Origin of the sequence: Fictibacillus phosphorivorans (genome assembly GCF_001619875.1) — a bacterium.
In the GTDB taxonomy this organism is placed as follows: Bacteria; Bacillota; Bacilli; order Bacillales; family Fictibacillaceae; genus Fictibacillus; species Fictibacillus phosphorivorans_B.
The window spans coordinates 230,687-288,357 of record NZ_LRFC01000001.1 but is presented as its reverse complement, the minus strand read 5'-3'; the positions used below and the strand labels follow the sequence as shown (position 1 = coordinate 288,357).

Below are 57,671 nucleotides of genomic sequence, written 5' to 3'. Positions count from 1 at the left end.
AACTTTATACGTGTACAGTTTAAAACGGATGAAAGAAACATTCGTTCACAAAAAGCGATTGAGCGCTTAGGTGCTACAAAAGAAGGCGTGATGAGGAACGAACGCATTCTATCAGATGGATATATACGAAATGCCGTTCTCTATTCAATCACGAAAGAAGATTGGAAGAGTGTCAAACAAGGGTTTGTTGATAGAGAAAAGTATTATCTATCAACTAAACATGTGTAACGCGAGCTGTTCATATAAAAAAGCCTGCAGGACTTCTTCTGCAGGCCTTTACTATTAATCGGTCGTATGGCTTGGTTCTTCTGGTATTAAGATATGCCCGTTCTTCTCTTTGTTCAACATCACTTGCAGTATGGATGCTGTCAACTGACTCGGCTGATACGGTTTAACTAAATACCCTGCTGCACCTAAATTAAGACCTCTCTGCTTTTCATCAAGTGCTGACGAAATAAAGATTGGAATGTCCTTCATGCCAGGCATGCTTTTCAGTGTTTCAATCACTTGCCAGCCATTCATTTTGCCTTGGAGTAAAATATCAAGAACGATTGCTTCTGGCTTTGTTTCTTCAACCACCTTCAAAGCCTCTTCACCCGTGTTAAACTGAGCGATATGAAAACCGTGCTCCATTAATTCTTCTGTTATCAGTCCTGCAAGGTGTCTGTCATCCTCAATGATAATGATATCCACTTTCTGACCCTTTGTGTGAGTAAGAGAGGCATTTACATACACATCTTCAATTAATGGGAACTTTACAGTAAAAGTACTTCCTTCTCCTATGTTAGATTCTACAGAAATGTGACCTTGGTGTACTTTAACAATCTCTTTAACGATGGCAAGACCAAGTCCTGTGCCCCCGATCTTCCTGCGGTCAGAGTTATCCACTCTGTAGAACTTCGTAAACAGATTCCCAATCGCAGACTTAGGGATTCCGAGGCCTTCGTCTTTAATATCAATGATTAGGTGATTTTCGTTATTGCGTAAAGTAATCTGAACGTTACCGCCATCAGGAGAATATTTAACAGCGTTCGAGATCAGGTTCATGAACACTTGAGAAAGCTTGTCTCGGTCACCGAACACCGATAGCTTTTCCGTTTGGATATCTACGTCAAACACGTGTTTTTCACTATTCACTCGCTGTATGTCGATGACGTCTTGGATAATGGGCAGAATTGAGTGATACTTTTTATCAAATTCCTGGTTTCCGCTCTCCATCTTCTGAACGTCAAGGAAATCGTTAATGAGTGACGTTAGCCTGAATGCCTCTTGGTGAATCGTTGTTAAGTATTTCTTCTGCCGCTCTGGTTTCAACTCTCGTGTCAGCATCAGTTCTGTAAATCCTAAAACGCTTGACAGCGGTGTACGAAGTTCATGACTGACGGTTGTTACGAATTCTGACTTCATCTGATCGACTTCATATTCTTTTGTGATATCACGGTACACAATGACCGTACCGAGCTTTGTATCGTTTTGAATCAGGCTCTCTGAATAGATTTGAATAACTCTCTTTTCATCACCTTCTAGTTCAAACACGTACGAAATGCCGACGTCGTTCTTTTCATGAACCGCGTTCTCGATAAAAGAGAGAAGTTCATGTGCGCTATGAACCCTTCCTTTCAAGCGACTGGTCCACTCCTCAAAGCCCATGCTCGTTAACTGTTCTGGGTTATCGCAATTCATGATCTCACAAAATTTTTGATTAGAAGAGATGATCTTGCCGTCGTTGTCAATGAGTTGGATTCCCTCATGAATGCTGTTCATTACATTCTTCATGGTAACACGCTGTTTCTCACTATCTTCATACAGCTTCAGCTTCTCTAAAGAAAGAGCAACTTGACGGGCTAGACCTTGGTATTCTGTTACCTCATCACATGAATAGGATGAACCAATACGAGAAAGAACCATAACCGCCAGGATTTCACGTTTTCCTGAAAAAATAGGAATATACAGATCACCTGACTTAAACGGTTTATCAATATATCCTTTTTCAGATTCAGATGTTTCTCTCATCACTTGGTACGACAAGGTGCTTTCCTTTAGCCGGACTAGCATTCCTGAGTCTGGAAAATGCTCTAAGAATTGAATCCGCTCCCGATCTGACAGCCCAACAGTAGCCGTTTCGCTGCCTTCAATCAACCAGATCAATCCTTTACTAGAATACGTAATCTCCATCATGTTATTGACGATACTCTTTAAGAGCTGGTGCTTATCAAGCGTATTGGAGATAGAGTGGATAAAAGAGTTCATTCGGAGCAGCATCTTTTCGTTCTGTTCTGCTATTGTTAGTGCTTCACGAAGCTTTTCTTGCTGTTCGTTTAGTTCGTCTTGCTGAGCCGCGAGTTCTTCGTTCTGAGCGATCAACTCTTGTTCATTGTTCTGAATTCCTCTGATCATTTTTTCAAATGCTTGAGACAGCACACCGATTTCATCAAGTCTGTTGGTGTACGGAACATTTGTAACAAACTCTCCGTTTGTAATCTGGGTGGAAATGTCGGCAATTTTCCGAAGAGGGTTTCCGAACTGCTTCATCATCATACGAATTAATCCAAAGAACGACAGTACCATAAAGATGAGAAAGGAAAAATAGATCAATTGACTCGTACTTGTTTTTTCATCTTTTTTCGTATAGACCTCATCGATCTCTTTTTGAACCTCTGTCTCAAATGAATCAAGGGTATTTAACACATCGTATACGCGCTTTGTACCACCCTCTTCTTGCGACATATTTATAATTGCATCAATTTCCCCTTCACGCTTATGTTGAATAGCACGCGGAAGTAAGTCATAAAAGTACGTATCGGTAAACGCGTTTACCTCTGCTAACACTTCTTGGTCCCGACTTGACGTATACGTTTTTTTAAATGTTGCGAGGTCCGTCTCAATCTGTTTTTCTTTCTGTCCGATTCTATCCAAGAAAGACTCTGAACCAAAAGCAAAGTAACCTCTAGAATCAAACATAACCGAATTCAAATCCTCTTTCATACCTTCTACAAAGTTCAGTTTCTTCTGCTTGGCTGAAATCTCTGTATCAAGCGATTCTGTTAAGTTGATATGGTAGAGCCTCAGGGAGACCATACCGGATAATAGCAGGATTACAAAAGTGATATTAATGACGATTACTTTCCTGCCTAGACTTCGTTTAAAGTAGTTACGCACCTAGTATCTCCCCTATCGTTTCAAGGAGCTGCTGAGGACTGAACGGTTTTGACATGAAATAATCAGCTCCTGCTTCCTTCATCCGTTCTCGGTCTGATTGCTGATTTTTGGCTGAAAGAATCATCATTTTCATTTCTTTCTTATTTAAGACGGCCCTCGTTTTCTCAACAACCTCCAGTCCCGTCATCCGCGGCATCATATAATCCAATATGACAAGATCGTAGTCGTTCTCTGACAGTTTTTCATAGGCTTCCTGTCCGTCTACTGCCTCATCGATCTCATATCCTTCGTCTTCTAGCGTATCAAGAACAAGCATACGTAAAATTTCTTCATCCTCTGCTAAAAGAATTCTTGCCATGGATTATTCCTCCGATCTCTTCACTTTTTCATACGTTTTTTGCATTTCATAATAAGACTGTTTCAGCCTTTCCTGATAGAGTGGTTCGTTCCATTCATCCCACCGATATTTCTTTGTATCTGAAAGCGGAATGACACCCTCTTTTGCGATTGGCAGAGAGTCAACAACCTTCTTTCCATCCTCGTTGTACGTGAATGTTGCAATCGCAAAACCATCCGTTTTTTTGCTGCCCTTTAACTTTCCACTCCACATGTCTCCCATCACTTCATGAAGACTAGGATCTTTTACGTTGAGAAGAAGCCATGGTATCCGAAGCTCTACGATCCCTTCTTTTTCATTCACAGATACGTCTGTAAGAGAATCATAGTTTTCAGAAGCTGGGTTTCCGTTTCCGAAATGCAGTTTTCCTGTTTCAAACGACTGAAACGGTATCACTTGCTTCGTACTTGGAATCGTAAGCTCTTTGTTTAAAACCATTGTGATCGGGTGATAGATTCCGTTGTTTTTCTTGCTCGCATAATCTTTCTGTTCGATCATTTGAAGCTCATGCCCGTATAAGTAATAGTTCGCATCGTAATAACTATCAACGAGTATCCTAGATTTCTTCGTATTTACAAGATTAATCGCAAATTCAGCGCCAGCATCCATTTTGACTAACCGATCTGGTGATGACAGCTGTCCTTGCTCAGAAATTGTATCTACTAAAATGGTCGTATTTAAATTCTCTAAATCTATCTTTTTGTTATAATCAATCCGCATATATACATATCGGTTGTCACTCGTTACATATAAAGACTTTAAATCTTTATTCTTAGAAGAGCTTTGGTATGGCGCTATACTTACCCAGTCCCCAACCTCTCCGTCTGCCTTAATGGGAGACTCCGGGTCAAAGGATAGCAGTCCAAATTGTTGTTCGTTCGTTTGAGCGTTTGACCAAAACGGACGTCTGTCTGGATTATCAAAGTCCATCGTGTTCCATGTACGCTTAAACCACTCGTCCTGCCATGTAAATACCATACCTCCTGCCATCTTCTCCTCCACGATGTCTTCAAACAACATTGCATCCATCGTACCCTGCTCTTTTTCTGAATGGTGGCCTTGATCCCATCCGAATGCGTTCTCATGTGTGATCCCTCTCGAACTTGGTACACCAAATTCTGCAACAACGACTGGCATCTCATGTACGTTTCTTAAATCGTTCAGATAACCCGCATAGTTGTTTTTCTTTCCACGCTGATCCACATAGTCCAGATACTTTTTCTCATAGTTTAAAAAGTCAGGATAATACGGATAAACGTGATAAGACGCAAAATAACCCGATTTAAACGATCCTTGAGGCTTGATGGCGTTTGGATCGACTGATACCCTATCTTCCTTTCCAAAAGGTTCGGCAGGATGCTTTAGTGTATCTGTCGTTACCCAGTTCACATGACTCACCGCGTGCTGCCAGTTATACGTATCCGTCTCATACTTCGTCGTATAATCCAGCATAGAGGCGAGCCAGCTCTCAAATGGAGAAGCGTCAACACTTGAAAAATAGTCTCCTGAATAATTGTTTTTTCCTTGATGTTTCTTATTGGTGGAAACGACGACTTCCGGGTCCCACTCCACTCCAAGAATATATCCTAGTACATATTGTGAGATGTTGTTTCGATATTCACCGCCAGCATGTCCTGGTACTTTTGGAATCGTGGCGTTGCCGTTCACAATATCCACCACATTCTTGATTTCATTCTGAAACGCTTCGGAAACTTCAGGTGCATAAACGTCTTGTTTAGCTATTAACTGATCTTCGTTTACCCACACCCCATGAAAAAGGAACAATGGTTTTTTGGCGATCTTGTTGTATTCATAAAACGCCTCGTAAAAGCCTGGGGGGTGGATCGTATAAACTCGGATAGCATTCGCGTTCATCTCACCAATCCGTTTGAACCACCGGAAGTATTCACTCTTAGAGATTGCTGTCTCTCCTGGGAAACTGCCAGGTTTGGCAATTCCCATGTTCACCCCTTTGATCAGCATGTCTTCCCATTTTCCATTTTGAAGAACTTGAAGATAATTCCCTTCTGCTCTTGCGTTGATCTTAATGTCATTCTTTTCTTCAACCTCAACACCGCTTTGCTTTGGTCCACTTGCAGGTCGGTCATTCTGTAAGATCGACTTCATTAAAGGCAAATACACTTTCCAATAGAACGTACTTCCCTGGCCGTCATCGAGCGCAAACTTTTGTTTGATCCAGCTGATTCCCCACGATTGATACAGTTCTGGAAGTTCAGCTTGGTCCGCATAATCTCCAGCAAAGTAAGTCGCTTGATAAGCAGCATTCTGATGATGAATGATTGCTGGGAACACGGTAGGAATCTGATGTTTTTGAACCTTTTGTTTGCCAGAGTCGGTTAATTTCAGTTCGTACTGTGCCATGACTTCTTTTTCAGAAAATGGTTTAACGATATCGAACCAATAATGATAAGGAACAGAAGCCTCTAATCCGTACGTTTTTTCCCCTTCATCTGTAAAAGAGAACGTTGCCCCTTTTTTCTTCATATCACGATCTTCTAAAACAACCATCTTCCCTTTTTCATGAACGAACAGCATGCCGCCATCTTTAAACGTCCACTCACCATACCGTTCTACATAGTTCTTTTTCACCCAAGGAGGAACTTCTTTGCCGTTTAGATCTGAGAAATATCTGCCGATCCAGCCGGACCATTCTACGTTTAACAGCTCAGATATGCCTTCACGAGCTTCTTTTCCTGTCGGACTCGCGAATGTGTTAAATTCGGCGATGAGGTTTGTTTTCCCTGACATAACAGCATGTCTGATGTTCTCGACTTCCTCATTTGTCAAACCGCCTTCTACACTTGGTTTATTCTCATGATTGATTCGTTCCACGCCATAGCTATCTGCTAGATAAAGGACCTTAGGCATCTTATCCTTATGAAACTGTGGTACAGAGCGGCTAAAATGTTTTCTCTCTTCGTACGCTTCACCGTTTTTATTCTGAATCTTCATATGGTTTAGCGCCCAAACTAATCCGCTATGCTCACGGTACGTCTCTTCTTTTACGGTTTTATCCACGATGGCAACGTTCAGTTCCTTTTCTTGTTTCAGCCACCACACCCAAAACGGCGAAGTAAGGAGTGCGATAACGAGAAAAATAAAAAGCAAAAAGAAACGTTTCCTTGATTTCTGCAGTGTATTCATTGTGAAATTCCCCCGGATATCCCTTTTCGCTTCATTTCTCCCCAAGACTTCTTACCTCTGATTGCCTGAACCAATCCCTGGCAGCGCCAAACGACAGTTAATGGACGATACCAAAGTGTTTCCGTCAAAGAGTAGCCGAACAATTTTACAATGTCTGAAATCTTCGGATATTTTCTTAGACTCCACTCTTCTAAAATGACTGCTCCCATCGATGAAAGTGACCCGATCATTACGGATAACAGGAAAAATAGCAAAGCCATTTCAATGTAGATTCCTCCTAGGAAAAAGGAGAGAATGACAAACAGGTAGCCGCATAGTTCTACAACAGGGCCAGCAAGTTCAATCAGCCAAAAATAAGGAAGAGATACCATTCCGATCGAACCGTATTTAGGGTTAAAAAGCATTTTCTTATGAATCCAAAGACTATCGAACAACCCTCTATGCCAGCGGTTTCTCTGTCTGTGCAAATACTTCAGTTCTTCTGGAGCCTCTGTCCAGCAGACTGGATCTGGCACATAAACGATTTTTTTATTTTCTTTTTTATCTTTGATCAGTTTCTGCAGACGAACGACTAGCTCCATGTCTTCTCCGACCGTATCCCGTTTATAACCGCCTGCTTCAATTACCCATCTTTTTGAAAACACACCAAACGCACCAGAGATAATTAAAAGCCAGTTATACCGGCTGAGTCCGATTCGTCCCATCAAGAAAGCTCTCAAATATTCAATAACTTGCATGATCACAATTGGATTTTTGGACAAACCGATGCTCTCCACTTGTCCTTCATGAATATCACATCCGTTTGCGATTCGAATGCTTCCGCCAGACGCTATCACTGTTTCATCTGAATCAATTATCGGTTTCATCACTTTTAGAAAAGCATCACGTTCAAGTACAGAATCTCCATCCAGGGAACAAAAATAAGGGTAGTTCGAGACATTAAGACCCGCGTTCAGTGCATCCGCTTTTCCGCCATTCATTTTATCTACCAGCCAGAGATTCGGATAGATGACGGATTGATAGACTCCTTTTATCGTATTCGTTTCCAGCCTTGTCTGAATGGCTTTCTTAACTCTTTTCATCTGAAAGTGTTCAATAACCGTTGCAACGGTTTGGTCTTTGGAACCATCATTTACAATGATCACTTCAAACTCTGGGTAGTTAATGCTCAACAGCGAACGGACACTTCCTTTGATCCCAAGTTCCTCGTTATAAGCAGGTACAATAATAGATACGGGCTTCGTATAGCTCGCATCCATGTAATCTTCATATCTCTCGAATGAGTCGATCTTCTCCTCGCGTTTCAGCTGAAAAGCCGCGAGAACAAAAAGTAAACCATAAAAGAGAACGACACCTGACATATAAAACAAAATAAACCAGCCAAAAACCCAAAGAAGTTCGAGCCATAACTGACTAATAACTGTAACCATCTTCAATTCCTCTCTCAATCCATTCAGATGCCATATCACGGGCAAACGGATCATCACTCGTAAAGCGAATATCATATAGTCGTTCAAGTCCATCGGAATAACTTAAAAATGCTCTTGCCGCTTGAGCACGTACCATCCAAGATGAATCTTTTATAAGCGTATCCAGTACATCAAGACCGTTTACAACTCGCGTCTTGCCGATCACTTTCGCTGCCATCAATCGCTCTTCCCATTGATCAGACCGGGCGAACCGTTTCACCACTTCTGAATCTGACAAGTACCCGACTTCACCAATCGCCTTCATGGAGCGGATTCGGATCTCAAAATTTTCATCACTCAACTGATCCTCTAAGAACTGAACATAGTCTAGTTTCTTCTGAATGCCGATCATATCTATGATGGCAAGCTTCAATGGATAAGGATACAACGAATAATCATCGGTGATCTTGATAAACGTCTTTTCATCCATACGATTCAAAATACTTCTGTATTCGAGTACTGATAATGGGACAGGTTCAGATTGGAACAGCTCAGATAACGCCTCATCTTGATTGGTAGACAAACACCGAAAGATGATCAGCTTTTCTTCTTTTGATGTTTTTTCATCCATCAACATTTCCCTAAGCACTTCAGATAACGATTTCATTCTGAAGCCATCAATTTTATATAACACGTTCATTCTGCTGCTCCATTTTTTTTGTTGCAGAAACGTTTTGTATCGGTCGTGAAAAAGTTCATCTGCCAGTTGTGAGATACGCGCTTTGCCTTCACCTTCAATCACTGATGAGTATTCTGTTAAAAGACGCTCAATCGCGAAATATTTAATACTCGAATCTGGCAAAAGGTGACGAGAATTCTGTTCTTGATATAAATAGGCATAAACAGCTTGATGAATTTGCTCCATGTAATGTTTGATCTTTTTTTCCTGAGACATCTCGAGTGCCTTTTTAATCACTAAATATAAAAACATACCGGTTAGAGCACTTAATAGAACGAGCGCAATCCAGACTAAGAGCACAATTTCCTGTGAAAGCATTATTTTACCCTCTGCACTAAGACTTTAACGCGCGCTTCAAGTTCACGAATACTGAAAGGTTTTGTTAAATAATCGTCTGCCCCTAGGTTCAGTGCACGTACGATATCTCCTTCTGCCTTTCGTGCAGTAAGCATGAGAATCGTGTATCGGCTGCTGTCGGGATATTGACGGAGCTTGGTTAGAATCTCAATACCATCCATCTTCGGAAGAACACCATCGAGTATGATCAAGTATTCATCGTTCGTATGATGCCAGTCATCTTCAAAGAATGACACGCCATCTTGATACGCATGGATCTCAAGTTCATACTTCTCTACTTCTAGCTCTTTGAAGAAACTTTCCAGCATTTTACGAATGACTTCCGAATCATCAATGACTGCAACTTTAAGCCGGCGTTTTTTCTCAGTTTGTACAATCGCGGATTCTACCCTGCCTCTGCCGCTTTCTTTTGCTATATACAAAGCGCTGTCAGCTGTTCTTACCGCTTCCGCTAAAGGAATGGGGCTCTTCACTTCATAGACACCTGCAGAAAACGATACGAAGAATGAATGCTCATTATAGGCAAAGACGTTCTGACTTAACTTTTCTAACAAACGGCTGGCTGTTTCTTTTGCTTCATTACGTTTCGTATAAGGCATGAGGACAAGAAATTCTTCACCACCGTACCGAATAACCACATCTTGACCCCGTAGATTTGAACGCATAAAATCCGCAAATTTTACCAACACGTGATCACCCGCAGTATGACCATATGTATCATTGATTTTCTTGAAAAAATCAATATCAATCATGATGAGCGAAAAACTTTTTTTATGCCTCGTATGTTCCGAAGAGAGCCTCTGGTACACATCGTTAAGAAATTTCCGATTATAAACTTTTGTCAGCTCATCTTTCAAAAGAGAATCTTTTACGCTCTTACTTCTTTTTAACTGCCGCTCAATTCTTGCAATGAACTCATCCCATTCCAATGTTTTTTCCATAAAATCATCCGCACCACGTGTAAATGCTTCGATACGCTGATCCTTATCCGTTGACGAGCTGGTGACGACCACTGGTATTAACTCATGTGCAAGTGTTTCTCTCACTTGTCTGATCAGTTCATATCCACCAAGCTCAGCGGAATTACTCACAATCATACAATCTGGATGTAAGTCATAAAACATGGTTAAGGCTTTTTCAATGGTCGGTGAAACCACAACTGCCCAGCCATTTTTCTCTAACTTTTCTTTGCTATAAATCAGATAAGGAATATCTTGATCAACAAATAAAAGAAGAGGCTTATTTTGTTCTGCAAGCTGAATATATTCATTGGGAACATGTGAAACCTGACTCGAAGCAAACAATTTTGTAACAGGATGTAAAAAGTTAATAGCATCTTCAGAGCTCCAACTTTTTTGATCTGCTTCATTCAGCGTCTTCATCAATTTTGCTGCTTCGTTCGAAATCTCGTGAAGAGAAATTGTACCAGCTGTTCCTGTAATCGTATGCAAAAATTGATAAAGTTCCTTGTTTGTCACAATGCTTTCCGACTGTTTCCATTCGTTTATCTGTTGGTTAATTTTTTTTTCAAGCATTAACTGATATTTTGTTAATTTAGAATCCATATTAAAACTCCTTGCAAAGGTGTTAGATGGTACTTATTTATAATAATTATAATTTATGTTGGTGACTAGTGATTTCGTACAGATTTTCTAAAAAGTTCCTTTTCTCCCACTATACCTTTATATCAAAAGGATTTTAAAAGCAATCCTTGTCAGATTAATGAATTGTCTTTGTTCTTTTGTCTGATATCTAAAGCTTGTTTTCATTGGACTAGGAAAAAAGATTTGTTTCTCTTTTATATTTTTCATTAAATTAGCGCCTAATTACCTGTATCCCTGTCCTGATTTCTCAGTTAGAGAAAATAAAATTGATAAGACTTTCCTCTTCTTTTCAGGTGAACAAACCGTTATTCTTAAGAAAGAGATGAATGGGGATGGAGATGAAATCATGACAACGGAAATGATATATGACCTTTTAGAAAAAGAACTCGTTGTGGCGCTAGGCTGTACAGAACCTGTTGCGATTGCCCTTGCTTCTGCAACAGCTAAAAAATACGTTGAGGGCCAAGTAACAGCCATCTCTGTTAAAGCGAGTGGAAATGTCATCAAAAATGCTTTATCTGTAGGAATTCCCGGTATGAATCATACAGGTATTGATTTTACAGCCGCTCTTGGCACGATTGCTGGTGACCCGGCAAAAAAGTTACGCGTACTAGAAGGCGTGACGAACAGCGACGAAGATGAAGCAATAGCCCTTGTCACTAAGGGTATGGTGTCGGTTAAAACGACGGATGGCCCTGAAAAATTATATATAGAAGTTGAAGTGAAGTCTGAATCAGAGGAAGCGATTGTTGTCATCTCTGGTGATCATACGAATGTAAGCTACATTTCTCATAATGGTCAGGTATTAGTAGATGAATTAAAACAAAGCCCATCTTCATCAGCAGGAAAAGACCCGTTCCCTAAGCTAACTATTGACGACCTTTATTCCTTTATTACAGACGTCCCGATCCAACGATTGGATCTTGTTAAAAAAAGTGTTGAGTTAAACACTGCAATCTGTAAAGAAGGACTTTCCAATGACTACGGTTTACAAGTTGGAAAGACGCTGTACGATCAAACAAAAAAAGGCCTTCTCTCCGATGACCTTGCCACTTATAGCATGGCACTGTCCGCTGCAGGTTCTGACGCGAGAATGGCTGGCTCAACGATGCCCGTAATGGCCAACTCCGGCAGTGGAAATCAAGGGATCGCTGTTACGATGCCAGTTGTCGCAGCAGCTGAAAAGTTAGGTGCAACAGAAGAAAAAATGCTGCGCGCTGTGACGTTAAGTCATCTTCTCTCGATCTATATGAAGTCAAAATTCGGACGATTGTCCGCCTTATGCGGTGTGACCGTTGCGGGTGCGAGTGCATCTGCTGCCATTACCTATTTACTGAGTGATAACCTGGATAAAATGAAAGCCGCAATCCAAAACACGCTAGGCAATGTGAGCGGAATGGTTTGTGACGGAGCGAAGGCAGGATGTGCCATGAAGGTGGCGACGTGTTCGAGTGCTGCTGTTCAATCTGCAATCCTAGCGTCAAACGGATTATGTATCCCCTCAACAAACGGTTTTATTGAAGAAGATGTAGAGCAGACGATTGAAAATTTCTGCCGACTTGGGAATGAAACGTCTACGACAACTGACTCTGTGTTGTTGGATATGATGGTGAATAAGAAGCGCACCGTCTAAATCGTTGGAAAATGCTCGTCGATTGAGCTGATCACGTGCAATTCGAAGTGAATCACGGAAAAAGTGGCTTCGATCACGGAAAAAATGATCCTAATCACGGAAAAAGCAACCACAATCACGGAAAATTACGATTCATAATAAAAGAGCTGATCAACGCAGATCAGCTCTTTTTCCTATTATTCAGTTGCTAACTTATTAGAGGATGATTGCCCTTCCTCAGTGCCTTGCTCTATAGAATCTGCAGGCTTATCTTTTACAATACGACTTTTTCCAACCGATAACGCTACAACGATCCCAATTGCGATAAAGATCAACCCGGTTAAGAACACACTTGAGAAAGATGTTGACCAGACGTCTTTAATCGCTGCAATAACAGGTGTTTTTAGCTCTGTTGGTAATGGCAAAAGTTCTGGATTGATTAAGATCCCAAACATCGCGTCTGTCTTTTTCCCGATTTCTTCAAGTGCTTTTCCGAGAATCGGATTAGATGCGCTGCTTGCTGCATCACTCATTTTATCTGTAAGTGAGTGGTTCATCACTGCGTTTAAAATGGTAATCCCTATCGTACCCCCGATTGAACGGAAGAACGTTGATGCTGATGTCACCTCACCAAGCTGAGATTTTGGAAACTCATTTTGCACTGCGATCATCAATGTTGGCATGACAAGACCCATACCGAAGCCAAGAATGACCATGTAAGCATATGCTGTAAATTCATTTGAGTCCACATTCATCGTACTCATAAGGAAGAATCCAACAGCTGTAATCATCATACCTGCAGTGAGCACTGTTCTAAACTTGAGTTTTAACAAAAGTCTGCCACCGATAATACTTGCTATAATAAGCGCAATCATCATCGGCGTCATTGTTGATCCTGCTTTTGTCGGACTAACGCCTAAGATTCCTTGCATATACATCGGTACAAACATGATGGCACCAAACATACCTAGACCGAGTAAAAACCCTAAAATGTTCGTTGTTGCAAAGACCCGATTTTTAAAGAGTGAAAGATTTAAGATGGGTTCAACTGCTCGTTTTTCAATAAAGATAAACAATGCGAGAAGGACAATAAATCCTCCGAATAATAGGTAGCTCGTTGTTGACTGCCATTCAAATTTATCTCCGCCGAATGTGAGGCCTAAAAGCAGCAAGACAACCGCTGGAATCAGCGTAAAAATACCAAAGTAATCAATGTGTACTTTGCCTTTTGCAGCCCTGATTGTCTCATTTTTCATACCAATCACGATCATAGCTGTAGAAATAATTCCAAATGGTACGTTGATCAAGAAGATCCAGTGCCAGCTGATGTGATCAACCATAAGTCCTCCGATAAAAGGACCAATAACAGAACTTAATCCATAAATCGCACCGAACACCCCTTGCCACTTCGCACGCTGTTCAGCAGTAAAGATATCCCCTATAATCGTTTGTGATAGAGGCATGATCATTCCTCCACCAATTCCTTGAAGGCCGCGATAAATAATCAATTCTTCCATCGTATTGGCTGTTCCACAAAGTGCAGAACCTAAAATAAAAATGAAGTTCCCAAGTAAGTATAATTTTCTGCGTCCGTAAAGGTCAGAAAGCTTTCCTACGATCGGAACGACGGTTGTTGATGTAATCAAGTATGCGGTCGTCACCCAAGCAAAGATTGAAAATCCGTTCAGATCAGCAATTATCGTTGGCATTGCGGTACCAACAATGGTTTGTTCCAATGCACTAAAGAACATTCCGATGATCAAACCAGCTATGATAAGCTTCGTGTTTAACGTTTTTTGTACTGTTTCCATATCTATTCTCCTTATAAAAGCTGAACGTTTAAAACTGTTGCGATTCATTCGTTCATGCTCTTTTTTAATTCGTTTAATCCCTAGTAAATTAGCAAGCATGCCTTGAATGTGCATCTTTTGCGGCTGCTCTTTCTTAATTTAAAGCGAGATGAAATCAATAACTTGATGATAATCCTCTTTACTTTCTTCGGGTATTGATTCTTGATGAAGTAAATCTTTCATTTTATTAAGTAATTATTTCATTTTACCTTCAATGACTTCTTTTTCTGTCCATGGCAGTGACTTGCGATCAATCTCTACTTGCTTTTTCTTTTTTATTTTTCACCCATTTGACCGACTAGTCATTAACAACAAAAGTTAGTATATACCGTTTATGACCACTCAGTCAAACAAAATATTTATACGTTCTTCACTTGGAATATATGCTAAAATTATCCATGTATAGAAACTGTACTGAAGGAGTTCACATGACGTGGAACATATAAATGTAATTGGTGAAGGAAGTACAGCACAAGTGGTAGCCCTCTCTTCTAAGAAAGTGGCGAAACTCTTTTATGAGGACGTATCAGATGCTTCTATTGAACAAGAATTTGTAGTTGGTAAAATGATCAGTAACTCAGGACTTCCGGCACCTTCTGTCTGTAAAAGTGGTACGATTGCAGACAGAAGAGCGCTTATTTATGAAAGAATTGAAGGCACTACAGTAACTAGCTTATTAGAAAGTAAACCCTGGCTTATTTTACGCCTACTCAAACAAATGGCACATCTCCAAGTAAACATACATGAAAAGACGTTTTCTCGCCTTCCTTCTCAACGAGATGTTTTATTGAGAAAGATTGATTCTGCAGATGCGCTAAATAATGAAGTGAAAATAAAAATATATGACTTCCTCAGAACACTGCCAGATGGGGAATCTTTATGTCATGGTGATTTTCATCCCGATAATATCCTGCTTTCTGGAAACGATCCAACCATAATCGACTGGGCTGACGCTACAAAAGGAAACAGAGAAGCTGACTTAGCACGAACTCTGCTTATTTTATGCTTCGGCGGTTTATCCAAGTATACAAGTTCACTGAAATATAGAACGATGTTGTATGTCCGCAAACTTTTAGCAAAGTATTATAAACATCGTTATAATAGGCAATATTCTTTTTCAAAAAGTTCCCTGCGAAAATGGATGGTTATCAATGCAGCAGCTAGGTTGAGTGAGAAACTTCCACATCACGAAATAAAGCAGCTGGTATCTCTTATAGAAACTTACGTAAAGGATAAACGCTTTTGAAAAATAAGAATCTGCCTCTGCGCCTTGTGTTACTAATAACCGGCTGCAGCGATCCATCCCCATTACGATCAAATATAGAGGTACAAGTTAACGAACGCTTCGGAACAAAATTTGGATTGATAGACCAAATTATTGTAAATGACCTTAGGAAAAATGAAAGAAATCGATACACCCTCTCTAAAACCTGATTATTCGTTTATTCTTAAGACTTCAAAGGAATCTGAAGAATTCAGCAGAGAACAAACAGAGGCAAAACTTCTTTATTCTGCAGAAAGAGAAGTAATCTGTACTGAAAATAAAAACGTCTGTTATGAAACTTCTGAGTCACTAAGAACGTTTTTAGAAGACAATACGATTAAGTAAAGGAGAATAACACATGATATATGAAATGACTGTTCAAGTTCGTGTTCCTCATATGAGTGAAGGACAGCAATTTTATGAAACGCTGTTGAACCGTGCACCTGACTTCAATCCCCATGATGGTTTCGCAGAGTGGGAGCTGCTTCCTAACTGCTGGCTGCAGGTAGCAGAGGGAACTCCAACAGAAGGAAACGGTCCGATCCGCTTAGGTGTTATGGACCTTGAAGGTGAACGGACACGATTGATTAAGAAATTAAACATTGAACAATTTGAGATTTGTGAACGTGATGAAGTGTCTGTAAGATGGGCTACTTTTTCAGACCCTTGGGGAAATTGCTTAGGATTGTTTGAATACAAAGATGAAGAAGCTACATATGAGAAGCTTCAACAAGCAGTAAGGAGATAGATTCATGAGAGTTATTATTTCATCTGTAATATCAGTACTTTGTGGCGCATTATTCTTTTTTGCCATTCCTGGCGGAAACCCTTTAGAACTTCGCACACAAAGTGTGTTATTCGGTCTATTTTTCGGAATTATTACAGCACTTCCTTTTTTTCTTTTTTGCACACTTCCTGTAGCCTTTATTATTGAATCTTTTAAAGATAAGATGAGATTGAAATTCCGATTTCACCTGCTTTTATATATTGCACTTAGTGTCGTTTTTCTTCTGATCTATCGTTTTACCATTTTCTATTGGGCAAAGTTTGAAGGACTCAATACGTTTGCCGTATTTGGATATGGAATCACTTGCTCAATCGGTTTTTGTTTGAGTTACGCCTTGTTTAAACCTAGAAGAAGAAGAGAATCAAAGGAACCTGAAGAACCAACGGAGCCAGCAGGTCCGAGGAGATATAGGAGTAAAAGTACGGTTTAACAATTTTTCACGAAGAATATATGAGTCAAAGAAAGAAGCTTGAGCCACTTGCTCAAGCTTTTTACCATTCGGCGATTTTCACTTTGTGCCAGGTCGCTTGCCAGTTTTTGTTTTTAACACGCTCTCTATATTTGCTTCTTCTCTCCTCTGTCTTGGTAAAAATGCTAGTGGGTCTCACTTCCATATGTAAAACATCGTGAAGTCCACACGGTGCAGCTAAAATTACTTTATCCCTGTCATTGAGTGTGACTCCAAGGGCCGTCACGGTTTCAGGAAACTTAGAAATAGCATCAACGGTTGATGTATAAGGCTCGAAATCATGATTTACGAGATGCATTCTTGCTTCGTTTTTAACCGACCATGGCAGGTCAGGCATCCGATTATGAAGCATCTCTTCATACTTCTTTTCTACTTCTTTGCTTAAATGATGTGGGTCATAATAAACGACATCGATATCTGAGAGCTTTGTTCGTTCTTCAAAACCATGAAGAGTGTCCCAAATTTTTGTTCGAACAAACCCTGCGCAGATCCACCAGTCTGGTAGTTCTAACGTTTTGGCAGCACGTAAAACACTCATCATCCAGTCATCTTTTTCGATCATATCAATTATGTATTGTTGTTGATCCAACGGTTTACCCCCACTTTCCTCTTGATTTCTATAAGAATACTACAACAACCCGTTCAAGTTAATTCCACACACTTCATTGAGAATATAATTGACAATATCAAGTACAACATAATATGATAATAGTAACTTCATAGCTCCTAAAGGGGAGTAGCTTTTACAATATGGTCGTCATTTCGGAGCTTCGTGCTCTCGGCTATATTGGCAACGTTATTGTTGTTAGCAAGACCTTTACCGTTCGGCTGGTAAAGGTCTCTTTTTATGTAAGACCTTTGCCTTCACTAGGTAAAGGTCTTTTTTATTTTTTATAAACAAAGGAGGAAATAACATGGATTTATCGATCCTGTTAGAGTATGGTTGGATTTTATTAGTGTTGATCGCGTTGGAAGGTTTATTAGCTGCAGACAATGCACTCGTGTTAGCGATCATGGTGAAGCACTTACCTGAAGAACAACGGAAGAAAGCCTTATTTTATGGTTTAGTTGGTGCTTTCTTTTTCCGCTTCGCATCGCTCTTTGCCATTTCATTCTTAGTCAATGTGTGGCAGGTTCAAGCGATCGGTGCTGTGTACCTTCTATTCATCGCATTAAATCATATTTTTAGAAAAGTGCTTGTGAAAAAGACAGATGACTCAAATGGAAGCTTAAAACCTGATAAGAAAAAATCCGGGTTCTGGACCACAGTATTTAAAGTCGAGCTGGCTGATATCGCGTTTGCGGTCGATTCTATATTAGCTGCTGTAGCATTGGCAGTTGCGCTTCCTGATACTGGACTTCCTAAGATCGGCGGACTTGACGGAGGAAAGTTTGCCGTGATCTTCGCTGGGGGGTTAATTGGACTCATCATCATGCGATTTGCCGCTAACTTTTTTGTTAAACTCCTGCACTCTAAGCCTGGCCTTGAAATTGCGGCCTTTTTAATCGTGGGCTGGGTAGGTGTGAAATTAGCAGTTTATACACTTGCACACCCTGACTTAGCCATTCTTTCGGAAGGTTTTGCAAAATCACCTGAGTGGAAAATGACCTTCTATATTGTACTGATCCTGATTGCTGCAGGAGGCTGGTTCTTATCAAAAGAAAAGTCACCACAATCTCAAGCAGAATAGTTGGAAGTAAGTAGAGGCGTAACGGGTTCTCTTTTTAGGGAGAAAACGAGAAAATACAAGCCAAAACTCATAGCATTAGTACTATAAAACGCAACGAAAATTCGCTGCGTTTTTTCTTATTTTGTAAGGGATTTAATAAAAAAACACCAGTTTTACACCTTAATTTTCAGCACAAGTACCATACTTTTTAGTAAGATACACTAATTATTGTCACGGAGGGAATTGGAATGCACATTCACTTGTCAATTGAGCTGTCATCCTTAGTTAAAAAGAACAATTCTACGCTATTGAGCGAAAACAGGTGTGTTGTGAGCGAAACGAACCTCCGACTGAGCGAAACGGACCCCTGACTGAGCGAAAACCCCATTCGATTGAGCGAAAGTGTAATAAATAAAATAACAAGTACCGTAAAACAGGATGCTGCAATAATTTCTGTAAGCTGGGTGCAAAATTGAATAACAAAATAAGGAAAAGACCAGACAAAAATAATCTGATCTTTTTTAAAGTAAATTACCTATCCAATTATAGTGTTATTCACCTGATAAAAGGCTTGAGCATTACAATTTCTCTTCCAAAAAGAACCCCTTAGCCTATGCGCTTTAACGGTTTCGAACAGAATCTCCTTCAATCAGGCTTACATTGATCCGCTCATGTTCATTTTTTTGTTTTTTGATCAAATTTAGCAATAATTCTGATGCGAGTGCGCCCCATTTATGTTTGGAATAGTTTATGGTCGCTAGTCTTGGCTGGACATATTGGGAAACTTCAATGTTATCAAAACCTATGATATGAACATCCTCGCCAACACGTAAATTCGTTCGGCTAAAATAGTTATACATACCGATCGCCATTTCATCATTTAAACAAAACACACCAACTGGCTCTGAGAATTCCTGGTGAACTCTTTTGGCGGCTGCTTCTCCAGATAACTTGTTAAAATCACCTTGCAACTCAATGTACTCAATCTGAGAATAGCGCTGAACCGCTTTTTGCACAGCCTCCAGTCGCTGCATCGCATCGAACGAAATATCAGGTCCCTTTACGACATAGATCTTCTGGTGGCCCTTTTCCGCGAGATAATCAATGGCAAGTGTTGCACCTGCTTTGTTATCGAGCAGCACTTGAGAGATATTTGAGTGATCCATTCTTCTATCCATCACAACGAGTTTATGACCGCGTTCTGCATGACTTAACAGTTCTTCAGTTTTATAGGTTGCATCTAATATGATCGCTCCATCGATCATGCGTTCAGGAAGAAAACGGTGCGACTCTTTCCCGCTGCAAACGATAAGTTCATACCCGTTCTCACTTAACGTTTCCATCATTCCTTGAAGAAGCTGGCCATAAAAAGCACCGCTATAATCGGTTAAATAAATGCCAATGATTTTTGTTTCTCTTTTTTTCAATGAACGAGCAGCTGCACTCGGAATATAATTTAGTTCTTTAGCTATGGCTAGAATACGTGCAGATGTTTCCTTTGTTACTTTCGGACTTCCGTTTAGGGCATAGGAGACCGTGGAGATGGAAACACCTGCTTGTTTTGCAATGTCTTTTATACTTACCAACGAAATTCTCTCCTATCTCTCTTGTTGCAAACGTTTCCTTTATTATACCGAATGGTTAGGAATAAATCTCGACGGTATTCACATCTGCTGACAATTTTTTTACAAACACAGATCGATCGACGACCACTCCACCATCCCGGTAAAGGTTTTCGTACACTTCAGAATCCACATCTTGACCGTTAACGAGAAGTCTTCTTGAACCTTCACCACGATCATGGAACACAAACGTAACAGGTCTTCCATCAAGCATGTACTGCATCTCTAATCCCTTTAAGTCTTCTGATAATACAGGATCGATGATCAGCTGTTCACCTTGTGGACGAATTCCTAAACAGTTTGAGATCAACTGATTGAAATAGATTCCTGGTCCTGAAGAATAGATGCGCCAGCCGCCTTTTACTTTTGCCTTCCCTTCTTTTAACTCACCAAAGCGCTCCTGTGCCTCGTAGCGTGTTTTAAAATCACCATCAGAACTCGAGAAGTAGGCATTGCTTTGACGCCGCTCTGCATTTGGGACTTTCTCTTGAATCATCACTGGGTTGATCTTTTCTAACCCACTCCAGACTTCTTCAGACTTTCCAAGCTTCGCCATCGCTTCAACAAAACGAATATGCGCGTGTACGTATTGAAGTCCGATTTCGCGCCCAAAATTGGATGCCTGTTCTGCACGTTTAAAATGTGTACTCACACCGCCTTTGTAGTGAGCAGGTTTATCCATCAATCGAACGCCATCCGGGCAATAAAATGTATCCATGATGAGGTTCAAATGTCTTTCAGCCTGCTCTGGTGTTAAAAGCTCAGCAATCATACTGCGTGTCATCGGAAGCAGACGATAGTTGATGCCTGTTGTGTTGTCACTCGGATGAAGCATTAGTTTCGGTTCTTCTGCATTCTCCATATAAACGAATCCAGGAATGACATCCGTGCTCAGCATGTACTTTTGATAATCAGATTTGATGTTTTCAGCTAAAGAACTTAGTTCCGCAGCATGAACTTTGTCCACCTTTTTTAATAATCCTGAGAACTGTGTCATCACTTGATAGGTTAGTGCAACCGTCCAAGAGCTCACCATAAATTTTTTGAGTTGAGGATTAGCTGGCTGCAGCGTGTCATCCCAGTCTCCATCCCCATAAGAAGAAAGGTGTGTATCGTGCAAGAAGTTATCTTTCATATAGCGAATCTGCTTCTCTATGTGCTCGAACAACGTTGCTTTTTTCTCAGTAAACCCAAAATCACGGTTTGTGGTGTATGGTAATTTCTCTTTTAAAATATCATAGTCGTTTGTTGCCGCAAGATAATCAGCTACTGCTTTTAGCGGCCAGACAATGATGTCACCGTGTGACTCTTCTTGCTGAATCTTAAAATACTGATCAAACATGAACCATTGCGGCCAGTTCCCTGTCTCTTCATATTGATGAGAATAAACGGTTAAGAGGATCTCTTTTACCGCATCATAATGCTGTGTTGCTAAGAAATATTCTGCAGGTCCCTGACAAACATCACGAGTTCCCCACGCTGCTCCGCCATATTGCTCTAAACCATGTGGAACAGAATAGTGAATCAGCATATTATGCGTGTACCAGTGTGCTAACGCGTTCATTTTTTGAAGATCATGCGTTTCTTTCCCGTCTTTTGTTAAACGGAAATGGCGGTTCGTGTGCCGGATAAACGCACGATAACGCTCAATTTCTGTTTCAGCCTTTTTCTCTGTAAACGGCAGCTCTTTACCATCGATCAGACCTTGAACCGTTAATTTCCATTCCGTTGTTGGTAATAATTCAAAAACGACTAGTGATGCAGAACCAGAATCAATGTTTTCACCAAAAATGGTTTCATCTGTGATAGACATCTCACTACCTGTCAGTTTCATGCGATAGCTTAAGTTTGCATATGTTTTTGAGCTGTCTGATGAATCATCAGCATAGAACGAAAGAACGTTATCCTCTTTTTCCATTTTGTATGCAACTTCATATTCTTGATTGTTCATCGACACTTGATTAGTAACGACAAAGCGATAAGGTTTTCCGCTTAAAGCTTTAACTTGAAGCTCAACTTCAGGCGTGTCAACGGTCGTGAAGTTTGTAATGATAAACATCTCTTCATCTATTTTGTAGTACCAACGTGTGTAGTTGAAGCCCATCTCAAAAAGTGAAGGCATCGTTAATAGCTGCAGCTTACCTTCGAGCTCAACATAAATGCGCTGGCCAGACGTTTTCATCACGTTCAAAGCGTTACGAGCGTTCGTGAGCATCTTATTAAACGATGTGTTTCCGACAACTAACTGTGAATTAAAGATTCCGTACATATACGATGTTGTTGTAATGATCTCTTCTTTTAACTTCACGTTGTTCCCCGTTACGAGAATGTGTCCGTGCGGCCGTTCTACGATTCTTTCTTTTTCTTTTAATACGATGTGCTCGTATGTTGGGGTAAAGAATGATAGAAGTGTGTCTCCTTCGTACTCTTCTAAAATTCTTTTTGGGAAAAGAACATCCACTTCTTCTATAGAAAGATCATCTGTTTTTAATGTTCCACCAAACTCGTGATTACGCTTTACTTTCTCAAGCTTTGTCATTTCCTTGCTTGTATGATTCTGAACTTTTTCCCAGGCTTCTTCTATTTCAGTTCGGAATTCAACTGACGTGACCGCTTCTGGATGATCTTCTTTAAAGCAGCCATAAAAGACGAATTGCTGCTTTCCATCTAACTCAACCACTTCTGATTGAAGAGCAATGTATGCAAACTCATATTGATACACTTCGTTCGGCAAGTTTTCCTTAAAAAGAACCTCAGGAATATCCGTTTCTTTATAAGAAGTTCCAAAAAACTGAAAACCATCTGTTGCGTAACCATCAGCTTTAGTAAGTGACCCTTGCTGCAGATATGGAAAAGCTTTTCCGTTCGGCTGGTTTTGACGGGAACATACAACATACCCAAGTGCATCATCTTCAAATACTTTGTGGTCGACATATTGTGCGGTAAACGCCTCGTTCGTTCGCACTGCCCCTCTATGTGCCAGACCAACGTCCTGACCGTAGATCAAATCTGCTTTAACGTCAGATCCGTTTAGCTCCACATTCCAAAACCAAATGCCATTTTCACTTAGTGTAAACGTGACTTTATAAGAAACATCTTGAAATGTGCCTTCCCAAAACACTTCGCTGTTAGTATGAGAGACCGCGCTTCCTGATTTTGAACCTACTAATGGAACTGTTTGAATCCCATCCTCTTTAAATAAACGTAAATATAGATTGTTTAATGACCCATCGATCGGGTTACTCATCCATTGATTGATCATCGTATCGTTATAGGAAGCCTCGAAAACATCACCACTGCTTAAAAACGTAAATGTATAATCACCAGCTTTGATATCAAAGTTCCCTTTTGTCATCGTTGTCATCGTTTACCGCCTCTTTTCTGGATCGTAAGTTTGAAAACTGCAGTTTACATTAAGGCTCTTGCCTTAGCATTTGTTCATGACTCAAGCTTCCTTGTATTTCCCTTAAAGAAGTTCCTCAAGTAAATACACCATCTACACTCGTTTACCTTGAGAATGAAGTCTAGTCTTCGGAAGGTTACGCAATAAACAATAATCTTCGTAAGATTTTTCAGATGAAGCCTTTAAGGCTCTCTCTAGAAGCTAACAATATTTATTTACTTCTGTGACATTGATTGGAGTGCAGGGTGCGAGCACCTGGAACGGAAATCAAACCCATCCAAACAACAACTTGATTACACCCTGAAATAATATTTTATCGAAACGTTTCAATTAAATTCAAGGCGATTATAAGATGTATTTTACTGCGTGTCAATTTCATTGATTTCCCTTCTAATAAAAGAGCCACACTGTAAAACCCTTTATTTTCAACAACAATGGAAGTTTATAACTTTTTTAAAATTCTGTGTTGAAAACGATTACAACTTGAATTATAATGTGCTTATCGAAACGTTTCAACAATAATTTCAAAGAAAATTCGGGAATATTAAAATTAGGAATTGCTGACAAAGCAAATCTATAGGGGGAAATCACATGAAAAAACGTTGGTTTAACAAATCGATGGTAACGTCAATGGTTGGTGCTCTAGTCCTTTCTGGCGCACTTGCAGGATGCTCTTCGGGTTCTGGAGAAGATGGCAAGACAACGATTACGGTTTGGGGTATGGGAGAAGAAGCAAAATCGCTTCCTAAAATCGCAGAACAATTCGAAAAAGAAAATCCCAAGATTGATGTTAAAGTACAAGCACTTCCGTGGGATCAAGCACATGACAAACTATTAACAGCAGTTGCTTCCAAAAAGGGTCCTGATGTTCTTCAAATGGGAACAACTTGGATTCCGGAATTTGCAGCAGCTGGAGCGTTAAAAGATTTAACACCACATGTAAAAGATTACCCGGAACTTGATCCGAAGCATTTCTTTGAAGGTTCTGTTGAAACGACTAAGTTTGAAGACAAAATGGTTGGTGTACCTTGGTACGTTGACACACGTTTATTATACTACCGCACAGATTTGTTAGAAAAAGCTGGCTATAAAGAAGCTCCAAAGACTTGGGACGAGCTGAAGGAAGCAGCTGACAAATTGGCTGACCGCGGCAAAGGAAAATATGGTATCTCGATTGATGCGAAAGAACAGAGTCTCTCCTTTATGTTCGCCCGCCAAAACGGTGCTGAGCTTTTAGGACCGAACAACGAACCGAACTTTAACGATCCTAAGTTTGTAGAAGCAGTAGAATATTTGAACAGCTTCTATGAAAGCGGAGCGGCTCCAAAGGAAGAACTGGGAATGGATATTATTCAAGGCTTCCGTGGAGATGGAATTCTTCCAATGTTCATCAGTGGTCCATGGATGATCAAGCTGATCAACGACCAAGCGCCTGACTTAGAAGGTAAATGGGGTACGGCTGTACTTCCAGCAAAGGAAAACAATATCTCTGCACTTGGCGGCTCTAACCTTTCTGTGTTCGAGCACACGAAGCATGAAAAAGAAGCGTTGAAATTTGCAGCTTACATGAGTAAACCTGAAACACAGTTAAAGTGGATGGAAATGACGAATTCTCTTCCTGCAACACAAAAAGCATGGGAAGATGAGTCACTGACTAGTAATGAGTATTACAAATCATTCGGTGAACAAATGGAAAGTTCACAACCGATGCCGGTTATCAAGCAGTGGGAAGAAATTGCTCAAACGTATTTAAAGAGCTTTGAGAAAATCTACCGTGGTGGAGCAGATGTTCAAAAAGAAATGGATGCTTTTGATAAGAAAGCTGAAGAGATTTTAAAGAAATAACATCCGGCTGACGGGGGTCTAACGAGCAGTTCATCCTGCTCGTTACCTTTTTATTATCAGCACGGGTATCGATGAAGGATGTGAAACAAAACATGAAAAGTTACTCAAAAACAACTCCTTACCTCTTCATTGGACCGGCTCTTGCTTTATTGGCCTTATTCTCTCTTTTCCCCATTGTTCTTGCATTGGTGATTAGTTTTACAGATATTGATTTAGCTGGACTCGCAGACTATTCAAATATTAGTTTTATTGGCATAGAAAACTATATAAATATCTTTCAAGATCCGATCTTTTTAAAATCAATTGGAAACACCATCTTTTATGTTGTGTTTGGTGTTCCGCTAGTTATCGCCTGTTCACTTGGTATTGCGCTTTTAATCAACTTTGGTACAGCACGTATTTTTAAGGCTTTTCGTCTCGTTTTTTATATGCCTTCCATCACAAACGTTGTTGCGGTAGCCGTTGTATGGACATACCTGTATAACCCGCAGTTCGGTTTGTTTAATTACCTTTTAGGCTTAGTTGGCATCCCTGCTATTCCGTGGCTGCAGGATCCAACGATTGCAAAAGGTTCTTTAATCGCATTAGCCGTTTGGCGTGCAATCGGTGTGAATATGATCATCTTCTTAGCTGCCCTGCAAGGCATTCCGAAAACGTATTATGAAGCCGCTCAGCTCGATGGAGCAAACAACTGGAAGCAGCTTACGAAGATCACGATCCCTCTTCTTCGTTACGCGATTTTCTTTGTATCGATTACAACGATGATCGGATGGGTTCAGTTCTTCGAGGAACCATTTGTTATGACAAACGGTGGACCGCTTGATAGTACGACTTCTGTTGCACTATTTATCTACAGAAACGGATTCCAGTTAAGCAACTTTGGTTATGCCGCTGCAGGATCGTTCGTTCTGTTTGTTACGATCATTATCATCACGATGATTCAGTTCCGTTTGCAAAAGAAAGATACCGACATTTAAGACGTGAGGTGAGAACATGAAAACAAAAGCATCTGATGCTAAAAAAGCATACAGAATTCAGCAGTGGATTGCAGGAATCGTTTTAACGCTTGGCGGTCTTTTAGTGGCCATTCCATTTATCTGGATGATTCTTTCTGCGTTCAAACCTGAAAGTGAAGTGCTTCAGCTCACCCCAACATTGTGGCCTGAAACCTTTACAATGGATAACTTCATCTATCTGTTTGAAAATATGAACTTTGCTGTGTACTTGCGAAATACGATTATCATTGTCCTCTGTTCTTTTGTCGGACTTTTCTTTAATGCGATGGCTGGATATGCGTTCGCTAAGTACAAGTTTAAAGGCAGAGAGAAACTTTTCTATCTCGTACTGGCAACCATGATGATTCCTGGACAAGTGACAATGATTCCTGTGTACCTCATTCTGAACCAGATGGGATTAACGAATACAATGGCAGGAATTGTTCTGCCAGGTTTAGTGGGTGCATTCAGTATCTTCTTGTTCCGACAGTTTATGTCTACGATACCAGATGAACTGCTTGAAGCAGCCCGACTTGACGGCGCAAGTGAATTCCGTGTGTTTATGCAGCTGGTTCTGCCGATCTCTAAGCCCATTATGGCCGTACAGGGAATACTAACTTTTATAGCAGGATGGAACAGCTTCTTATGGCCTCTGATCATTGCGAACGATGAGAGTCTATATACGTTATCAGTTGGCTTAAGCTTATTGAAAGGGCAATACGGAGGAAACTTCGCGCTGCAGATGGCCGGTTCAACGTTCATGGTCGTGCCGATCGTCATTATTTTTATCATCTTCCAAAAGCATATTATCGAAGGCTATACGATCTCAGGGATGAAATAATAATAGTAGAAAGGAGCCGGCCAAACTTTGGGCCAGCTCCTTTTTTCATGTGAGGCGGGGACTGGTTTTTTGTCGAAAAGCCTATAAATAATGTATAAGAGACTAAAAATTTTTTTGATGGCCTATAAACTTTTTTGAAGACCTATAAACTTTCTTTAAGGGCCTATAAATGATGAACAAGGGCCTATAAAACAAATTGCAAGCATTATCAAGCTTATTTAAGCACTTCTTCCCTCGCAACAGTCTGATAAGCTTTGAAGAACAAATCACAAAACGCATCCCATTCCTCTGCAGCTTTGATAGATTCTTCGTTCACTTCTCTGCAAACAGGTTTTTGCAATAGATCAACTAGTTGATTCGAAAACATCGTGATTGTTTCCTCTGCCGCACCTTTTAAAACATTTCTTACAAATTCATCAGGATGGTACCAGTCTGCTACTCGCTCGATGTCACGGTAAATTTGAGTTAACAAAAGATTGCGAGGTCCTTCCCACTGTTCGTTAACGACAACATCACGGAAGATGCGAGGCAGTGCTGAGAACTCCTCCATCACCCCGTGACCGCCGAACACGGAAATGGCATCACGCAATACGTCTGCTCCTTCATTGGTTACACAAATCTTTTGCAGTAAAATAAGCTCTCTTAAGTTAAAAAGCTGTTTTCGAAGCTCTTCAGGCTGATCCTTTGGAATACCTGCATTCAGCGGTTGATGTAGACTGAGGAAAAGATCATATATTTTAAACGCTCCTGCCGTTGTGCGTTCGGCTGCATGCTGTAATCTTAGTAATGTACTTGCCGAAAGCGGGTAATCTTTTACCTTTTTACCAAAAACCGTACGGAAATCACCGTAAAGTTTCGCTTCACGAGAAGCACGCAGCATAAAACCAGCACACGCAATACCGATCTCAAGACGTGATAACGTCAGCACGATTCCTGCTGCAACAGCAACACCTTTATCATTTGGTCCTACAGGATACGCGACTGCGCCATCATACTGAATTTCACCTGTCGGAAGCTCTGCTGTTCCCATCTTCCATTTAATCCGGTTGATTTGATAGCTGTTCCTTTTTTCCGGTAGTTTGTCACCAGGCAGCCAAGACGGAACAATGAATGTAGATACCTTATCTGATCCTGTTACTTTCGCCGTTACGACTGAATAATCGGCATGCGCAACAGAACAGAAGAACTTGTTTCCATACAAACGGTAGTTCTTTCCGTCAGGAACAGCTTCAAGAACATTCGCCGGAAGGTCTGACCCGCCTTGGATCTCTGACATGAATTGTGCACCTATCGCAAAATCTCCGTCCATCCCTTCTTTTGTATGCTGTAAAATTTCGCGGAGTTCAGGGTGATCTCCATTTGGATATTGCTCTAGCAGTGCGATCAATCCAATCGTGCATGTTAACGGACAAGCAACTCCCGCCTCGCCTAGCTGGTGGATTAACATTCTTTTAACAAAGCTTTCCCAAGGTGCCATTTTACTCGAAAAGAGTCCTTCTCCAAACACTTCTTTCTCAAGAATATGCATTTCCTGCGGGCGAACAATCCGGTCAATGCGGTTATTAAATGCGTCATAATGAAGCATATATGGACGTACTTCCGGTCTCGCGTTCTGCTCCGCCAACTTGTTCCATTTTGAGGAAACGACAGGGGAAAAAGATAGGATTGCGTTATGTATGGAGTCTACATTCTTACCCGCATACCGTCTGACCGCCTTATGCAGAAATAGTTCATCTCTGTACCAGTCCATGCTATCGCGCTTTAGCAAAAACGCATTGAAGGTATAGGTGTTCTTGCCTTTAACAACATGATGTTCGGAAGCAATGTTCATTGATATTCGCTCCTTGTTTTTGATTTAAAACTGCTCCAGTTCGGACAATAAAATGCCCTTTTTGGTTAACACAACGTCACTTTCCTTCTCAAAACCTGATATCGTGGTAATTTTATTTTCTAAGAAAGAGAATCGAAATTTCTTATCAAAGTCCCCATTGAGAGTAAAATAAACACTATTTTCTTCCGGACTAAAAATTAAAGATAGCTGTGTAGGGTAATTCCCATCAAATTGACAGGCTTCTCTAAGAACGGTTAACCCTTTTTCTACTGAAAAGTCATCTACGTTGTTTTGAATCTTGGAATAAACTATCTTATAACGCTCACTCCCTGGCCCATCTATAGTTTCTAAATCAGAACTCAAATTATCTGCCACTGAAAAATTGGTGAGCACCATAAAATCATTTTTTATTGAATCTGCGTCTAGATATTGTCTGCCTGGCTCCACAATATAAGACTTGTTGTTCGGAGCAGCTATCAAACTATGTACACTGTACTCCGGGACATTTACAACCTCTTTTTCCTGAAGATAAGACGGCAACTCTGCAGTTGCCACTTTTCCAGACAATACTTCATCAAACAGCCTCATGATATGTACACAGTTCTTACCTCTTCTATATTTCCCCTCTTCATTTGGATCCACGATCTGGAGATTCATAAAGGTACCATTTTTGTTTAGACCAAAAGCAGGCAGAAATCTGCCGCCTTCTTTTTGAGAGATAATAAGCTGATCGTCGCCTACTAATGCGATCTTAATGGGACGCTTTGATATATCAAAATTCATTCCGATGTATGGTTTATCCTTGTGCAAAACAAAGCTTGTACACACTGGAGTTCACTTCCTCCCTTGATTTGTAAAAACTTACAGTGGATAGTTCGACATATGGTGCGTGAACCCTTTTTGTTGGTTTTTACGGTACGTGTTCTTATATTTATTACACGTTCGCCGCTAAAATGGTTGTGACCACCTGTAAAAGGCTTCGTTCCACCTTAGATGAACGGCTTACCGCCACTAAAGCATTCAGTTCCACCTTAAAAGCATTGATGACCAAGACTAACTATCTCACTCCATATCTGCTGTTTTTACACTATTTAGACAACAAAAAACACCCTCGTCCAGATGGATTCAGGTGCTAAATAACTCTATTGAATAGAAAACACTTCTTTTTCAAGCAGTTCTTCAGGTTTCTTACCGATTGGGTCTTTGTGGAAGTAGTCACGAATCACGCCATCTTTTAAATAGTTGGCGATCGAAACCATGATCATTCCCTGATCGAGTGCAAGGTACGCTTTTGCGATCTCGCCGGTCTCGACGTTAACAGAATCATAGAATCCATACTTGCTGTACGTGTTTAGCTCTTTCAATGCTTTGATGTTTGTCCGAACTGCTTCCGGATCGTAATCTAATGCTAAGAATGACGCATGCGCAGTAACGGTTGCACCATCTTTGTATCCAGACGTTCCGAGCGGTGTAGCTGCAAATTCGCTGTAACCATCAGGCGTAGCCGAAGGTGAGAAGCCCCAAGCTGGGTATCCCTTTTCTTTTGCAAAGGCTTGCTGCAATTCAACGTGACGTTTATTGTTAAGGCCAAGCGCGTTCTTACCTAGATCTTTTTCTTTTAAAACAATTCCTGGCATAAGGCTTTCAAACATGCTGCCTCCCCAACTAGGAACGAATTTTACACCATTGTATTCATAGTGGCCTTCAAAAACGGAAACGCCGTCGTATTCATGTGTTTCACCTTCAGGAATTTGACCTTGCCAATCCCACTCTTTTGGCATTGTTCGGTACATCTTCCACCAGTGATCGCTCGGTACATCCCCTTTTCCAATCGAAATGTAACTCGCTACACGAGGTTCAGTATTAAACAATCCATAATGATGATCAGTTAATTTTCCTTTAGCTACATCATATCCTCCGCGGAATTGACCTACTTCAGGATCATATAACGTTGTGTAGTTCATGTTTTCAACGATCTTGCTTGTTTGTGGATTCAACTCATCATAAGCTTGTCCAACTACGATCAATCCAGCTGACAGCCATCCGTTATCAACTTGAGAGATAAATTGCCCCCAGTCTTTCTTGATTGAACCGTCGTTCGTGTTGTACCAGTTATAAAAAAGGCCGTTCCATTTTTCCAGCTTTTCTACAGTATTTAATGTGACTTGGATGCGTTTAACCGCTTCATCTCTCGTGATGATTCCTAATTGTTGAGCAGATACGGTACTCATCATATACATCCCGATGTTCGTTGGAGATGTGTGAGTTGCGTCTTTCTTACCCTCTGCTGTATATCTCGTTTCATCATAGGTCATTCCTGTTTTCGGATCTGTATGATCTTGATAGAACGCATACGTTTTCTTTGCAATCGCTTTCAATTCTGCGTTAAAAGCAATGTCTTTACCTATATCAGTTGCAGATGCAGTAGGTGTTACACACAAGTTTGCAAAGAGACTAAACATCAGTAAGAAACTTATAATTTTAGCTGCTTTCATGTGAGTTCTGCTCCTCTCTATTTTAAGAAAATGCGAATCGAAACGTTTCACCGATATTTTATCATTTTTAACTTAAAGAAATAAGACATTTCCAACATTTTAAGTCATTGGTTGTATGCGTTTTCACAATAAACAGTATAAAGGTAGGAGTGAAATGATAATATTAGGAAACTTCCTGATAGTTTAAGGAAAATAAAGGATACGAATCGTTTTTATAGAAGAAGTATGAAATTACATATACTGGAGGCTTTCGCTATGCAAGCACGTTCTGGACACATCTTCGGGTACAAAAACATGAAAGTGCCTTATCTGTTACAGAGCAACACAGAATCATCGAATGGGCTGGCCATCTTCCTCCCTGGTATGGGATATACGATGAGAAACCCGCTTTTGCACTTTGCATCAGGAGCATTTTTTAGAAAGGGATTTGATGTTCTGCACATCAATTATTTGTATTATATAGAGGAATATGAAGCGTTCACGATTGATGAACTTAAGACTGCCCTGCATCAAGATGTTACTTCTGTACTAAATGAAGTTTTGCCAGGTTTAGACTACAGCTCGTATTACTTGTTAGGAAAATCACTTGGCACGTTAGCTATGCCTGCTGCATTAAAAATCAGTCCGCTTCAAAACGCGAAAACGGTATGGTTAACCCCTAATTTGAAAGACGAAACGGTTTTACATACCATGATGACGATTAAACAAAATGGACTTTGTATCATTGGAGACGAAGATCCGTTTTACGATTCCGAAAAAATAGAGCAATTAGTGAGAAACACGCAAATGGAGTACATGATCCCTAAAGGGATTAATCATGCCCTTGAAGTTGACCACGATGTCTTAAAATCTATTGATGCCATAAAAATGGCCATTCAAAGTATCATTAATTTTATAGATTCATAGAGATGGAAAATGGAGTGATTATGCAATGAACTTTCAATATATTGAGGCTCTTCAATTGTTGGAACGGACACCAGACACCCTAACACAGTTGTTATCTGGTCTTCCTCTAGAATGGTTACGTTGCAATGAAGGAAATGAATCGTGGAATTCACTTGAAGTTGTCGCTCATCTGATCGAATGCGAGAAAAAGAATTGGATTCCTCGTATTCAAAGTATACTTTCAAGTCATGAGAATCAAGATTTTCCTCCCTTTGATCGATATTCTCACTTAGGCAAAGAGATGGAATTGGACAGTCTACTGCAGAAATTTAAAGAGAAGAGACAAGAAAGTCTATTAACACTAAACACGATTGTTAAACAAGATTCTGATTTTGAAAGAACAGGAATACACCCTGAATTTGGGTCTGTAACATTAAGGCAGCTGCTTTCAACGTGGGTTGTGCATGATTTGACCCATCTGAACCAGATTACCAGAGTGCTCGCTAAACGATATCAAGAGGATGTTGGCCCGTGGAAAGCCTATTTGAGTATATTGAAGTAAAACGTTCCCTTTTCGAGAATGTTCTCTGCTACAAATAAAGGAAAATAATGGTTTTTGCCGAATGTATTAAACTTTATTAGATATAAGAGAGAGATAAAGAGATATAGGGGGAAAATTTCATGGTACTTCTTGCTGTCAGGCGGACAGTTTATTTTTTGCTGCCCATTGTTGGTGTGTTTTTTATCGGCGCCTTGCCCTATTTATTTTTTAGCAATGTAAAAGGAATTGAATCCGTTGCCCGTTTGCTTGAATCTGGTGCGATACAAAATGCATTATTCTTAAATCAAGATCTCGGACTTTTCTTCAGTCCTTTTCTGGACAATATCGGATCCTTAATGATGAAATTAATCACATTCTCAAATGTGGAGTATTACGAGTATCAGCAGATCAAACTTCTGTTTCCTACCATATTAACGCCCTTCTATTATTCATTTAGACTAGTAATCGGAGCATTTTTGCTAGCTCTCGTAGCTTCGCTAATTTTTGCATTGATTGTAAAAATAGTACCTGGAAAAGTACAAAAAGCTGTTCGTTTTCTCTTTTTTTCCCTAGAGTCGCTGCCTGACATCTTTCTTGTCGTCATGATCCAATATGGCATGATTCTATACTTCCGAAATACAGGACATCTCTTATTTCCTATCGTACATAGTGAACAAAATCCCAGTTATTTTATTCCTATTTTATGTTTGGCTATTATTCCAACCTTGTTCTTAACAAGGACACTCTTATTTTTATTGGATGATGAAGATTCAAAGTCCTATGTTGAGTTCGCACGTGCAAAAGGGCTGAAATATGCTCTTGTCCTTTATATTCACATGCTCAGAAACTCACTTCTAAGCCTGTTCTATTATTCGAAGACCGTTTATTGGCTTCTCATCTCTACCCTCTTTATGGTAGAAACCATTATGGCCATACCTGGCATTACAGACTTCATGCTTGATTATGGACCAACAACACCCGAAGTGATCACGGTTAGTATTTTGCTAATGTTTGTACCTTTCTATCTATTTTTTACTTTTACCTCTTATGTTCTCGAGCGTAAATTAGGCCATACAGAAGAGGAGACGGCTTAAGATGTCTATTTGGAAAAGTCCTCTTTTTCTAACGGGTTTCTCCATCATTATTTCGCTCTTTTTGGGAAGTATCATTTATTCTCAATACGTTCCAAATGATAAACAGCCCGTTATGCAGATTCGATACGATGAAAATAAAAATGCCATAGATGGTGCACCCATTGCCCCTCATAAAGAAATGCCTTTTGGAACAGATCGGTTCGGCGTTAGTATTCTGCATAAAGTCTTGGACGGGGCTAAATATACGCTCGGTGTTGCCTTTTTTATCGCATTTGCTAGGTTATTCTTCGGAACGATCTTAGGACTATTCATCAGTCAGATGCCAAAGTTCATTCTTAGAACGCTGAGCAAACTCTTTGAATCGTTTTATTATGCGCCCGCAACCATTATTGTTGCTCTTGTTTCCTGTCCTTCAGATTTTCACATGGGCTGTAACAAGAGAAGCCCAGACGATATTTGCTATCATTCTATTAGTTATAATTGCGGTTCCGCCCGTTATGGTGACAGTGGCGAGCGAGACTTCTAAGTTTTTAGAAAATGAGTTTATCTCGTCTGTAAAAATTCTTGGAGGAGGCAGGTTCCACATCCTTCGTAAACATGTACTGCCTTACCTGCGGCCGCGTTTAGGAATTTTGTATAGTCAGCAGCTGATCGCAACTCTTTTACTTGGTGCGCATTTAGGAATATTACAAGTATTCATTGGTGGAACAGACTTTATTACACTTGATCCATTAGAAAACAATACGGTACCAGTTGCAATGATCAACGAGTGGTCAAGCATGATCGGCGCAAACTACTTTCAGATCCGTGGTGATCGTTGGATTGTCTTCGCTCCACTTGCCGGATTTGCCGTAACCATTCTTGCCCTGAATTTCATGGTTGAAGCAATGAAACGCCAATACCTCGAACAAGGCGCGTATACGAAGAAAAGCCGTCGTGTGCGTAAGGATAAAGCTCCTGTACAGATGAAAAAGTTATCTCAAGAGCAGTTTGAGAGGATTATGAAAACGGGGACTGACGGTTAAGCATTTTATAGTAGACTCGCAAAGGGAACGTTCTCTTTTGCGAGTCTACTTTAGTATTTAACAGAGTGTGTCGAAAATCGGATAAAAAAATTTATAAACGGATAAAAACATGTTATACACGGAATTATTGACGGTTACCCCGTATTAATCTTTAGTTACCTCTTAATTAAAGTCCATGTCATTTAATGTGTTCACCTAAGACTCACACCCCGTATTTTTGTATTACTCAAAAGTACAAAACAATGTTAAATGAATCAGTCTACTCACCAGAAACAAAGGAATAGATCTGCTTTTCGTGGAATAGAGGAATATAGAGAACAAACTGCAAGAAGGAGTGAGTTTTTTGAGCGAGGCAGATTACAACGTGATTTTTTACACACTTTACCTTCTGCTCGGATTGCCGATCAGCTATCATTATGCAAAATTCACCGTCACACATACAGGAATGGTCATTCCCCACTTTTTTGTCAGCTTAATGATCAACTTGTGTGTGGGAACGGTTGGCATCGTTTGCTGGATTTTCTTTTCTGTTAAAATCTCTAGAGCCTTCACACTCGGCGGAATCTATCTTGGAGCGTGGATCACTTCATTCAGTCTAGCGATCCTCTTAACCTTGCTTCTTATCAAACGAAAGTCCATGTTACAAACATTCCACCATAAGTGGCCCGCATAAAAACACCTTTCCGCATTAGAGGAAAGGTGTTTTGTCTTATTTAGCGATTAAGCTTTTACTTTTTTCTTTTTAATTTTAATTGCTGGTCCAGTTTTGTGAACATCGAGCCTGTTACTGTTTTAGCCATGCTTCTGCTTTCCGTTCCAATTCCTCATGAAGAACTGCTAAATTTCCCGTATCTTCTAACGCTTGTGCTGCATATTTTCGAGGAAAAATTTTGTATAACGTGTTCTTAAAGTCATCTCCATCACTCGGTTCCTTGTAAGAGGAAACAACGTATTTTCCATCCTCATTCTTAAGCTTGATGACAGCAGGAACTAAATGTCCAGACTGCCCTTCCGTTTTTGTTTCTTTATTAAAACCACTATATAACGAGTACAAATAGACGGTTGTTATATCCCCTATTTTCTTTGTTCCATAAACTTTGTGGACTTCAAACTGTTTATCCGTTTTTGGATATACATCTTCATAGGATTGAATAATGTACGTTGAAATCATCTCGTGCATTTCTGAAGTCACTTCAACAGCTGAAGACTGATTCATCGCATTGCACCCTGTTAACAAACCAATAATCAAAATCATTCTTAAAAATCCAGATTGCATTCACTTTCCCACTTTCTTAGGATAAGTCTTTGCCCCAAAGCATTTGAAGAAAATTCATGTAAAACGTAAATAGTACAGAAAGAATCAGCAATGAAACAGGAATAAACCGATATTGATCAACTCGGAATATCGTAAAGACAAGGATTCCAATTGAAATAGCTGATGCACCGTAATAAACATAAAACAATGGGTACACTGAAAACGGCCCTAAGAACGAGCCTAAGACAGCAAACTGAACACAAAACAAAAGAATAGAAAATAAAATCCACTTTTCCTTACCCGTTGTTTTAAGAGCACCGGTTAAAGCCAATACTCCCGCTCCAAGAATTACGAGCATCATCGTCCATTCATATAGAAAGAACAGGTTTTCATTATCAACAACAAAAAAATAGCCAATCAATGATAGTGGAATGGTGGCTAGTAAAAGGAATGAACTTCTTTTAACATATTGGATTGCCTCCATACTATTTCCCCCTTAACTAAATTCTTATTACTATATTACCATTTAATGGGTTACAATCGTTCTATCTTTCAAACTATTCAAACGATTTTATAATAATGTGATAAAATTAAGAAACAAAATTTAACTTAGTGAACAATAGGATATTAGCTGGATGCTGCAAGGAGTTGAAAAATTTGAAGAGATCCTTTCTTACATATAACAACAAAACGGTTCACCTTACCGAATGGGGAAAAGAACATAAACCAACGATTATTTGTTTGCATGGTTTGGGCAGTACAAGTCTAAGCTTTTTGGAAGTAGCAGAGGTGCTGAAAAATAATTTTAGACTGATCGCGTTTGATGCTCCTGGTCACGGAAAATCGGACGAATTTAATACCGCTGAAGAATATGAGATGCCTAGACTTGTAGAATGGCTTCATGGTTTACTGCAGCAGCTATATGTAAGCGATTTCTATTTTTTAACTCATTCTTGGGGAAGTTTCTTGTCTCTTCATTACTTAACCAAGTACCCGAATCATGTCATTGATACAATCCTAATCGATGGCGGCTATCAAACAAAGCGCGTGTGGTCTTCATCGCTAGAAGAAGAGATGGATCATTATGAAAAAGATTTTGATGAATACGTTTTTGATTCTTGGGATGCTTTTTATCAAGCAGAAAAAGAAAATTACTTAAAGTGGTCCCCTTTGAAAGAAGTCGCGGTTCGAGACTTAGGTGTGGAACGCGGCGGCAAGGTTTGCTGGCACGCAAGAGGTGAAACCGCACGGCACATCATTCGTGGCATGCATGTGCATGAAACAGAAGATATCTATCACCTTCTTCCAAAAGAAATCACACTGCTCGTTGCAACATTACCTGAACGTTTATCTGAAAAAAGATTGCAAACTGCTGAAGTGTTTAAACAAAATGCCAATGGCCGTGTAAAGGTAATACCAAGGACGACCCATTTATTGCACTGGGACAGACCGGAAATTGTAGTAGAAGAAATACAATCTAAATGGCTAACAAAAATAGGAGGTTAACAGATGGCACACTTACTCGTTTATTTTTACAAACTAAAACCAGAAGTGAAGGAGAAGTTTCTTGAGATTTCCGCTCAAACGAATAAAAAGTTTCAAGAATACGGCGGAGTGACAGAACAAATCTTTAAGTTATCCACTTCCCCCAAGAATTACGGCATTTCCTCTATTTCCGAGATGCTGAATGTTGAAGAAGATGAGGAAATTTGGATCGGTTTACTTCGCTTTCAATCCGAAGAACACGCCCGCATGACGATGGAAGATTTTGACCGGGACTCAGAAGTGAATGAACTATTGAACGAATTTGTTGCACATGTTGCCCCACTTGAGAAATTAGTTTTTGGAGAGTTTGTCTCAGGACAAGAAGTGGTGAGCGTTTAAAATAAATGAGGATTATTCAAAGAAAAATCCTCAATCATTTTATTCCAACTTTGATAGAGCCATTTTATTAAAACCTTACTTCCGTGGTGTATCTTATCAGCATATTAGATTCTCTTACGATCACTTAAAGTGTTATACCTTAATAAAATGAATTTAAACATTATTTCAAGTATAGGAGATTATACGGATAAGATTATCCATCATTTTGAAGATACTACTAAAGCGTTAATTAAAAACATCAACACAAGTATGGGAGATTATACGGATAAGATCGTTAACCACTTTGATGCTACATCTGAAGCATTGAAAAAAAGAATACTAGATGTTAAAACAGAAATCGAGAAAACTAACAGACAGTAAAGTCACCTAGACAACAAATAGGGTCTTTGCTGTTTTTTAATTTGAATACTTGTGAATGGTAAACATACTTTTATGTTAAGAAGGAGGCTAACCATATGACTTGGTTTTGGGTTTTCATTGGAGGCATGTTACTTTTTGCACTTTTTATAGACTGGCGTCGGAAAAGAAATAATAATAATCCACATAGTTCTACTCATGCAGGTGCTAAGCCTGGAGAAAGTACCAACTATCAGATGGGAGACAACCGGTATACTGGTGGCAGCGAATAGAGAAAATGCATCTCCTCTATCCAAGGAGATGCTTATCCAAATTCTTTTTGATGAGCCTTTTTCATCTTCAAATATTCTTGGTCAGTCCGAGCGAGTTTCCACTTCTCTTCAAAAATTGCGGCTGACTTTGCTTTAACAGGATCTATTTTACGCTCATTGACCTCGCCATTTTCTTTGTATTTTCTCCCGCCTTTGTAGTTCGTATAACGCCTTGCACGAGTATACCCCATCTGAAGAAACTTCCTCGCCATATCAGCACCGACAAAATCTTTATTTTCCTTGTACTCTAGAAATTGTTCATAAATTTTCTTGGAAGACTTTTCAGCTTCTTCTGGCGTTTTGAAACGCCAATGAGGGAGGATCTCACTTTTATAGGGTTCAACTAATAGAACACCTTGTTCACCTCGTCCCACACGATATTTTTCTGGATGTTTCCGAAAATCGATCGTATCAAAATCAAGGTCGTAGTCAAAAGCCATTGATTTCCCCTCCTTTCCTTATCGTTACCCGAAAAGAGTGAAATCAAAAATTTTGAACGTGTTGCCTTTACAAAAAGAAGAATCCGCTGTCCTCTCAAGAACAACGGAATCCATACTTATTGAACATTCTCATATAAGTTTTCTGAAGCACCTTCAATGAACGGACATGGCTTTCCGCTATAAAACACAGTCAGTTCATGCATGGCACGTGTACAAACTGTATAAAAAAGTTTTCGCTCACGCTCATTTTGATAGCCTGATGCATCAAAAATTGCGACCGCATCAAACTCAATGCCTTTCGCTAAATACGAAGGGATAATGATCACTCCTTTTTGGAAAGCAGCATCTTCATCGATCATAAGCCTTACATCCATTCTATTCTTTAGCGATTCGTACACTTTTTTGCTTTCTTTTGCAGAACGACAGATGATAGCAACCGTTTCATGTCCTTCTTTCAACCATTGACCTATAAGTTTTTCAACTTGGTCAACATGAGCGTTATTGCCTTCAACGCTAACGACTGCTGGTTTCTCTCCAGAACGATTAAATGGAATGATCGTGCTACCATCCTTTAAAAGACTCTTTGTAAACTCTACGATCTCTTTTGTCGAACGGTAACTTCTAGAAAGTGTAATCGTCTCAGGCTTTTTCTTACCTAATAACTTTCTCAGCATGCTAAACGATTCATCTGAAGCATGGGCATAAATAGACTGATTTAAATCACCCAGTACGGTTAGATTTGCTCGTGGAAAGATTCGCTGAATGAACGCAAATTGAAACAGTGAAAAATCTTGTGCTTCATCTATAAAAACATGCCTTACAGCAGCATTACTTTGAAAACCAATCAATAACTCTTTTACATATAAAAAGGGTGTAGCATCCTCATTCGAAAGATGATTTTGTTTTAAGTTAAATAGCGTTTGATTGCAAATATCGTTCCATGTATCAAGATCTGCTATCCGTTTATTATTTTTCTGAAACAGTTTGGAATAAAGTGACTTCATGTCCAGAAAAGCAGACTGTTCTACTTTTTCTCGAATTGATTTAAAAGCGATCCTCGTTACATATGCTGATAAAACTTTTTGCTCATTTTGCAAATCATTGAACGAATCTGCACCGTACTGATTTCGTTCTTGCAATTTCTCATAAAGCTTTGTATACACATTCTTATCAAGAATCTGAATCTCTTTTTCTACCCATGGTTTTTTGCGTTCTCGGCGTTCTATCTTTTTCAGTTCTTCTAAAACCCAAGCAGACGTTTTTTTCATCCGATAAGGGATCGTTTCACGTTGATCTAGTGAATAAAAGAATTCACTGATCTGCTTCGCACGAATGACAACACGGTCCCGGAATCTGATATCTAAAAATTGCATGCCTGATGTACTGAGATTATCTACGTAGCTATGGATAGCTTCTAGAAAATCAACAGAAGCTTTAAATTTTATTCCATCGATCCGACTGGGCTCACCGCTGCCTGACAGAAGATCCTCCATTTGTTCAAAAGGCGTTTCTACAGAGAAATCCTGTGCCAAATGATGATTGATATATGCCTGAAAAGTGGTCTGCTCCATATTTTCTTCCCCAAGCTCAGGAAGTACGTTCGCGACATAACTGTTAAACATGTTGTTTGGTGAGAACAAAACAATATGATGGGATTGCAATGTTTCACGATCACGATACAACAGGTACGCTACGCGCTGAAGGGCAGCAGATGTTTTTCCACAGCCAGCCGCTCCTTGCACGACAAGCAAGTCACTCGATGTATTTCGAATGATCGCATTCTGTTCTTTTTGAATGGTAGCGACTATACTTTTCATTTGTGTATTTGCTTGATTGCCTAACACTTGTTGCAGAAGTTCATCACCGATCGCCTCTCCGGTATCAAACATTCCCTTTATTTCTTCGCCCTTTATTATAAATTGTCTTTTAAGCTGCAAATCACCTGTAATGGTTCCACCAGGTGCACGAAAATCCGCTTTACCAAGAGAATGATCGTAATACAGACTCGAAATCGGCGCGCGCCAATCATGAACAAGGAATGAGCTAGTTGCTTCATCATAGTATGACGCAATCCCGATATAAACTTGTTCCGTGTTTTCCTCACCGTCTTCTCTAAAATCAATTCGACCGAAATAAGGGGAGTCTTTTAATTTTTTATACGTTTTAAGACGGGTTTCTGCAGAAGTATGACTTCGTTCTATTTCAGATAAAAGTTCTGATTGCTGCTTAATGCTCGCTGCTGTTTCGATCGCATCATCAGCATTCTCTAGGTTAACAGTAACATCAGACCAAAAGTTTTTACGAATCTGAACAACATCTTCACGCTTCCCACTAAGATGACTTTGTAGAGCAGCTACAGCATCGGAAAGCTTATGAATTACTGAATCTACTCGTTTTTGCTCGTTCTGTTTTTCCTGATTCCATGCAGTCATCCAATTTCCCCCTAAATTTTTTTATTTTATTATTGACACTCGTTACCATTTTAACGTATAATATAATTAAGGATATTTATAAAGTAATATTATACACGAGTGCGTCTTTCCTATAATATCATATTTGTGTGCATAATGTACATAGATTTATTTTAACGACTAAAAAACAGTGAATTCCCATATGGGTTTCACTGTTTTTTGTTGTACTAGACTTGTTTAACGGATTGATTTTCAATGATCCTCTTGATGGCATGCATTTGCCCGAGATGATACGTTTCATGGAATACTGCGAAGTTCACAAGCTCCCCAAACGTCTTAAAGTTAAAAAACTCTTTCTCTAACTTTTCGTGCAGCCTTTCTTCTGGTATTTGTTTTATTCTTTCTAGTTGCTCAGCTAGCTGTTGCTTAAGTTCCGCTAAAGCCGGCACTTCTCTTTTCCAATCCTTTGGGCTTGTACCTCTATTAAATAACTCAATATAGTGTTTTGGTAAGTTTAAAGATTTTTCCGGAAAACCAAACAAAAAATACTCAGCCGTAGTAAGCACATGACCGACATGCCAGAGAATGTTATTGTTGAATCCTTCAGGCTGAATCTCAGCTAGCTCTGCTGTCATTCCCTCCAAGTGCTTTAGAAAAAAACCTCGCGACAACTCAACATTTTGAATGGTTAAATGACTCATACAAACGCCTCCTTGATAAATTGTTTAAGAATATCCTGTAAACACCTATTCAACATGTCTAGCGGTAGTTGTCGTGGATAGGTGTAAATAAGTCCTCACTCGTGTTTCTTACAGCCGAAAAGTGATCAACATTGTAGTGACCATGCAAAATCTTGTTATGATGGTTTATGATCTGCTCAGCGGTCAACACCTCTGAATTTGTTGTAGAATGCCCATCCCCTACAAGTGTTACATCAAAACCTGAAACAGTTGCCATCCTTACTGCCGTATCAATGCAATGTTCTGTTTTACACCCCATAATGACGAGATGACGGACTCCATTCTGTGATAAATAATCTAACAGCGGCGTCCCATAAAATGAGCTCGTTGCTTTCTTATCAAAAACTACAGCATGCAAAGGGACGGAAATCTCATGATGAATCTCAAACCCAGATCCTTTACCCTTTGAAACATCTAGATCTCTAATAAAGATGATAGATGCATCTGCTTTTTCCGCTTTTTCGATCACTGTATTAATGTTATGTAACAAATCCCCTTTGTTAAAAACCTCCTCCTCTTTTTCATTACCATCAATCAATTCTTGTTGTGCATCAATAACTAATAAAGCTTGGTTCAACATATCCGCTCCTCTTACTTGTTTTTCCTTCCAATTTTAATTTCGACACGAAATAAACAAATCTTGTTTTTTGTACAAAATTTTTTCAATTGGTTAATACTAACAGAGCAGTAATATTTTATCGTTGCGAAAAATAGGAAACTAACCAATAATAGTAAAGTTCTATTCGTAAATGATTTTAGGAGGAAAAGAAAATGAAGTACATCGTGTTTTTGGCTGGAGTGGCCGCGGTTTTCTTGTTAGCCTATCTTGTCAGCAATGATCGCAAGAAAATCAAATATAGACCCATATTAGTCATGCTTGGGTTGCAGTTGATCCTTACATACTTTTTATTAAATACAGGCGTTGGCCTCGTTATCATAAAAGGGATTTCTAAGCTTTTTGAAAAGTTGTTAAGCTATGCGGGAGCCGGAATAGATTTCGTGTTTGGCGGACTCGCGAATGAAGCAGCCATGCCATTTTTCTTAAACGTATTGCTGCCAATCGTATTTATTTCTGTTTTAATCGGTATTGCTCAACACTTTAGAATCTTACCGTTTATCATTAAATGGATTGGTTTTGCTTTAAGTAAAGTGAACGGTTTGGGTAGATTAGAATCCTATAATGCCGTAGCATCTGCGGTTTTTGGCCAGTCTGAAGTATTTATCTCTGTCAAAAAATTGTTAGGGCATCTGCCAAAGCATCGATTATATACCCTTTGTACGTCAGCTATGTCTACAGTTTCCGCTTCAATCTTAGGAGCATACATGACAATGATCGATCCAAAGTATGTAGTAACGGCCTTGGTGCTTAACTTATTCGGTGGATTCATTATCGCAAACATCATTAACCCGTATGAAGTGACGTCTGATGATGACATCATTGAGATCGAAGAAGAAAAGCAAACGTTTTTTGAGATGCTCGGTGAGTACATCATGGACGGCTTTAAAGTAGCTGTTATCGTAGGAGCCATGCTTTTAGGATTTGTTGCGTTGATTGCGTTAATTAACGATGTGTTTAATATGGTGTTCGGCATTACCTTCCAAACGATGCTTGGCTATGTATTTGCACCTGTTGCGTTCTTAGTAGGAATCCCTTGGGCAGAAGCCGTGTCAGCTGGTACCATCATGGCAACAAAACTGGTTTCTAATGAATTTGTCGCAATGATGGATCTCGCGAAGTATGCGAAGAACATGTCGGACCGAACAATCGGTATTGTCTCTGTATTCCTCGTATCATTTGCCAACTTCTCTTCAATCGGTATCATTACCGGTGCAGTTAAAGGGCTTCACGAAGAGCAAGGAAACACTGTTGCCCGATTTGGTATAAAATTACTCTATGGTGCAACATTGGTAAGTATCTTATCCGCTGCTATCGCTGGGTTATTTTTATAAAAAAGCAAAAAAGAAGCCTCGGCTTCTTTTTTTGTTTAAGTAACTGCTGAAAATGATGGAGGATATGCAACCTTCCCTCTTATACCTTCTAGCGACCCTTCTTTCAACTCCAAAACCATAAACACTTCTTCTGGAACCGGAAATGGCGGCTCGATCCCTTTTGAAACTGAAGAAACGAATCCAAACTTCGGATAAAAGTTCGGATGCCCCAACACGACCACATGCTCATAACCGAATTGCCTCGCTTTATCTAAGCCTTGTTGCACTAAAAGAGAACCGATTCCCTCCTTCTGATGCCGAGGAGAAACCGCCATGGGGGCAAGTGCAAGTGTGGGTACTTGTTTGTTCTTTGTCTGTATCATGACTTCACTAAACAGAATATGACCAACAACATCTTCATGCCATTCGGCTATTAAAGAAAGTTCTGGCACAAACCACTCTGACTCACGTATAGCTCTGATTAGTTTCCCTTCACTTTCACCTTTAAAAGCAGACGAGTTAATTTCATCGATAACCGTGTAATCTTCTGCTTTTTCAGCTCTGATTTTTATCATTTGACTTTCCTTTCCGTAACCTTATAGATTCACTATATCCTTTTTCAATGATACTCAACAACATAAAAAAACTGCCGCCTCTATTAGAGACAGCAGTTGTTCATACTATTGAAGTTCAGCTGCAAATTGACCCGGGTTCAGTTTTAATGCTTCGTGAACTGTGTTTAATTTTTCTTCGAATGCTGTAAATAATTCGTCAGCTTCTGCTGCTTTTGCTTCATTTTCTAATCCAGCTACGCGAGCTTCGTAAGACTTTTTCAATTCTTCAAGAGAAGCTTTTACAGCTTCTTGGTTTTCTTTTGAAAGATCTGTAGGTACTTCAACAGATGGAATTTCAGAAACCGCTTTTTCACCAGCTGCTTTTGCTTCAGCTTTTAATGCTTCGAGTTCCTCTTTAGGAACTGCATTTTCCGTTCCTTGACTTTCAAGACCTGCAGCATATGCATTAAATGGCGCGTGATATCCGCGAAGCTTGTTTACAAGCTCACCTTCAAAATTAAGAAGCGTAATCTTTTCAGCATTACCGTCTTCTTTCTTTTCAGCTGCTGCTGGCTTTGCTTCTTCTTTCGGTTTTTTTTCTTCCTTGCTGCAACCTACGCTAAGCGCAAGAAGAGCTGCTGCTGTTACCGCTAAAAACTTTTTCATCGAGATAGCCCCCTATATGTATTTCTATTATTTGGAACTTTCTCATTTTAATACTTTTTCTTACTATTGTAAATTAAAATGTATCCGTTTTCTCTCAATTCACGAAAAATAATTCGCAAGCCTTAATATGATTGAATTGTCTAACTATTCATTAAATTCAATCTCTAAATTCTTTTAATATAAAAGCTATATCGCTATATCTAAAAATTAACCTTCTTAAGCTTTTTCTCATGATTTAAAAGCCATTCTTTTCTCCATAGACCTCCTGCATAACCAGTGAGCTTACCACTTGTCCCTATGATTCTATGACATGGAATCACAATACTTAATTTGTTCCTACCATTCGCATTCCCAACAGCCCTTACCGCTTTTTCTTTTTGAAGCATGTTTGCGATATCCCTGTATGAGGCTGTTGCAGCAAACGGAATCTGCAGCAGCGAATCCCATACTTTCTGTTGAAATGGAGTTCCTTCCCATTCATAAGCAAACGTAAAGGTTTGGCGTTTTCCTAGAAAGTATTCTTGAAGTTGCGTGCAGCAATCATGAAGAACAGCTGGCATTTCTTTCTGGTGCTCAACCGCTGACATTCGATCAACGAACATGATAGAGAGAACAGCGTCAGCTCTGCTCACAATCTCAATCACTCCAATAGGAGATTCATAGTCCATTCTGAACAGCTTATTCATACAAAGACCTCCAAAGATAAAAAGTGGCATACGCTTCCCAGCCACTCCATTTTTTCGCTATCTCTTTTAATTCATTAATTGTAGGTTTCCGGTCCTGTTTCAACTGTTTCATTACCGCATTATGAAGTCCTACATCAGCTATTGGAAATGCATCTGGGTTTAATAGGCATTTCATTAAACAATAGTCTGCTGTCCACGCCCCGACTCCTCTCAATGAAATCAGCAGTTGACCAGGATGGTTAGAGTCTTGCAGTGCGATCTTTGATAAACGGTCAGCACACATCTCTTTTGCTATACCAATTACGTACTGAGCTTTCCTCTCCGTAAATTGAAGTTTTCTTAATTGTTCGGTCTCAAGACGTGCTATTCGTTCTGGTTCTGGGTATAACCAAAATAAACGGCCTTGATAACTCACCTTCTCACCAAAATTCTCAACAAATCTCTGCTTAAGTGTATAAGCAAACGTCAGATTAATCTGCTGACCCATTATTGCCCAAGTCAAAGCTTCAAACAGGTCGGGAATTCCGATCATCCGTAATCCGTAATACTTGTTTGTAAGTGGCTTAAGGATAGGATCACTAGAAACAGCTTCATAAAAGACGGAAAGATCCCGCTCTAGATCAAACCATTCCGATATGAAACGAACCACCGTTTCTTTTTCTTTCGTTTTATTATCTGGAAAACTTACGATTAATTTTTGGTCATTGCAGCATATGTTCAGCAGAACCTTATCCTCATCCACTTTTAGTAGTTTATAAAGGGTAGCATCTTGGATATCATGCATCACTTCTAGCGGTGATCTTCCAAGGAACGTGAGGCATTCAGAAAAGCTGAATTCTTTAGGTAAGTGTATTTCAAGATGATCACCCCGATCAGTCCACTGCATATCCTGCCTCCTTTTTAGATTTCCGGTAGTCACTTGGCGAACAGTTTTTGATCTGACGAAACGTTTTATAGAAATTGGAGGGACTATGAAAGCCAGCTTCGTAACAGATTTCAAGATTTGTTTTTGATGAGTTCGTTAACAGGAATGCTGCCTTATCTATGCGTATCTTTTCCACGTATTCACGAGGCGTTTCGTTCATTTCCTCTTTGAACAGCCGCTCTAAATAAAAAGAGCTCACACCTGTGTAATCCGCTACATCTTGCAGCAGAATACGCTTGTGATGATTGTTCACTAGATAACTCGTTGCTTTTCTAATTAAATCAATCTGGGGACAATGTTCGACCTCAGGCTGGCACCTCTTACACGCACGGTACCCCGCCTCCTCACATTGCGAGATGGTATCATAAAACACAACATTCTTCTTTTTGGGCTTTCGTGATCGACAGGATGGACGGCAAAAAATCTTCGTTGTCTTAACGGCCGTATAAAATAAACCATCATAAGACCGATCGCATTCCATGATCTTATCCCACATTTCGTCAAATGACATATGTACGTTACTCATTGTTCATCCCACCATCCATCATCTTTTCTTTATTTTATCAAGCTAAAAACATGAAGTCGTCCTCAATCTTGCTGTTATGGTCTCTAAAATAAAAAAGAGAATGACACGTTGCCACTCTCTTTGGGGTCAAAATTTATTTTACAGCCGCAACACCTTTTCGGGTTCCGCTTGTTTTGTATTGATAAAGGATAACTGAAGCAATCACAAAAGAGGTGATTCCAAAGCCGATTACCATGTTGAAGAATCCAATCGTATCTAAGAACAAACCCGTTAAGAGCATCAAAACCTGGAAGATGATATTATCAACCATCCCTTTAATCGAGAAAAACCTTCCGTGATAGTCAGATGGCACATCCGTTTGAAAAATGGTCGTAACGACTGGGAATAATGTGCCCGCCGCTAGACCAAACAGTCCGAACGAGAGAACAGACATGATCGGATGATCTGCTAAAAATAAAGAGGTGTGTGCGGTAGCAATAATGAACGTGATGGCAAACATGTATGATAATTTCGGATTATCTCTAAAAAATCTTTTTGATAAAAACGTCCCTATAAAAACACATACACCTTCTGTTGTATACAGAATTCCTTTAATGCCTGCATGATCTTGAAGTTCGCTAATCTCAATCACCATCAAATTGAATCCGGATAAAAATAAGTAAGCTGGAATCAACAAGAAAATTCCATACACCACTTTCGGCTGTCGTTTAACCATTGGATACAGCTCAGCAAGCGTTCTGAAGAAGTTTTCTTTTTTGCCTGATCCATCTTTTTCTTTCGGTTTTTCTTCTACATTTAAAAAGAACGTAGAGATAAGGAGGATAACGTAAGAAACGAGCGTAACCGTGTACAAGGAGAATAGTGACATCCCAACAAGCATCACACCCCCAAGTGCTGTTCCTACAATTCGTGAAGCTGTAAAAATGTTCATATTAACGCCGTTCGCATCAAGCAATTCTTCCTTTTTCACAATTAACGGAAGCATCGTCTGCATGGCCGGCTGTGAAAACGTTCCTGAAATTCCGATTACGAGCGTATAAACAACCATCCACCAAACATTGTTGTAAGCGATCGCCAAGTACATAAAAAAGATCGCTGCACAGCGAGCGATACCTGCATAGATTAGAATTTTCTTCTTATTGCTGCGGTCAATAATTCTACCTGCCATAGGTGCTAAAAATATCCCCACAAGAAAACCCGCTAAAATAATGAGTGCCTGCAGAAAAGATGACTCTACATTCATCTGCAGAAATTCAAGGTTACCGATGATTCCAACCCAAAGCCCCGTACTTGATACAGCAAGGCCCAACATTAAAATTAAAAAATTTCGGTTTCTCCACATGTTCTCTTTCTCCTTTCAGTCATACCGAAACAGTACATCTATGTTAATCAAAAAATTACTTAACAAAGTAAAATAGACTCATTATTCAGTATACATGATTTAGAAACAGTGAAGGAGAAATAATTCTTCATTTTTTTCTTATTTTTACACTCTGTTATAATGACTACAGTAGAAGTTCGAAAGGGGTACATGATGAAACAATTAATCCTTGCTGAAAAGCCGAGTGTTGCACGCGATCTTGCCCGTGTTCTAGGCTGCAAGCAACAAAATAAAAGCTATATTGAAGGACCGAAACATATTGTCACTTGGGCACTTGGTCACTTAATTGAATTAAAGATGCCCGAAGACTATGACAAACAATATAAACAATGGCGTCTAGAAGATCTCCCCATCATCCCAAAGCATATGGGATTAAAAGTGATCCGCCAAGTCAGTCATCAATTCCGGGCGATTGAACACCTCTCTAAACGCAAAGACATCGGCGAGCTTGTAATTGCGACCGATGCTGGACGCGAGGGTGAATTAGTCGCGCGCTGGATCATGGAAAAAGTCCGTTGGCAAAAGCCCGTGAAACGACTATGGATTTCATCTCAAACGGATAAAGCGATTCGCGATGGATTCAACCAGCTCAAACCCGCTAAGCAATATGACAACCTCTATCAATCTGCCGTTTGCCGTTCTGAAGCAGACTGGCTGATCGGATTGAACGTTACTCGTGCACTGACAACGAAATACAATGACCCGCTTTCTGCTGGCCGTGTACAGACACCTACTCTTGCTATGATTTTAGAACGTGAGCAAGAGATCAACTCATTTCAGCCAAAAGACTTTTGGACGATCGATGCGACGATCGGCATGTTAAAAGCGTCTTGGGAACGCAATGGCGAGAAGCGTCTTTTTGAAGAAAAAAAGGCAACAGACATCGTTTCCAAAGTAAAGGGACAGCAAGCGGTCGTATCTTCTCTTCAAAAGAAAGAAAAAACAGAAGCGCATCCTATGCCTTATGATCTTACTGAACTGCAGCGTGATGCGAACCGTCGTTTCGGATTCTCTGCTAAGAAAACATCGTCTGTTCTTCAAAAACTCTATGAGCAATATAAGCTCGTTACGTATCCAAGAACAGATTCCCGCTACTTAACAAAAGATATGGAAAACACGATGTACGACCGCCTGCAAGGGTTGTCATCAGGATATCGGGAAGAAGTGCAGCCCCTTTTAAAACAAAGAGGAAACGTGGTCGCAAAGAAAGTATTCAATGATAGCAAAGTTACCGATCACCATGCGATCATTCCAACTGATGAACCGTTGCACTTAGGGGATCTCGATAACGATGAACGTAAACTTTATGATTTAATCGCACGCCGATTCCTTGCTCTTTTCTATCCTGCGTATCGAACGGAGACACTGACTGCTTCATTAAGCGTAGCAGGTGAAACGTTCGTGGCACGTGAGACCCTTGTGATAGACCCAGGTTTCAAAGTGTTGTCAGGTAAAGAAGAAGAAAGTCCGCGTGCTCTTGCCAATCTAAAGGAAGGGCAAACACTTTCTGTGAAAGAGGTGAACGCGGAGAAGAAGCTCACTGAGCCTCCTTCTCGTTTTACAGAAGCAGACCTATTAACTCGTATGGAAAAATACAGTCTTGGAACACCTGCAACGCGCGCAGATATCATTGAAAGACTCTTAGGATCTGAAGTGCTTGATCGCAGAAACAACAAACTTCATCCTACTCCTAAAGGAAAACAGTTGATCGATCTTGTGAATGATGAGCTGAAGTCACCAGAACTGACAGCTAAGTGGGAGGAAGAGCTCGAGGCCATCGCGCGCGGAAAAGGTAATCCAAAAGAGTTCCTAGAAAACATTCGTAAGCAAACAAAACAGCTGGTTATGGAAATCAAAACAAGCTCGCAGGAATATCGCGCTCATAACCTAACAGGCTCTAAGTGTCCGGAGTGCGGAAAGCTTCTAAAAGAAGTAAAAGGCCGTGATGGCAAGGTACTTGTCTGTTCCGATCGCGAGTGCTCATACCGTCGCCGAAAAGATCCAAAGCTATCAAACCGACGCTGTCCGCAGTGTCATAAAAAGATGGAGCTTCATAACGGAAAAGCAGGCACATACTTCCAATGCAAGCCATGTAATGTTGTGGAAAAAGCTGAGGATAAGAAAAAGAAAGTTACGAAGCGTGAAGAAAGACAGCTGCTGAAAAAATACAGTGCAAACAACAAAGAGGACGAAGGCTTTGGAAATAGTTTGGCTGATGCATTAAAAGCCGCCATGAAAGATAAGAAATAGATAATAAGCTGACTTCTTCTGTCAAAGAATAGCCTGATAATGCTATTTTGACATGAGGAAGTCAGCTTTTTTTAGTTTGATGGATTTACTTGGTACGTTTCAAACGTTTATTTGTCGGATTGGAGATGGAATTTGTCCGATTTCAGGATTTATTTGTCCAATTGCAAGATTAATTTGTCCGATTCTGGGGTTTATTTGTCCGATTGAGCAATGAATTTGTCCGATTCAAAAAGAGGAAGAATCAAGTCCGTGATTCATCCTCTTTATATGGTTTATCGCCCTACCCCTGCTGCCTTCTTCTCCATTTGCTTCTCATGTGCTTTACCATGAGCTCGGTTTCGGTCTTCTTCCACTTCAAGTGATATTTTCACGCCTTCAGCTACGTTTGTTGAAGAGACTTGTTTTAATCCATTTTGATCTTTTTGATAAACGAGGGATGCTCTTGTTGATACAGCTGCCCCTGGAGACGTGACAAACGGGACAACACGATAGTCTGCACGCCACTCATCTGGTGTTACGGTACATCTTACATACCCTCTGTAATCGTTAAAAAATTTGATATGCGGATTTAATCCTAAAATTTTATCCGTATCTGCTCGTTTATCCGCACCATTGCCTCCAGATGTAATGGATGTTCCTACAAATTCAGCACCTATCACTTTTGAAGCGGGATCATCATAGTTTGATTTTAAGTCACAAGCCCAGCTGGCATGAACATCACCTGTTAAAACAACTAGATTATTTAAATTCCTAGATTGAACAAAATCAGTAATGCGCTGACGGGATGCGGTGTATCCGTCCCAGGCATCCATACTAAGTCGAGGTGCGGTTTCTGATCCATAGTTTCTCTCGGCAAAGAACACTTGTTGAGCAAGAACATTCCAGTGAGCATTTGAGTTTCCTAGGTTCTGTAGCAGCCAGCTTTCCTGCTCCTTCCCCATCAATGTTCGGTTTGGATCTTGTGATTCGGGTGATGGAGGTTTGCTGCCATCGCCATTTGCTTGATCATCGCGATATTGACGCGTATCCATGACATTGAATGCAGCCAGATTACCGTAAGAAAAATCTCGGTACAATAACATGTCGGCTCCATGCGGAAGAGAAGAGCGACGTAATGGCATGTGTTCATAATAAGCTTGATAGGCTGCAGCACGTCGCTTCACAAAGGCTTCAACAGATTGATTGTTCTCAGGAATCATGTTGGCATAGTTGTTCTCAACTTCATGATCATCCCATGTAACGATCCACGGAAACGCTCCATGTGCAGCCTTCAAATTACCATCCGAGCGGTATTGCGCATGTCTGTTTCGATAGTCTTCTAGAGTTATAATTTCAGGTCCGCTATGTGTGCGGACATTTCCAGATGGAGATATGTATTCGTTTGGTCCGTATTCATAAATATAATCTCCAAGGTGAACGACAAAATCTAAATTCTCTTCAGACATATGCTGATACGCTGTGAAGAAGCCATGTTCATATTGCTGGCAGGAAGCGAATGCAAATGTCATGCTTTTCACGTTAGCGTCCTTTTTAGGAAGAGTTTTTGTTCTGCCGATAGGACTTAATTCATGACCACTTTTAAAACGATAAAAATAAACGTGATCTGCTTTCAGTCCTTCTACTTCAACGTGGACAGAATGAGCCAATTGAGGCTGAGCAAGTTCAGTTCCCTTTTGCACGACTTTTTTAAATCTCTCATCTTCAGCAATTTCCCATTTTACAGGTACCGCTTCGTCTGGCATTCCTCCTCCATTCAATGGATCGGGTGCTAATCTTGTCCATAACACAACACTGTTCGATAACGGATCGCCTGATGCTACACCTAGAGTGAACGGGTAGTTTCTAAACGTGGGTGCTGCGTTCACTTCGTAGCTGCCTAACGACTGGGCAATCGTAAGTCCCAGTGAAATACCTGCAATTTTTCCGGCACCTGTGAGGAATGTTCTGCGGTTCAGTTTGTTTTTTTTTAAGCTGTCATCTGTAAGCTTCTTAATCCATTCGTCCATCGGTCTTTCATCCATCATTGATGCAACCCCTTTAAAATGAATTTTTACAGTGCTCATTATAAAGAGATAATGTTAAGAAACCATTTCGTATTGTAAACGTATAAACAGATACCATTAGGAAGTTATTACTAAATTCAATTTGTAAAAAAACTCATCCGTTGTAATTCTCAAGGTTTGACAATGGATGAATAAAATTGCGAATCATTCATATGTCCTGTTTTTCTTCATATCTTCTTTAAAAGAAGTTTACGAAACAAAGGAAAGACTCGGTGATGATAAAGTGACATTAAAAAGGAAAAGGAAAAGAAAAGCATATGGAGAGTATTATTCGTGGTTAGACTTTTTATGTGATGTTTTGTTGTTTATACCCGAAATTTTGGTTGGATTGATTCGCTTACTAGGAAGGGGCATATTTAGACTTTTTGATGGCATATAAAAAAGCAACTCTCAGAACAGAGAGCTGCTGACTACCTATTTATTCTGATTTTTGTAACGTTATCGATACCGTTGTACCTTGCCCTGGACAACTTGCAACTTTTAGGACCCCTTGATGCTCCGTAATGATTTTATTGCTGATGGTGAGTCCAAGCCCAATTCCTTTTTCTTTGTTCGTGAAAAATGGAACTCCAATGCTTTTCAAACGTTCTTCTTCTATGCCAACCCCATTATCTACAAATAATAGTTTAACTTGTTGGCCGTCTATTTCCTCAATAGCAATTTTTAAAATTCCACCTTCATTCATTGCTTCAATTGCATTCTTTATAACATTGATGAAAACTTGTTTTATTTGGTTTTTCTCACAAGAGACATACACTTCTTTGTTTTTAAATAAAAGAGAGATCTCTACGTTGTATAAGTTTGCTTCAGATGTTAACAGCATTACCGTATCTTGCAGCAGTTGAATGATATTCACTTTTTTCCTATATTGAGTCGCATCAGGTTTAGCCAGTGCCATAAACTCATTAACAATCGATTCAATTCGCTGAAGCTCATCGCAGATCACTTCATTGTACAAATAAGTCTTATCCTGATTACAATCACCATTATTCATTAGGGTAAACAAACCTTTTATAGAGGTAAGCGGATTTCGGATTTCATGAGCAACCCCTGCTGCCAATTCTCCTAGAACAGCAAGCTTTTCACTGTTTCGTATATATTCATCCGCTTTTTTCTTTTCAGTAATGTCTCTAGAAATAAAGACGACCCCTTCAATATCACCTTCATCAGAAATCATTGGCATCCCTTTTCCCTCTAAAAGAATAGGATGACCTGAAGCATGAATCTTACGATAGATAAGTGGCATCGGATTCTTTGATGATGCTACAAGCTGTATATAGTCCCTTACTAAAGCATGATCTTCAACATGTATGCGGTTTAAAGAGCTTGTACCAAGGAGAGCTTGTGGATCGATTCCTAATACGCTTTTATAGGAAAGAGAAGCATACAGGTATTTTCCTTCTGCATCCACTAAGCAGATTAAGTCATTGCTATGATCGAGAATAATTCTATGTTTAAACTCGTTCTGCTTAAGCGCAGCTTCTGCTTTCTTTCTTTTTGTAATATCCCTAGAAGCAACAATCGCAGCATGATTTCCTTTTTGATAAATCGGTTTCCCTTTTGATTCAAGCCAAATATATGTACCACCCTTTGTTAAATATCTGTACTCAATCGTTGTAGGGATTTGTTCCATCATCATCCTAGTAAATTCTGAAATCACATGAATTTGATCTTCTGGGTGGACGAGTTCAAAAGGTGTTGAGCCAATTGCTTCTTCATGTGGGTAACCGGTTACAAGACTATAAGATGGAGTAAGAAAAGTAAAAGCGCCTTCCATATTAAGAATGCCTATGATATCAATCATATTTTCCGTAACGAGCTTTAAGTGATCTAACATTTCCTGCTTTTCAATGTGCTGCTGAGTTAAATTCCGAATGATAACCTGTGTGGCATCGGATGAAAACATGAGCGGAAATCCAATGACTTCTAAATGAATAGGACTACCTTTTTGCGTAATCCACGTCTGTTCACTCGGCTTAGGTGCTTTACCATTGCCGCAAGACTGGATACTTTCCTCCACTAGGTCATGTACTTCAGTGGAAAGGTTATTCCAGATTGGCTTGCCGATGATGTCTTCTTCCGCCTCAAGTATTTTTCTTGCAGCAGGATTTACATATACCCATTTTCTATCTTTTTGGATAAGAAAAGGAGTCTCAGAATGTTCAAATTGGCTGGCATAATTTTTCATTTGGTTAAAGACAAGACGATCTGATACGGGTTGACCATCTGAAATTTTCATATCGACCCTCCGTTGCAAACGTTAATCAAAACGTTTCGTTTGTAATTAACTAAATTATAAACATTTGTTTCTTTGTTATAAAGATATTTTTTCTTGATTATTCATAATATTGAAATTGTTACAAAATGTGTATTATCTACTGTTTTTAGAGAGGCAAGATTATTTTCAAAATTTCCTGAGCTCTTGCGGTGAACATAATAATATGTTCTTGTTTATAGTAATGCATGCTCATGACAACGGTTGTTTCATGACTATATTGAAAGATATCAATATCAATCATTTCGCCTACAATTATGACTCGAATTATGACTCGAAAAAAAACGGTATTGGGGGAACATTTTATCCACCGGCTCCCCTTCTATTTTCAAGCTATTATACTAAACAGTAAATAAATCTCATAAATTCGCCGATATGTTCTGTCAATTAAAGTCGATTTCCTGGGAAATTAGTTGTAGTTTGGAAAATTACGATTTATTTCCTTAAGTGTAAAGCAATTGCTCTTATCTTAAGAGCTTTGATTGAATGGGTTACAATTAATGTGCAAGGGCGAGGAGATTTCTGAGAGTATAGCTTAACCACACTTACGACATTAGCGAAAACAACCAAATAAAAAAGACCAGTTCGATTAAGACTGGTCATATAACATTTATGCTTCTTTTTCAACAAGTTGCTGTTCTGCATCTTCGGGATTAGAGTTATCTTTAACTTCTAATTCCCTTTTCGTAACTTCAATCTTCTTAACTTGATGTCCATCTATTTCAATCACTTTAAAGTCATAACCTTCATACGTGATCACTTGGTGTTCTTGAATTTCAGAATTCTGGGATAAGACCCATCCACCAATGGTATCGAGTTCACTGTCATCAATTTGAAGTCCGTAAATGTCATTCACTTCAGCGATAAGAACTTTACCATCAAAGTGCTTTACATTAGGACTTACAGCCTGAATCATTGGTGATTCATCTTCATCAAATTCATCTCGAATTTCCCCAACTAGCTCTTCTAAGATATCTTCAATGGTAACAATTCCTGCTGTTCCACCATATTCATCTACAAGAACCGCCATATGAAAACCTTTTTTCTGAAGCTTTAGTAAGGTTTCTTTAATAGGTGTATTTTCAAAAACGCTTAGTGTTGGTCGTATATAATGTTCAAGTGGGTATTCCTTCCCTTTGATTAAGTCAAAGAATACTTCTTTCGCGTTGACCATTCCAAGCACATTATCTTTATCTTCCCCTACTACAGGGTATCGTGTATATTTTTCTTCAGCAATTATATTAATATTTTCTGCAACGGTATTGTCCTCATATAGACAAACCATTTCAGTACGAGGGACCATGATCTCTTTTGCAGTTCTGTCATCAAATTCAAATACTTTTTCTACATAACTGAACTCTGATTTGTTGATTTCACCACTCTTGTAGCTTTCACTCAAAATCAAACGAAGCTCTTCTTCGGTATGTGCCATATCATGTTCTGATGCTGGTTTCAATCCGAACATTCTTACTAAGAGCTGCGCGCTTCCGTTTAAGAACCAAATGAAAGGATACATTACTCTGTAGAATCCAATGAGTGCCGGAGACAACCATAAACTAATTGTTTCTGCTTTTTGAATAGCTACCGTTTTTGGTGCAAGCTCACCAAGTACAACATGTAAAAAAGTAATGGATGCAAACGCAATTGCAAATGACAACGTATGAACAATCGCCGGACTTAATTCCATTTGCTCAAATACTGGACCAAGAATTGCTTCCACTGTAGGTTCACCTAACCAACCTAATCCTAGCGCAGTAATGGTAATACCAAGCTGACAGGCTGAGAGTGAGCCGTCAAGGTTTGAAATAACCTTTTGTGCTGCAATTGCTCGTTTGTTACCTTCTTCTGCAAGCTGATCTATACGTGTTTTGCGAATTTTAACAATCGCAAACTCAGCTGCTACGAAAAAAGCTGTGAGTAGGATTAATACGGCTACTGCAAGTAATTTCAATAAGGTCA

At 39.7% G+C, this 57,671-nt stretch carries 50 protein-coding genes (2 of these 50 running past the window's edge); 22 read left to right on the top strand and 28 right to left on the bottom strand.

Annotated elements, in window-relative coordinates:
- Positions 1–228, top strand: partial view of a GNAT family N-acetyltransferase gene (locus tag AWM68_RS01405; protein WP_066236302.1) — the end only. It extends 387 nt beyond the left edge of the window; 228 of the gene's 615 nt are visible here — the last part of the coding sequence; its start codon lies off the left edge, out of view; its stop codon occupies positions 226–228.
- A 54-nt stretch (positions 229–282) separates the two neighbouring features.
- Here the strand turns inward: AWM68_RS01405 and AWM68_RS01400 are convergent, their stop codons facing one another.
- From AWM68_RS01400 to AWM68_RS01375, 6 genes are read right to left on the bottom strand one after another with little or no spacing between them, the layout of a single operon-like run.
- Positions 283–3,159: an ATP-binding protein gene (locus tag AWM68_RS01400; protein WP_066236301.1), complete on the bottom strand. Its 2,877-nt coding sequence runs from the start codon at positions 3,157–3,159 to the stop codon at positions 283–285.
- On the bottom strand, positions 3,152–3,517 hold the full coding sequence (locus AWM68_RS01395) for a response regulator transcription factor (protein WP_066236300.1): 366 nt from the start codon (positions 3,515–3,517) through the stop codon (positions 3,152–3,154). The genes AWM68_RS01400 and AWM68_RS01395 overlap by 8 nt, the downstream gene beginning before the upstream one ends.
- A gap of 3 nt (positions 3,518–3,520) precedes the next feature.
- Complete coding sequence (locus tag AWM68_RS01390; protein WP_066236299.1) at positions 3,521–6,721, bottom strand: hypothetical protein; 3,201 nt, start codon at positions 6,719–6,721, stop codon at positions 3,521–3,523.
- Positions 6,718–8,151 (bottom strand): glycosyltransferase family 2 protein, encoded by a 1,434-nt coding sequence (locus AWM68_RS01385; protein WP_066236298.1) that lies wholly within the window; start codon positions 8,149–8,151, stop codon positions 6,718–6,720. The genes AWM68_RS01390 and AWM68_RS01385 overlap by 4 nt, the downstream gene beginning before the upstream one ends.
- Positions 8,135–9,187 (bottom strand): HEAT repeat domain-containing protein, encoded by a 1,053-nt coding sequence (locus tag AWM68_RS01380; protein ID WP_066236297.1) that lies wholly within the window; start codon positions 9,185–9,187, stop codon positions 8,135–8,137. Before AWM68_RS01380 ends, AWM68_RS01385 begins: the two co-directional genes overlap by 17 nt.
- Positions 9,187–10,791, bottom strand: coding sequence for a diguanylate cyclase (locus AWM68_RS01375; RefSeq protein WP_066236296.1), 1,605 nt, complete (start codon positions 10,789–10,791; stop codon positions 9,187–9,189). Before AWM68_RS01375 ends, AWM68_RS01380 begins: the two co-directional genes overlap by 1 nt.
- Before the next feature lie 385 nt (positions 10,792–11,176).
- On the opposite strand from AWM68_RS01375, the gene AWM68_RS01370 reads away from it, so the two are divergent.
- Positions 11,177–12,463, top strand: coding sequence for a serine dehydratase subunit alpha family protein (locus AWM68_RS01370; RefSeq protein ID WP_066236295.1), 1,287 nt, complete (start codon positions 11,177–11,179; stop codon positions 12,461–12,463).
- A 176-nt stretch (positions 12,464–12,639) separates the two neighbouring features.
- Here the strand turns inward: AWM68_RS01370 and AWM68_RS01365 are convergent, their stop codons facing one another.
- Positions 12,640–14,253: an MDR family MFS transporter gene (locus AWM68_RS01365; RefSeq protein WP_066236294.1), complete on the bottom strand. Its 1,614-nt coding sequence runs from the start codon at positions 14,251–14,253 to the stop codon at positions 12,640–12,642.
- 472 nt (positions 14,254–14,725) lie between these two features.
- Here AWM68_RS01365 and AWM68_RS01360 point away from each other — a divergent pair, with 472 nt between their 5' ends.
- The 4 genes from AWM68_RS01360 (at position 14,726) to AWM68_RS01345 (ending at position 16,773) form a co-directional block, all read left to right on the top strand.
- Positions 14,726–15,538 carry a phosphotransferase family protein gene (locus AWM68_RS01360; RefSeq protein ID WP_066236293.1) on the top strand — a complete coding sequence of 271 codons (813 nt, stop codon included), beginning with the start codon at positions 14,726–14,728 and terminating at the stop codon, positions 15,536–15,538.
- 153 nt (positions 15,539–15,691) lie between these two features.
- Positions 15,692–15,901 (top strand): hypothetical protein, encoded by a 210-nt coding sequence (locus tag AWM68_RS01355; protein ID WP_066236292.1) that lies wholly within the window; start codon positions 15,692–15,694, stop codon positions 15,899–15,901.
- Positions 15,902–15,914: 13 nt separating this feature from the next.
- The gene (locus AWM68_RS01350) at positions 15,915–16,304 is read left to right on the top strand and encodes a VOC family protein (protein ID WP_066236291.1); all 390 of its coding nucleotides are present in this window, start codon (positions 15,915–15,917) and stop codon (positions 16,302–16,304) included.
- Positions 16,305–16,308: 4 nt separating this feature from the next.
- A complete protein-coding gene (locus tag AWM68_RS01345; protein ID WP_066236290.1) occupies positions 16,309–16,773 on the top strand; it encodes a hypothetical protein in 465 nt (154 codons plus the stop codon).
- Between the two features lie 61 nt (positions 16,774–16,834).
- On the opposite strand, the gene AWM68_RS01340 is transcribed toward AWM68_RS01345, so the two are convergent.
- Positions 16,835–17,374: a nucleotidyltransferase family protein gene (locus AWM68_RS01340; protein WP_066237405.1), complete on the bottom strand. Its 540-nt coding sequence runs from the start codon at positions 17,372–17,374 to the stop codon at positions 16,835–16,837.
- Positions 17,375–17,726: 352 nt separating this feature from the next.
- Here AWM68_RS01340 and AWM68_RS01335 point away from each other — a divergent pair, with 352 nt between their 5' ends.
- Positions 17,727–18,503: a TerC family protein gene (locus AWM68_RS01335; protein ID WP_066236289.1), complete on the top strand. Its 777-nt coding sequence runs from the start codon at positions 17,727–17,729 to the stop codon at positions 18,501–18,503.
- 599 nt (positions 18,504–19,102) lie between these two features.
- On the opposite strand, the gene AWM68_RS01330 is transcribed toward AWM68_RS01335, so the two are convergent.
- Positions 19,103–20,068 carry a LacI family DNA-binding transcriptional regulator gene (locus AWM68_RS01330; RefSeq protein ID WP_066236288.1) on the bottom strand — a complete coding sequence of 322 codons (966 nt, stop codon included), beginning with the start codon at positions 20,066–20,068 and terminating at the stop codon, positions 19,103–19,105.
- A gap of 55 nt (positions 20,069–20,123) precedes the next feature.
- Entirely contained in the window at positions 20,124–23,468 is a 3,345-nt protein-coding gene (locus tag AWM68_RS01325) for a GH36-type glycosyl hydrolase domain-containing protein (RefSeq protein ID WP_066236287.1), read from the bottom strand.
- 630 nt (positions 23,469–24,098) lie between these two features.
- Here AWM68_RS01325 and AWM68_RS01320 point away from each other — a divergent pair.
- The 3 genes from AWM68_RS01320 to AWM68_RS01310 all read left to right on the top strand — a co-directional run bounded on the left by AWM68_RS01320 (position 24,099) and on the right by AWM68_RS01310 (position 27,188).
- A complete protein-coding gene (locus AWM68_RS01320) occupies positions 24,099–25,352 on the top strand; it encodes a sugar ABC transporter substrate-binding protein (RefSeq protein WP_066236286.1) in 1,254 nt (417 codons plus the stop codon).
- A 92-nt stretch (positions 25,353–25,444) separates the two neighbouring features.
- Entirely contained in the window at positions 25,445–26,329 is an 885-nt protein-coding gene (locus AWM68_RS01315) for a carbohydrate ABC transporter permease (protein ID WP_066236285.1), read from the top strand.
- Between the two features lie 16 nt (positions 26,330–26,345).
- Entirely contained in the window at positions 26,346–27,188 is an 843-nt protein-coding gene (locus AWM68_RS01310) for a carbohydrate ABC transporter permease (protein WP_066236284.1), read from the top strand.
- Between the two features lie 214 nt (positions 27,189–27,402).
- Here AWM68_RS01310 and AWM68_RS01305 read toward each other — a convergent pair whose 3' ends face one another.
- The 3 genes from AWM68_RS01305 to AWM68_RS01295 all read right to left on the bottom strand — a co-directional run bounded on the left by AWM68_RS01305 (position 27,403) and on the right by AWM68_RS01295 (position 31,514).
- Positions 27,403–29,019 (bottom strand): acyl-CoA dehydrogenase family protein, encoded by a 1,617-nt coding sequence (locus AWM68_RS01305; protein ID WP_066236283.1) that lies wholly within the window; start codon positions 29,017–29,019, stop codon positions 27,403–27,405.
- A 24-nt stretch (positions 29,020–29,043) separates the two neighbouring features.
- Positions 29,044–29,847 (bottom strand): hypothetical protein, encoded by an 804-nt coding sequence (locus tag AWM68_RS01300; RefSeq protein ID WP_066236282.1) that lies wholly within the window; start codon positions 29,845–29,847, stop codon positions 29,044–29,046.
- Positions 29,848–30,161: 314 nt separating this feature from the next.
- Positions 30,162–31,514: a glucoamylase family protein gene (locus AWM68_RS01295; RefSeq protein WP_066236281.1), complete on the bottom strand. Its 1,353-nt coding sequence runs from the start codon at positions 31,512–31,514 to the stop codon at positions 30,162–30,164.
- Between the two features lie 255 nt (positions 31,515–31,769).
- Between AWM68_RS01295 and AWM68_RS01290 the strand changes: the two genes are divergently transcribed.
- The 6 genes from AWM68_RS01290 (at position 31,770) to AWM68_RS01265 (ending at position 35,732) form a co-directional block, all read left to right on the top strand.
- Positions 31,770–32,420 carry an alpha/beta hydrolase gene (locus AWM68_RS01290; protein ID WP_066236280.1) on the top strand — a complete coding sequence of 217 codons (651 nt, stop codon included), beginning with the start codon at positions 31,770–31,772 and terminating at the stop codon, positions 32,418–32,420.
- Between the two features lie 25 nt (positions 32,421–32,445).
- Positions 32,446–32,961, top strand: a complete 516-nt coding sequence (locus AWM68_RS01285; protein ID WP_066236279.1) for a DinB family protein — start codon at positions 32,446–32,448, stop codon at positions 32,959–32,961.
- Between the two features lie 119 nt (positions 32,962–33,080).
- Entirely contained in the window at positions 33,081–34,034 is a 954-nt protein-coding gene (locus tag AWM68_RS01280) for an ABC transporter permease subunit (protein ID WP_066236278.1), read from the top strand.
- A gap of 1 nt (position 34,035) precedes the next feature.
- Positions 34,036–34,560 carry a hypothetical protein gene (locus AWM68_RS21815; protein ID WP_066236277.1) on the top strand — a complete coding sequence of 175 codons (525 nt, stop codon included), beginning with the start codon at positions 34,036–34,038 and terminating at the stop codon, positions 34,558–34,560.
- Positions 34,532–35,059 (top strand): hypothetical protein, encoded by a 528-nt coding sequence (locus tag AWM68_RS01270; protein ID WP_331710015.1) that lies wholly within the window; start codon positions 34,532–34,534, stop codon positions 35,057–35,059. The genes AWM68_RS21815 and AWM68_RS01270 overlap by 29 nt, the downstream gene beginning before the upstream one ends.
- Before the next feature lie 343 nt (positions 35,060–35,402).
- Positions 35,403–35,732 (top strand): hypothetical protein, encoded by a 330-nt coding sequence (locus AWM68_RS01265; RefSeq protein ID WP_066236275.1) that lies wholly within the window; start codon positions 35,403–35,405, stop codon positions 35,730–35,732.
- Positions 35,733–35,843: 111 nt separating this feature from the next.
- Here the strand turns inward: AWM68_RS01265 and AWM68_RS01260 are convergent, their stop codons facing one another.
- Together AWM68_RS01260 and AWM68_RS01255 are read right to left on the bottom strand one after the other, a co-directional pair.
- Complete coding sequence (locus AWM68_RS01260) at positions 35,844–36,335, bottom strand: hypothetical protein (protein WP_066236274.1); 492 nt, start codon at positions 36,333–36,335, stop codon at positions 35,844–35,846.
- A gap of 16 nt (positions 36,336–36,351) precedes the next feature.
- On the bottom strand, positions 36,352–36,798 hold the full coding sequence (locus AWM68_RS01255) for a hypothetical protein (protein WP_066236273.1): 447 nt from the start codon (positions 36,796–36,798) through the stop codon (positions 36,352–36,354).
- A 173-nt stretch (positions 36,799–36,971) separates the two neighbouring features.
- Between AWM68_RS01255 and AWM68_RS01250 the strand changes: the two genes are divergently transcribed.
- From AWM68_RS01250 to AWM68_RS21640, 4 genes are all read left to right on the top strand, one after another.
- Positions 36,972–37,820, top strand: a complete 849-nt coding sequence (locus AWM68_RS01250) for an alpha/beta fold hydrolase (protein WP_066236272.1) — start codon at positions 36,972–36,974, stop codon at positions 37,818–37,820.
- A 3-nt stretch (positions 37,821–37,823) separates the two neighbouring features.
- A complete protein-coding gene (locus tag AWM68_RS01245; protein ID WP_066236271.1) occupies positions 37,824–38,198 on the top strand; it encodes a DUF1428 family protein in 375 nt (124 codons plus the stop codon).
- A gap of 147 nt (positions 38,199–38,345) precedes the next feature.
- A complete protein-coding gene (locus tag AWM68_RS01240) occupies positions 38,346–38,558 on the top strand; it encodes a hypothetical protein (protein WP_066236270.1) in 213 nt (70 codons plus the stop codon).
- Between the two features lie 95 nt (positions 38,559–38,653).
- Positions 38,654–38,827, top strand: a complete 174-nt coding sequence (locus AWM68_RS21640) for a hypothetical protein (protein WP_197468111.1) — start codon at positions 38,654–38,656, stop codon at positions 38,825–38,827.
- 32 nt (positions 38,828–38,859) lie between these two features.
- On the opposite strand, the gene AWM68_RS01235 is transcribed toward AWM68_RS21640, so the two are convergent.
- The 4 genes from AWM68_RS01235 to AWM68_RS01220 all read right to left on the bottom strand — a co-directional run bounded on the left by AWM68_RS01235 (position 38,860) and on the right by AWM68_RS01220 (position 43,034).
- Entirely contained in the window at positions 38,860–39,306 is a 447-nt protein-coding gene (locus tag AWM68_RS01235; RefSeq protein ID WP_066236269.1) for a DUF4385 domain-containing protein, read from the bottom strand.
- A gap of 116 nt (positions 39,307–39,422) precedes the next feature.
- Positions 39,423–41,738 carry an RNA polymerase recycling motor HelD gene (gene helD, locus AWM68_RS01230; RefSeq protein WP_066236268.1) on the bottom strand — a complete coding sequence of 772 codons (2,316 nt, stop codon included), beginning with the start codon at positions 41,736–41,738 and terminating at the stop codon, positions 39,423–39,425.
- A gap of 206 nt (positions 41,739–41,944) precedes the next feature.
- Positions 41,945–42,418, bottom strand: a complete 474-nt coding sequence (locus AWM68_RS01225) for a DinB family protein (RefSeq protein ID WP_066236267.1) — start codon at positions 42,416–42,418, stop codon at positions 41,945–41,947.
- 58 nt (positions 42,419–42,476) lie between these two features.
- A complete protein-coding gene (locus AWM68_RS01220) occupies positions 42,477–43,034 on the bottom strand; it encodes a cysteine hydrolase family protein (RefSeq protein WP_066237402.1) in 558 nt (185 codons plus the stop codon).
- A gap of 194 nt (positions 43,035–43,228) precedes the next feature.
- On the opposite strand from AWM68_RS01220, the gene AWM68_RS01215 reads away from it, so the two are divergent.
- A complete protein-coding gene (locus tag AWM68_RS01215; protein ID WP_066236266.1) occupies positions 43,229–44,407 on the top strand; it encodes a NupC/NupG family nucleoside CNT transporter in 1,179 nt (392 codons plus the stop codon).
- A 35-nt stretch (positions 44,408–44,442) separates the two neighbouring features.
- On the opposite strand, the gene AWM68_RS01210 is transcribed toward AWM68_RS01215, so the two are convergent.
- The 6 genes from AWM68_RS01210 to AWM68_RS01185 form a co-directional block, all read right to left on the bottom strand.
- Complete coding sequence (locus tag AWM68_RS01210; protein WP_066236265.1) at positions 44,443–44,961, bottom strand: GNAT family N-acetyltransferase; 519 nt, start codon at positions 44,959–44,961, stop codon at positions 44,443–44,445.
- Between the two features lie 105 nt (positions 44,962–45,066).
- Positions 45,067–45,606, bottom strand: coding sequence for a hypothetical protein (locus tag AWM68_RS01205; protein WP_066236264.1), 540 nt, complete (start codon positions 45,604–45,606; stop codon positions 45,067–45,069).
- A 200-nt stretch (positions 45,607–45,806) separates the two neighbouring features.
- Complete coding sequence (locus tag AWM68_RS01200; RefSeq protein ID WP_066236263.1) at positions 45,807–46,292, bottom strand: methylated-DNA--[protein]-cysteine S-methyltransferase; 486 nt, start codon at positions 46,290–46,292, stop codon at positions 45,807–45,809.
- Positions 46,285–47,178, bottom strand: coding sequence for a DNA-3-methyladenine glycosylase family protein (locus AWM68_RS01195; protein WP_066236262.1), 894 nt, complete (start codon positions 47,176–47,178; stop codon positions 46,285–46,287). Before AWM68_RS01195 ends, AWM68_RS01200 begins: the two co-directional genes overlap by 8 nt.
- Positions 47,165–47,743: a bifunctional transcriptional activator/DNA repair enzyme AdaA gene (locus AWM68_RS01190; RefSeq protein WP_066236261.1), complete on the bottom strand. Its 579-nt coding sequence runs from the start codon at positions 47,741–47,743 to the stop codon at positions 47,165–47,167. Before AWM68_RS01190 ends, AWM68_RS01195 begins: the two co-directional genes overlap by 14 nt.
- A 133-nt stretch (positions 47,744–47,876) precedes the next feature.
- Entirely contained in the window at positions 47,877–49,085 is a 1,209-nt protein-coding gene (locus tag AWM68_RS01185) for an MFS transporter (protein WP_066236260.1), read from the bottom strand.
- Positions 49,086–49,277: 192 nt separating this feature from the next.
- Here AWM68_RS01185 and AWM68_RS01180 point away from each other — a divergent pair, with 192 nt between their 5' ends.
- Positions 49,278–51,374 carry a DNA topoisomerase III gene (locus AWM68_RS01180; protein WP_066236259.1) on the top strand — a complete coding sequence of 699 codons (2,097 nt, stop codon included), beginning with the start codon at positions 49,278–49,280 and terminating at the stop codon, positions 51,372–51,374.
- Between the two features lie 272 nt (positions 51,375–51,646).
- Here AWM68_RS01180 and AWM68_RS01175 read toward each other — a convergent pair whose 3' ends face one another.
- The 3 genes from AWM68_RS01175 to AWM68_RS01160 all read right to left on the bottom strand — a co-directional run.
- Positions 51,647–53,398 (bottom strand): alkaline phosphatase D family protein, encoded by a 1,752-nt coding sequence (locus tag AWM68_RS01175; RefSeq protein WP_066236258.1) that lies wholly within the window; start codon positions 53,396–53,398, stop codon positions 51,647–51,649.
- Positions 53,399–53,855: 457 nt separating this feature from the next.
- On the bottom strand, positions 53,856–55,676 hold the full coding sequence (locus tag AWM68_RS01165; RefSeq protein WP_066236256.1) for a PAS domain S-box protein: 1,821 nt from the start codon (positions 55,674–55,676) through the stop codon (positions 53,856–53,858).
- 646 nt (positions 55,677–56,322) lie between these two features.
- On the bottom strand, positions 56,323–57,671 hold the 3' portion of the coding sequence (locus AWM68_RS01160; RefSeq protein WP_066237400.1) for a hemolysin family protein. Its footprint extends 1 nt past the window's final position; 1,349 of the gene's 1,350 nt are visible here — the last part of the coding sequence; its start codon straddles the right edge of the window (only 2 of its three bases are visible, at positions 57,670–57,671); its stop codon occupies positions 56,323–56,325.

Excerpts from the sequence above, each read along its gene's own strand:
- AWM68_RS01335 (WP_066236289.1), top strand. The coding sequence starts at position 17,727 with ATGGATTTATCGATCCTGTTAGAGTATGGTTGGATTTTATTAGTGTTG.
- AWM68_RS21815 (WP_066236277.1), top strand. The coding sequence starts at position 34,036 with ATGTCTATTTGGAAAAGTCCTCTTTTTCTAACGGGTTTCTCCATCATT.
- AWM68_RS01255 (WP_066236273.1), bottom strand. The coding sequence starts at position 36,798 with ATGGAGGCAATCCAATATGTTAAAAGAAGTTCATTCCTTTTACTAGCC.
- AWM68_RS01340 (WP_066237405.1), bottom strand. The coding sequence starts at position 17,374 with ATGATCGAAAAAGATGACTGGATGATGAGTGTTTTACGTGCTGCCAAA.
- AWM68_RS01325 (WP_066236287.1), bottom strand. The coding sequence starts at position 23,468 with ATGACAACGATGACAAAAGGGAACTTTGATATCAAAGCTGGTGATTAT.
- AWM68_RS01185 (WP_066236260.1), bottom strand. The coding sequence starts at position 49,085 with ATGTGGAGAAACCGAAATTTTTTAATTTTAATGTTGGGCCTTGCTGTA.
- AWM68_RS01380 (WP_066236297.1), bottom strand. The coding sequence starts at position 9,187 with ATGCTTTCACAGGAAATTGTGCTCTTAGTCTGGATTGCGCTCGTTCTA.
- AWM68_RS01195 (WP_066236262.1), bottom strand. The coding sequence starts at position 47,178 with ATGCAGTGGACTGATCGGGGTGATCATCTTGAAATACACTTACCTAAA.
- AWM68_RS01215 (WP_066236266.1), top strand. The coding sequence starts at position 43,229 with ATGAAGTACATCGTGTTTTTGGCTGGAGTGGCCGCGGTTTTCTTGTTA.
- AWM68_RS01280 (WP_066236278.1), top strand. The coding sequence starts at position 33,081 with ATGGTACTTCTTGCTGTCAGGCGGACAGTTTATTTTTTGCTGCCCATT.
- AWM68_RS01310 (WP_066236284.1), top strand. The coding sequence starts at position 26,346 with ATGAAAACAAAAGCATCTGATGCTAAAAAAGCATACAGAATTCAGCAG.
- AWM68_RS01385 (WP_066236298.1), bottom strand. The coding sequence starts at position 8,151 with ATGGTTACAGTTATTAGTCAGTTATGGCTCGAACTTCTTTGGGTTTTT.
- AWM68_RS01285 (WP_066236279.1), top strand. The coding sequence starts at position 32,446 with ATGAACTTTCAATATATTGAGGCTCTTCAATTGTTGGAACGGACACCA.
- AWM68_RS01375 (WP_066236296.1), bottom strand. The coding sequence starts at position 10,791 with ATGGATTCTAAATTAACAAAATATCAGTTAATGCTTGAAAAAAAAATT.
- AWM68_RS01305 (WP_066236283.1), bottom strand. The coding sequence starts at position 29,019 with ATGAACATTGCTTCCGAACATCATGTTGTTAAAGGCAAGAACACCTAT.
- AWM68_RS01235 (WP_066236269.1), bottom strand. The coding sequence starts at position 39,306 with ATGGCTTTTGACTACGACCTTGATTTTGATACGATCGATTTTCGGAAA.
- AWM68_RS01165 (WP_066236256.1), bottom strand. The coding sequence starts at position 55,676 with ATGAAAATTTCAGATGGTCAACCCGTATCAGATCGTCTTGTCTTTAAC.
- AWM68_RS01210 (WP_066236265.1), bottom strand. The coding sequence starts at position 44,961 with ATGATAAAAATCAGAGCTGAAAAAGCAGAAGATTACACGGTTATCGAT.
- helD (WP_066236268.1), bottom strand. The coding sequence starts at position 41,738 with ATGACTGCATGGAATCAGGAAAAACAGAACGAGCAAAAACGAGTAGAT.
- AWM68_RS01390 (WP_066236299.1), bottom strand. The coding sequence starts at position 6,721 with ATGAATACACTGCAGAAATCAAGGAAACGTTTCTTTTTGCTTTTTATT.
- AWM68_RS01270 (WP_331710015.1), top strand. The coding sequence starts at position 34,532 with ATGGTGACAGTGGCGAGCGAGACTTCTAAGTTTTTAGAAAATGAGTTT.
- AWM68_RS01260 (WP_066236274.1), bottom strand. The coding sequence starts at position 36,335 with ATGCAATCTGGATTTTTAAGAATGATTTTGATTATTGGTTTGTTAACA.
- AWM68_RS01245 (WP_066236271.1), top strand. The coding sequence starts at position 37,824 with ATGGCACACTTACTCGTTTATTTTTACAAACTAAAACCAGAAGTGAAG.
- AWM68_RS01240 (WP_066236270.1), top strand. The coding sequence starts at position 38,346 with ATGAATTTAAACATTATTTCAAGTATAGGAGATTATACGGATAAGATT.
- AWM68_RS01395 (WP_066236300.1), bottom strand. The coding sequence starts at position 3,517 with ATGGCAAGAATTCTTTTAGCAGAGGATGAAGAAATTTTACGTATGCTT.
- AWM68_RS01175 (WP_066236258.1), bottom strand. The coding sequence starts at position 53,398 with ATGATGGATGAAAGACCGATGGACGAATGGATTAAGAAGCTTACAGAT.
- AWM68_RS01295 (WP_066236281.1), bottom strand. The coding sequence starts at position 31,514 with ATGAAAGCAGCTAAAATTATAAGTTTCTTACTGATGTTTAGTCTCTTT.
- AWM68_RS01290 (WP_066236280.1), top strand. The coding sequence starts at position 31,770 with ATGCAAGCACGTTCTGGACACATCTTCGGGTACAAAAACATGAAAGTG.
- AWM68_RS01370 (WP_066236295.1), top strand. The coding sequence starts at position 11,177 with ATGACAACGGAAATGATATATGACCTTTTAGAAAAAGAACTCGTTGTG.
- AWM68_RS01200 (WP_066236263.1), bottom strand. The coding sequence starts at position 46,292 with ATGAATAAGCTGTTCAGAATGGACTATGAATCTCCTATTGGAGTGATT.
- AWM68_RS01355 (WP_066236292.1), top strand. The coding sequence starts at position 15,692 with ATGAAAGAAATCGATACACCCTCTCTAAAACCTGATTATTCGTTTATT.
- AWM68_RS01180 (WP_066236259.1), top strand. The coding sequence starts at position 49,278 with ATGAAACAATTAATCCTTGCTGAAAAGCCGAGTGTTGCACGCGATCTT.
- AWM68_RS01225 (WP_066236267.1), bottom strand. The coding sequence starts at position 42,418 with ATGAGTCATTTAACCATTCAAAATGTTGAGTTGTCGCGAGGTTTTTTT.
- AWM68_RS01320 (WP_066236286.1), top strand. The coding sequence starts at position 24,099 with ATGAAAAAACGTTGGTTTAACAAATCGATGGTAACGTCAATGGTTGGT.
- AWM68_RS01350 (WP_066236291.1), top strand. The coding sequence starts at position 15,915 with ATGATATATGAAATGACTGTTCAAGTTCGTGTTCCTCATATGAGTGAA.
- AWM68_RS21640 (WP_197468111.1), top strand. The coding sequence starts at position 38,654 with ATGACTTGGTTTTGGGTTTTCATTGGAGGCATGTTACTTTTTGCACTT.
- AWM68_RS01365 (WP_066236294.1), bottom strand. The coding sequence starts at position 14,253 with ATGGAAACAGTACAAAAAACGTTAAACACGAAGCTTATCATAGCTGGT.
- AWM68_RS01205 (WP_066236264.1), bottom strand. The coding sequence starts at position 45,606 with ATGAAAAAGTTTTTAGCGGTAACAGCAGCAGCTCTTCTTGCGCTTAGC.
- AWM68_RS01315 (WP_066236285.1), top strand. The coding sequence starts at position 25,445 with ATGAAAAGTTACTCAAAAACAACTCCTTACCTCTTCATTGGACCGGCT.
- AWM68_RS01345 (WP_066236290.1), top strand. The coding sequence starts at position 16,309 with ATGAGAGTTATTATTTCATCTGTAATATCAGTACTTTGTGGCGCATTA.
- AWM68_RS01190 (WP_066236261.1), bottom strand. The coding sequence starts at position 47,743 with ATGAGTAACGTACATATGTCATTTGACGAAATGTGGGATAAGATCATG.